This window comes from Pseudomonas mangiferae (assembly GCF_007109405.1).
In the GTDB taxonomy this organism is placed as follows: Bacteria; Pseudomonadota; Gammaproteobacteria; order Pseudomonadales; family Pseudomonadaceae; genus Pseudomonas_T; species Pseudomonas_T mangiferae.
Map to the genome: position 1 here is coordinate 170218 of NZ_VJOY01000009.1, position 53395 is coordinate 223612.

General features: G+C 69.8%; 52 protein-coding genes and 2 pseudogenes. 26 read left to right on the plus strand and 28 right to left on the minus strand.

All coding sequences use genetic code 11. The features are described from left to right. Positions 1-140 precede the first annotated feature (140 nt). Positions 141-1484 carry a CSLREA domain-containing protein gene (locus FM069_RS14015; protein WP_178106745.1) on the plus strand — a complete coding sequence of 448 codons (1344 nt, stop codon included), beginning with the start codon at positions 141-143 and terminating at the stop codon, positions 1482-1484. A gap of 6 nt (positions 1485-1490) precedes the next feature. Here FM069_RS14015 and FM069_RS14020 read toward each other — a convergent pair. Together FM069_RS14020 and yedA are read right to left on the minus strand one after the other, a co-directional pair. After that, positions 1491-2832 (minus strand): annotated as a pseudogene (locus FM069_RS14020) (DEAD/DEAH box helicase); the annotation flags it as partial. A gap of 32 nt (positions 2833-2864) precedes the next feature. After that, positions 2865-3812: a drug/metabolite exporter YedA gene (yedA, locus tag FM069_RS14025; protein ID WP_233282044.1), complete on the minus strand. Its 948-nt coding sequence runs from the start codon at positions 3810-3812 to the stop codon at positions 2865-2867. Positions 3813-3958: 146 nt separating this feature from the next. Here yedA and FM069_RS14030 point away from each other — a divergent pair, with 146 nt between their 5' ends. Beyond that, complete coding sequence (locus FM069_RS14030) at positions 3959-4411, plus strand: Lrp/AsnC family transcriptional regulator (RefSeq protein WP_143488982.1); 453 nt, start codon at positions 3959-3961, stop codon at positions 4409-4411. 1 nt (position 4412) lies between these two features. Here FM069_RS14030 and FM069_RS14035 read toward each other — a convergent pair whose 3' ends face one another. From FM069_RS14035 to FM069_RS14045, 3 genes are all read right to left on the minus strand, one after another. Continuing rightward, entirely contained in the window at positions 4413-4583 is a 171-nt protein-coding gene (locus tag FM069_RS14035; protein WP_218570301.1) for an SDR family oxidoreductase, read from the minus strand. 20 nt (positions 4584-4603) lie between these two features. Then, positions 4604-5083, minus strand: a complete 480-nt coding sequence (locus FM069_RS14040) for a LabA-like NYN domain-containing protein (protein WP_143488983.1) — start codon at positions 5081-5083, stop codon at positions 4604-4606. Positions 5084-5171: 88 nt separating this feature from the next. Further along, positions 5172-5912: a DUF2076 domain-containing protein gene (locus FM069_RS14045; protein ID WP_143488984.1), complete on the minus strand. Its 741-nt coding sequence runs from the start codon at positions 5910-5912 to the stop codon at positions 5172-5174. An 81-nt stretch (positions 5913-5993) separates the two neighbouring features. On the opposite strand from FM069_RS14045, the gene FM069_RS14050 reads away from it, so the two are divergent. From FM069_RS14050 to FM069_RS14060, 3 genes are all read left to right on the plus strand, one after another. Beyond that, positions 5994-6548, plus strand: coding sequence for a cysteine hydrolase family protein (locus tag FM069_RS14050; RefSeq protein ID WP_143488985.1), 555 nt, complete (start codon positions 5994-5996; stop codon positions 6546-6548). A 67-nt stretch (positions 6549-6615) separates the two neighbouring features. Further along, positions 6616-7275 (plus strand): hypothetical protein, encoded by a 660-nt coding sequence (locus FM069_RS14055; RefSeq protein ID WP_143488986.1) that lies wholly within the window; start codon positions 6616-6618, stop codon positions 7273-7275. 130 nt (positions 7276-7405) lie between these two features. Then, complete coding sequence (locus FM069_RS14060; RefSeq protein WP_143488987.1) at positions 7406-7957, plus strand: GNAT family N-acetyltransferase; 552 nt, start codon at positions 7406-7408, stop codon at positions 7955-7957. A gap of 235 nt (positions 7958-8192) precedes the next feature. Here the strand turns inward: FM069_RS14060 and hrpB are convergent, their stop codons facing one another. Continuing rightward, positions 8193-10715, minus strand: coding sequence for an ATP-dependent helicase HrpB (gene hrpB / locus FM069_RS14065; protein WP_143488988.1), 2523 nt, complete (start codon positions 10713-10715; stop codon positions 8193-8195). 173 nt (positions 10716-10888) lie between these two features. Between hrpB and FM069_RS14070 the strand changes: the two genes are divergently transcribed. Both FM069_RS14070 and FM069_RS14075 read left to right on the plus strand, forming a co-directional pair. After that, entirely contained in the window at positions 10889-11308 is a 420-nt protein-coding gene (locus FM069_RS14070) for a polyribonucleotide nucleotidyltransferase (protein WP_143488989.1), read from the plus strand. 19 nt (positions 11309-11327) lie between these two features. After that, positions 11328-12272, plus strand: coding sequence for a cation diffusion facilitator family transporter (locus FM069_RS14075; protein WP_143488990.1), 945 nt, complete (start codon positions 11328-11330; stop codon positions 12270-12272). Here FM069_RS14075 and FM069_RS14080 read toward each other — a convergent pair. Next, positions 12221-13525: an MFS transporter gene (locus FM069_RS14080; protein ID WP_143488991.1), complete on the minus strand. Its 1305-nt coding sequence runs from the start codon at positions 13523-13525 to the stop codon at positions 12221-12223. The two genes, FM069_RS14075 and FM069_RS14080, sit on opposite strands and share 52 nt — an antisense overlap. Before the next feature lie 579 nt (positions 13526-14104). On the opposite strand from FM069_RS14080, the gene FM069_RS14085 reads away from it, so the two are divergent. From FM069_RS14085 to FM069_RS14095, 3 genes are all read left to right on the plus strand, one after another. Further along, a complete protein-coding gene (locus tag FM069_RS14085) occupies positions 14105-14584 on the plus strand; it encodes an Lrp/AsnC family transcriptional regulator (RefSeq protein ID WP_143488992.1) in 480 nt (159 codons plus the stop codon). 171 nt (positions 14585-14755) lie between these two features. Then, a complete protein-coding gene (locus FM069_RS14090; protein ID WP_143488993.1) occupies positions 14756-14959 on the plus strand; it encodes a DUF2788 domain-containing protein in 204 nt (67 codons plus the stop codon). 98 nt (positions 14960-15057) lie between these two features. Continuing rightward, on the plus strand, positions 15058-15450 hold the full coding sequence (locus FM069_RS14095; protein ID WP_143488994.1) for a globin: 393 nt from the start codon (positions 15058-15060) through the stop codon (positions 15448-15450). Positions 15451-15462: 12 nt separating this feature from the next. On the opposite strand, the gene FM069_RS14100 is transcribed toward FM069_RS14095, so the two are convergent. Next, the gene (locus tag FM069_RS14100; protein WP_143488995.1) at positions 15463-16074 is read right to left on the minus strand and encodes a pseudouridine synthase; all 612 of its coding nucleotides are present in this window, start codon (positions 16072-16074) and stop codon (positions 15463-15465) included. 80 nt (positions 16075-16154) lie between these two features. On the opposite strand from FM069_RS14100, the gene FM069_RS14105 reads away from it, so the two are divergent. Further along, the gene (locus FM069_RS14105) at positions 16155-17231 is read left to right on the plus strand and encodes an MBL fold metallo-hydrolase (protein ID WP_143488996.1); all 1077 of its coding nucleotides are present in this window, start codon (positions 16155-16157) and stop codon (positions 17229-17231) included. 49 nt (positions 17232-17280) lie between these two features. Here FM069_RS14105 and amn read toward each other — a convergent pair whose 3' ends face one another. Beyond that, a complete protein-coding gene (gene amn, locus FM069_RS14110; protein WP_143488997.1) occupies positions 17281-18756 on the minus strand; it encodes an AMP nucleosidase in 1476 nt (491 codons plus the stop codon). Positions 18757-18973: 217 nt separating this feature from the next. Then, positions 18974-20317 (minus strand): aminotransferase-like domain-containing protein, encoded by a 1344-nt coding sequence (locus FM069_RS14115; RefSeq protein WP_143488998.1) that lies wholly within the window; start codon positions 20315-20317, stop codon positions 18974-18976. Positions 20318-20443: 126 nt separating this feature from the next. Here FM069_RS14115 and FM069_RS14120 point away from each other — a divergent pair, with 126 nt between their 5' ends. Next, positions 20444-21397: a threonine dehydratase gene (locus FM069_RS14120; RefSeq protein ID WP_143488999.1), complete on the plus strand. Its 954-nt coding sequence runs from the start codon at positions 20444-20446 to the stop codon at positions 21395-21397. Here the strand turns inward: FM069_RS14120 and FM069_RS14125 are convergent. From FM069_RS14125 to FM069_RS14135, 3 genes are all read right to left on the minus strand, one after another. Next, positions 21394-22425, minus strand: coding sequence for a hypothetical protein (locus FM069_RS14125; protein WP_143489000.1), 1032 nt, complete (start codon positions 22423-22425; stop codon positions 21394-21396). The genes FM069_RS14120 and FM069_RS14125 overlap by 4 nt on opposite strands. Positions 22426-22511: 86 nt before the next feature. Then, positions 22512-24158 carry an acyl-CoA dehydrogenase family protein gene (locus FM069_RS14130; protein WP_143489001.1) on the minus strand — a complete coding sequence of 549 codons (1647 nt, stop codon included), beginning with the start codon at positions 24156-24158 and terminating at the stop codon, positions 22512-22514. Beyond that, complete coding sequence (locus FM069_RS14135) at positions 24155-24799, minus strand: TetR/AcrR family transcriptional regulator (protein ID WP_143489002.1); 645 nt, start codon at positions 24797-24799, stop codon at positions 24155-24157. Before FM069_RS14135 ends, FM069_RS14130 begins: the two co-directional genes overlap by 4 nt. Positions 24800-24970: 171 nt before the next feature. Between FM069_RS14135 and FM069_RS14140 the strand changes: the two genes are divergently transcribed. The 4 genes from FM069_RS14140 to FM069_RS14155 all read left to right on the plus strand — a co-directional run bounded on the left by FM069_RS14140 (position 24971) and on the right by FM069_RS14155 (position 28625). Beyond that, complete coding sequence (locus tag FM069_RS14140) at positions 24971-25780, plus strand: hydroxymethylpyrimidine/phosphomethylpyrimidine kinase (protein WP_143489003.1); 810 nt, start codon at positions 24971-24973, stop codon at positions 25778-25780. 14 nt (positions 25781-25794) lie between these two features. Beyond that, positions 25795-26418 (plus strand): thiamine phosphate synthase, encoded by a 624-nt coding sequence (thiE, locus tag FM069_RS14145; RefSeq protein ID WP_407681590.1) that lies wholly within the window; start codon positions 25795-25797, stop codon positions 26416-26418. A gap of 50 nt (positions 26419-26468) precedes the next feature. Then, positions 26469-27755 carry a glutamate-1-semialdehyde 2,1-aminomutase gene (hemL, locus tag FM069_RS14150; protein ID WP_143489005.1) on the plus strand — a complete coding sequence of 429 codons (1287 nt, stop codon included), beginning with the start codon at positions 26469-26471 and terminating at the stop codon, positions 27753-27755. A gap of 327 nt (positions 27756-28082) precedes the next feature. Further along, a complete protein-coding gene (locus tag FM069_RS14155) occupies positions 28083-28625 on the plus strand; it encodes a tetratricopeptide repeat protein (RefSeq protein ID WP_143489006.1) in 543 nt (180 codons plus the stop codon). Positions 28626-28640: 15 nt separating this feature from the next. Here FM069_RS14155 and FM069_RS14160 read toward each other — a convergent pair whose 3' ends face one another. Continuing rightward, positions 28641-28967, minus strand: coding sequence for a DUF1820 family protein (locus FM069_RS14160; RefSeq protein WP_143489007.1), 327 nt, complete (start codon positions 28965-28967; stop codon positions 28641-28643). A 154-nt stretch (positions 28968-29121) separates the two neighbouring features. Here FM069_RS14160 and miaB point away from each other — a divergent pair, with 154 nt between their 5' ends. The 5 genes from miaB to lnt all read left to right on the plus strand — a co-directional run bounded on the left by miaB (position 29122) and on the right by lnt (position 34568). After that, positions 29122-30462, plus strand: a complete 1341-nt coding sequence (gene miaB / locus FM069_RS14165) for a tRNA (N6-isopentenyl adenosine(37)-C2)-methylthiotransferase MiaB (RefSeq protein WP_143489038.1) — start codon at positions 29122-29124, stop codon at positions 30460-30462. A gap of 84 nt (positions 30463-30546) precedes the next feature. Then, positions 30547-31575 (plus strand): PhoH family protein, encoded by a 1029-nt coding sequence (locus FM069_RS14170; protein WP_143489008.1) that lies wholly within the window; start codon positions 30547-30549, stop codon positions 31573-31575. Then, positions 31568-32029, plus strand: coding sequence for an rRNA maturation RNase YbeY (gene ybeY, locus FM069_RS14175; protein ID WP_143489009.1), 462 nt, complete (start codon positions 31568-31570; stop codon positions 32027-32029). Before FM069_RS14170 ends, ybeY begins: the two co-directional genes overlap by 8 nt. A gap of 75 nt (positions 32030-32104) precedes the next feature. Then, positions 32105-32947, plus strand: coding sequence for an HlyC/CorC family transporter (locus FM069_RS14180; protein ID WP_143489010.1), 843 nt, complete (start codon positions 32105-32107; stop codon positions 32945-32947). A 100-nt stretch (positions 32948-33047) separates the two neighbouring features. Further along, positions 33048-34568 (plus strand): apolipoprotein N-acyltransferase, encoded by a 1521-nt coding sequence (gene lnt / locus FM069_RS14185; RefSeq protein WP_143489011.1) that lies wholly within the window; start codon positions 33048-33050, stop codon positions 34566-34568. A gap of 6 nt (positions 34569-34574) precedes the next feature. Here the strand turns inward: lnt and FM069_RS14190 are convergent, their stop codons facing one another. Then, positions 34575-35333, minus strand: coding sequence for a YdcF family protein (locus tag FM069_RS14190; protein WP_143489012.1), 759 nt, complete (start codon positions 35331-35333; stop codon positions 34575-34577). A 116-nt stretch (positions 35334-35449) separates the two neighbouring features. Next, positions 35450-35680, minus strand: a pseudogene (locus tag FM069_RS14195) (hypothetical protein); the annotation flags it as partial. A gap of 189 nt (positions 35681-35869) precedes the next feature. On the opposite strand from FM069_RS14195, the gene leuS reads away from it, so the two are divergent. The 5 genes from leuS (at position 35870) to FM069_RS14220 (ending at position 41878) form a co-directional block, all read left to right on the plus strand. After that, a complete protein-coding gene (leuS, locus tag FM069_RS14200; protein WP_143489013.1) occupies positions 35870-38476 on the plus strand; it encodes a leucine--tRNA ligase in 2607 nt (868 codons plus the stop codon). A gap of 61 nt (positions 38477-38537) precedes the next feature. Continuing rightward, a complete protein-coding gene (locus tag FM069_RS14205; protein WP_143489014.1) occupies positions 38538-39152 on the plus strand; it encodes an LPS-assembly lipoprotein LptE in 615 nt (204 codons plus the stop codon). A gap of 43 nt (positions 39153-39195) precedes the next feature. Next, the gene (gene holA, locus FM069_RS14210; protein ID WP_143489015.1) at positions 39196-40236 is read left to right on the plus strand and encodes a DNA polymerase III subunit delta; all 1041 of its coding nucleotides are present in this window, start codon (positions 39196-39198) and stop codon (positions 40234-40236) included. 112 nt (positions 40237-40348) lie between these two features. After that, the gene (arfA, locus tag FM069_RS14215) at positions 40349-40498 is read left to right on the plus strand and encodes an alternative ribosome rescue factor ArfA (RefSeq protein ID WP_143489016.1); all 150 of its coding nucleotides are present in this window, start codon (positions 40349-40351) and stop codon (positions 40496-40498) included. 51 nt (positions 40499-40549) lie between these two features. After that, positions 40550-41878 carry a lytic murein transglycosylase gene (locus FM069_RS14220; RefSeq protein WP_143489017.1) on the plus strand — a complete coding sequence of 443 codons (1329 nt, stop codon included), beginning with the start codon at positions 40550-40552 and terminating at the stop codon, positions 41876-41878. Between the two features lie 97 nt (positions 41879-41975). Here the strand turns inward: FM069_RS14220 and lipA are convergent, their stop codons facing one another. The 12 genes from lipA to FM069_RS14280 all read right to left on the minus strand — a co-directional run bounded on the left by lipA (position 41976) and on the right by FM069_RS14280 (position 53221). After that, positions 41976-42995, minus strand: coding sequence for a lipoyl synthase (lipA, locus tag FM069_RS14225; RefSeq protein ID WP_143489018.1), 1020 nt, complete (start codon positions 42993-42995; stop codon positions 41976-41978). Continuing rightward, positions 42992-43642 carry a lipoyl(octanoyl) transferase LipB gene (gene lipB, locus FM069_RS14230; RefSeq protein ID WP_407681589.1) on the minus strand — a complete coding sequence of 217 codons (651 nt, stop codon included), beginning with the start codon at positions 43640-43642 and terminating at the stop codon, positions 42992-42994. The genes lipA and lipB overlap by 4 nt, the downstream gene beginning before the upstream one ends. Next, positions 43642-43914 (minus strand): DUF493 domain-containing protein, encoded by a 273-nt coding sequence (locus tag FM069_RS14235; RefSeq protein ID WP_143489020.1) that lies wholly within the window; start codon positions 43912-43914, stop codon positions 43642-43644. Before FM069_RS14235 ends, lipB begins: the two co-directional genes overlap by 1 nt. Before the next feature lie 96 nt (positions 43915-44010). Then, the gene (locus FM069_RS14240) at positions 44011-45171 is read right to left on the minus strand and encodes a D-alanyl-D-alanine carboxypeptidase family protein (protein WP_143489021.1); all 1161 of its coding nucleotides are present in this window, start codon (positions 45169-45171) and stop codon (positions 44011-44013) included. Between the two features lie 108 nt (positions 45172-45279). After that, a complete protein-coding gene (locus FM069_RS14245; protein WP_143489022.1) occupies positions 45280-46329 on the minus strand; it encodes a septal ring lytic transglycosylase RlpA family protein in 1050 nt (349 codons plus the stop codon). Between the two features lie 3 nt (positions 46330-46332). Then, positions 46333-47313: a lytic murein transglycosylase B gene (gene mltB, locus FM069_RS14250; RefSeq protein WP_143489023.1), complete on the minus strand. Its 981-nt coding sequence runs from the start codon at positions 47311-47313 to the stop codon at positions 46333-46335. Between the two features lie 41 nt (positions 47314-47354). After that, the gene (gene rodA / locus FM069_RS14255) at positions 47355-48458 is read right to left on the minus strand and encodes a rod shape-determining protein RodA (RefSeq protein ID WP_178106751.1); all 1104 of its coding nucleotides are present in this window, start codon (positions 48456-48458) and stop codon (positions 47355-47357) included. Between the two features lie 38 nt (positions 48459-48496). Continuing rightward, positions 48497-50386 (minus strand): penicillin-binding protein 2, encoded by a 1890-nt coding sequence (gene mrdA, locus FM069_RS14260; RefSeq protein ID WP_143489025.1) that lies wholly within the window; start codon positions 50384-50386, stop codon positions 48497-48499. 10 nt (positions 50387-50396) lie between these two features. Further along, positions 50397-50864 (minus strand): 23S rRNA (pseudouridine(1915)-N(3))-methyltransferase RlmH, encoded by a 468-nt coding sequence (gene rlmH, locus FM069_RS14265; RefSeq protein WP_143489026.1) that lies wholly within the window; start codon positions 50862-50864, stop codon positions 50397-50399. 7 nt (positions 50865-50871) lie between these two features. After that, positions 50872-51225, minus strand: a complete 354-nt coding sequence (rsfS, locus tag FM069_RS14270) for a ribosome silencing factor (protein WP_143489027.1) — start codon at positions 51223-51225, stop codon at positions 50872-50874. Positions 51226-51305: 80 nt separating this feature from the next. Further along, positions 51306-51956, minus strand: coding sequence for a nicotinate-nucleotide adenylyltransferase (gene nadD, locus FM069_RS14275; protein WP_143489028.1), 651 nt, complete (start codon positions 51954-51956; stop codon positions 51306-51308). Next, on the minus strand, positions 51956-53221 hold the full coding sequence (locus FM069_RS14280; protein ID WP_143489029.1) for a glutamate-5-semialdehyde dehydrogenase: 1266 nt from the start codon (positions 53219-53221) through the stop codon (positions 51956-51958). Before FM069_RS14280 ends, nadD begins: the two co-directional genes overlap by 1 nt. Positions 53222-53395 lie beyond the last annotated feature (174 nt).

Sequence of the window (53395 nt, forward strand, 5' to 3'; positions counted from 1 at the left end):
CCGGCCCCGCGCCGGTCGCCAATGCCGCGCGTTACCTGCTGTGCCCCTCAGACGAGACGCCGGCAAATCCTTTCGCGGAATCCGCGTCGTATCCGCATCCACGTCCATCCCCTCCGGCATTGCCGGCAAAGGAGTCGTTCATGCGTCTACTGATCCCCACGCTGCTCGCGGCGTGTTCCACCACGGCGTTCGCCGCCGCCCAGTCCACTGCCGAATGGCGCGTCAACCGCGCGGACGATCATTACGACGGGGTCTGTAATGCCGTCGACTGTTCCCTGCGCGACGCCATCAGCGCGGCCAACGCCGGCAAGGGCCCGCAGCGCATCCTGCTGCCGGCCGGCACCTACGTCCTGACCCTGCCCGCCGACGTGGGCGAGGAAGGCGAGGTCCTCGACGAGGACGCCAACCTCAATGGCGACCTGGACGTATCTGGCAACGTCACGATCTTCGGCGCCGGGGTGGGCCGCACCCTCATCCGCGGCAGCGACAGCGCCCACGACCGGCTCTTCGAGGTCCTGGCCGGCGCCAGCCTGCGCCTGGAAGGCCTGAGCCTGGAGAAGGGCCACACCTCGTTCTACGGCGGCGCCCTGGAGAACCACGGCAACGCCTACCTGCGCCTGGTGGATCTGACCGGCAACACCGGCTCCGCGGCCTTCGACCCGGGCGCGGGCGGCGCGCTGGCCAACTTCGGCCACATGGAAGTCGACCAGGCACGCTTCAAGGGCAACCGCTCTTCCGCCGGCGAGGCGCACTTCGGCCAGGGCGGCGCCATCTACAACGCCGGCGACCTGCGGGTGCGGGACAGTCGCTTCGACGACAACACCGCCTCCGACGACGATGACATGGGCCTTGGCGGCGCCATCTACAACCGCGGCAAGCTGGAAGTGGCGCGCACCTCCTTCGTCGGCAACCGGGTCTCGGTGAACGGCTCGGGCTCGGCCATCGCCAACGACAACGGCGCCACCCTGACCCTGAGCAACAGCACCCTGAGCGGCAACTTCGGCGACGCCCTCAGCAACGGCCTGCGCTACAGCGGACGGGCCGGCGTGGCCCAGGCTACCGTGATCAACGTCACCGTAGCGGCCAACGAAGGCTTCGGCGTGCGCAACCGCGGCACCCTGAGCCTGCGCAACAGCCTGCTGGCCAGCAACCACGACGAAAGCGGCGAAACCGTGCAGAACTGCCTCAACGAAGGCACCTACCACTACAGCGCCAAGGGCCTGCTGCTGGGCGCCGGCGCCGGCAACTGCACCGGCGAGGTGAACATCGAGGACAGCAAGACCTTCGTCAGCGTGCTGTTCCCGCTGGCCGAGAACGGTGCTTTCTCCCCCACCCACGCGCTGCGGCCGCGCAGCCCGGCCATCGACGCGGCGATCGGCAACTGCCCGGTGCAGGACCAGCGCGCCAGCATGCGTCCGCGCGATGGCGACGGCGACGGGGTAGCGGTCTGCGACCTGGGCGCCTACGAGCGCACCAAGCCCTGACCGGGGTGGGGCGCCGGGCCTCGGCTCAGGCGCCCTTGCCCGGCTTGCGGGAGAGGCCGGGGGATTTGCGTACCGCGCGCACCTTCGGCTTTTCCCCATCGATCCAGGACCCCAGGCGTGCGCCCGGTTTGCCGGCGGGTACGTCCTTGGGTTTTTTCGGCTTCTTCGGTTTCTTCAGGACCTGCCCGCGGGCATCGGTGGCCGGCACCCGGTGGTCCGGCTCGAACCCCGGCTCGTCCACCCGCTTCAGCACCTGCCGGGTCAGGGTCTCGATGGCCGCCAGCAGTTGCACTTCGTCGGCGCAGACCAGGGACAGCGCCTCGCCGCTGGCACCGGCGCGCCCGGTGCGGCCGATGCGGTGCACATAGTCCTCCGCGACGATGGGCAGGTCGACGTTCACCACCAGCGGCAGGTCGTCGATGTCCAGGCCGCGGGCCGCCACGTCGGTGGCCACCAGTACCTGCACGTCGCCATCCTTGAACCGCTGCAGCGCGCGCAGGCGCGTCGGCTGCGGCTTGTCGCCGTGGATCGAGTCCGCGGCAATGCCCGCGTCTTGCAACTCCGTCACCAACTGATCGACGCCCTTGCGGGTCTTGGCGAAGGCCAGCACCTGGCCCCAGCGATGACGCAGCAGCAGGTGCAGGAACAGCTCGCCCTTGCGCTTTTTGTCCACCGGCACCAGCCATTGGCGGACGCTGCTGGCCGCGGCGTTGCGCGGGCTGACTTCCACCGACAGCGGGTCGCGCAGCAGCTCGCCGGCCAGGGTGCGGATGGGGTCGGAGAAGGTGGCGGAGAACAGCAGCGTCTGGCGCTTCCTCGGCAGGGCGCAGAACAGCTCGTCCAGCTCCCGGGCGAAGCCCAGGTCGAGCATGCGGTCGGCCTCGTCCAGCACCAGGGCCTGCAGCTGGCCGAACTTCACCGCGTTCTGCCGGTAGAGGTCCAGCAGGCGGCCCGGGGTCGCCACCAGCACGTCGATGCCCTTGCGCAGTTTCATCATCTGCGGGTTGATGCTCACCCCGCCGTACACCGCATAGCTGCGCAGGGGCAGGTCCTGGCCGTAGCGGCGGAAGCTCTCGTGGACCTGCTCCGCCAGCTCCCGGGTGGGCACCAGGACCAGCACCCGCACCGCGTTGCTCGCTACGGGCGGGCCTTCCAGGGTCAGCCGCTGGAGCAGCGGCAGGGCGAAGCCGGCGGTCTTGCCGGTGCCGGTCTGGGCCGCCGCCATCAGGTCGCGACCCTTGAGCACGGCGGGGATGGCCGCCGCCTGCACCGGCGACGGGGTCTGGTAGTCGAGCGCGGCGAGGGTGCGCAGCAGGGGTTCGATCAGGCCGAGTTCGGCGAACGTCATGGCAAGCAACCGGGGGCGAAAGGACCGCCAGTCTACTCGCTGGCGACGCTGCGGCGAACCGCGGCGGGTTTCCCTACGGCCGGGGTCGCTCCTGCGGGTCGCCGGCGCTGGCGCCACTGGGGCAGGCCGATGAGCACCACCGCCCCGACGATCACCGTCATGGCCAGGGCCTCCTCGGGCCCCACGTGTTCGTCGGCGAACCCCATCCCCAGCAACACCGCCACCACCGGGTTCACGTAGGCGTAGCTGGTGGCCGCCGCCGGCCGCACGTGCTTGAGCAGGTAGACGTAGGCACTGAACCCGATGATGGAGCCGAAGCCGATCAGGTAGGCCATGGCGCCCCAGCCGGCGGCGCTCGGCAGCTGCACCATGCGCTCGCCACTGGCCACGCTGGCGCCCACCAGCACCAGGCCGGCGGTGAGCATCTGCGTGGCGCTGGCCATGGGCCCCGGCGGCATCGGCAGGTGCTTGCTCCACACCGAGCCGAACGCCCAGCTGGCGGCGGCGAACAGGATCAGCGCCGCCCCCAGGGGGCTGGCCTGGAGGTTCGAGCCCAGGTTCAGCAGGCCGATGCCCAGCAGGCCGAGGACGATCCCCGCCCATTCCAGGCGGCTGGCGCGCCCGCCGGCCACCAGGCCGAAGAGCAGGGTGAACAACGGAACCGTGGCCACCGCCAGGGCCGCCACCCCGGACGACACCCCGCGATGCTCCGCCAGGGTGACACCGCCGTTGCCGCAGCTCAGCAGCAGCACGCCCACCACCGCCGCGGCCCGCCATTCGCGCCAGCCGGGCCGCGGCGCACCGCGCATGCGCAGCCAGGCGTACATCAGCCCGCCGGCGATCACGAACCGCACGCCCGCCATCAACAGCGGCGGCCAGGACGCCACGCCGATGCGGATCGCCAGGTAGGTGGACCCCCAGATCAGGTAAAGGGAGAGAAACGCGCCGACCAGCATCAGGGGCGAGGGACGAGTGGCCATGGGACTGCCTGCACCAGGGAATGGAACGATCATTCTCCCAAGGCGATCACGCGAAAATAAGAGCGAAACCCTGCTTGATCCTCGTATTCGCCTTGGTTTCCCAGGTAGAGTCGGTCCGATGCTTTCGCTTCCTGCCTGGAGGGCTCATGGACAAGTACGACCGGCTGCTGGTGGCGGCTCTGGTGGAGAACGGCCGCGCCTCGTTCGCCGAACTGGCGCGGCGGGTGAACCTGTCGCCGCCGGCGGTGGCGGACCGGGTGGCCAAGCTGGAGGCCAGCGGCGTCATCACCGGCTATCACGCCTGCGTCGACCCGGCCCAGGTGGGCCTGCCCATCCAGTGCATGATCGAGCTGCGCCTGGCCCACCAGGAGTTCAAGCGCACCTTCGAAGCCCTGGAGCGCATCCCGCAGATATCCCTCTGCCACCGGGTCACCGGCGAGGCCTGCCTGTTGATCCAGGCGTCGGTGGGTTCGATGCCGGAGCTTCAGGACCTGATCGACCAGCTGAGCCCGTTCGGTGCCAGCAAGACCTCGCTGATCCTCTCCACGCCTCTCACCCGGCGCCTGCCGGCCACCCTGCAGGACGGCCGCAAGGCCTGACTCAGGGCCTGAGGAAGCGCACTCCGCCGCCCACCCGAAGTTCCGCGCCGCCCATGAAGCCCGACGCATCCGACGCCAGGAACGGCGCGGCCTCGGCGATCTCCTCGGGCCGGCCAAGGCGGCCGATGGGCACCAGGGCGGCGATCCGCTGGCGCAGGGCTTCGCTGCCCAAGTGTACGTAGGAGAAAGCGCTCAGGAACGCAGCAGCAGCCCGCCCTCGATGGGCTGGTAGTCGTCGGCGGCGCGCAGCAGCGACTGGGCGGTGAGGCCCGGCACGCCATAGACCTGGCTGCGGGTGCCATGGCGCTGGCGGATGCGCTCCAGCAGCAGGTCGAAGTCGCCGTCGCCGGAGGCCAGCACCACCTCGTCCACCCGCTCCGCCGCCTCCATCACGTCCAGGGTGATGCCCACGTCCCAGTCGCCCTTGGCAGAGCCGTCGCTGCGCTGGATGTAGGGCTTGAGCTTCACGGTGAAGCCCAGGTTGCGCAGGATGTTCTGGAACTGCCGCTGGCGCGGATCGCCGCGATCGATGGCGTAGGCGTAGGCCTCGGCGATCCGCCCCCGGCCGGCCACCCGCGCCCACAGGGCGGTGTAGTCGAAATGGCAGGCGTAAGCCTGGCGTACCGTGTAGTAGAGGTTCTGGACGTCGGCGAACAGGGCGATGGATGTCACGGCGGGCTCCGGTGGCCGGCGAACGGGCGGCGATTATCGCAGCCCGGGCTCGCCGGCGCATGCTCCGCGCCCGGGCGCCGCCCGTGGATCAGACGAACGTGTCGTCGTCGGAGAAGAAGCCGGGGTCCGGGTCGAAGTCCGCGTCGCCGAACCCCGGGTCGCCCAGGCCCGGGTCGTCGAAGGCGTCGCGGCCGCCGCTGTCGGCGAGGCCGGGCGCCCCGCCGAACTGGTCGGGGGTCATGTGGCTGGTGTCGAGGTCGCTGTCGGCGAGGAAGCTGACGTCATGGTCGTTGGGGTCCACGGCCGGCGGTTGGATGATCTCGACGATCTCCTGGGGATTGGCCTGGTGGAACAGCCCGGTGAGCATGTCCGCCAGCATCACCCCGCCCGCCACACCGGCGGCGGTCTGCAGGGCGCCGCCGAGGAAGCCACCCATCCGCGAAGGCGCGCCACCGGGCGTTGCCCCGTAGCCACCGGCGGTGGACGGTGGGGCACTGCCCCAGGAACTGGCCGGCAGCGGTGCCGGGGCGGGCGTGCTGTCGCGGCCGCCGGCGCCGAACAGCCCGGCGAGGAAACCGCCGCTCGCCGGACGGCTGCGCGCCTGGGCGGCGGCCTGAGCCTCCAGGTCCTTGACGCGCTGGTCGAGCCGCTTGAGGGCCGCTTCCTGGATCAGGATCACCTGGGCCATGTAGTAGGGCGCGCTGGGCTGCCCGGCGAGGTGGCGGTTGATCTGCGCCTCGGCCTGGGCATCCCGCGGCGCGGTCCCCTGCTCGGCCTTCTTCAGGCGATCGAACAGGCCGTCGATCAGGGCTTGTTCTGACGTTTCCATGGGTACCTCTGCGAAATGCGCATTGGACACGCGATGGCGGTTTGAGCAAGCTGGCGAACCCAAGTTCCCAGGCTGCCCGCGATGCCCGCCACCCCTGCCCTGCTGCTCGTCGACCTGCAACGCTGCATGGCGGAGCCGCGCCCGGTGCCGCGCAACAACCCCGACGCCGAGGCGCATCTCGCCGCCCTGTTGGCCCACTGGCGCGCCCAGGGCTGGCCGCTTGTGCATATCCGCCATATTTCCCGTGACCCGGCCTCGGGTTTCGCGCCGGGCCAACCGGGCGCGGCCTTCCAGGCGGCATTCGAGCCGCAGCTCCACGAGCAGGTGCTGGAGAAGAACGTGCCGGACGCCTTCGCCAGCGGCGCCCTGGAGCGCTGGCTGCGAGTACGCGGCCTCGATCGCCTGGTGATCGCCGGGGTGATCAGCGAGAACTCCCTGGAAGCCACCGCTCGCAGCGCCGGCAACCTGGGGTTCATCGCCCAGGTCCCGGAGGATGCCTGCTTCACCTTCGCCAAGAGGGACTTCCGCGGCCGCCCGCGCAGCGCCGAGGAGGTCCACGACATGGCCATGGCCAACCTGCACGGGGAATACGCCGAAGTGCTGAGCACCCGGGCCGTGCTGGACCGCTGGGCCTAGGTACCCATTTGGTGGCCCACGGCGGCTTCCGCTACAGTAGCCGCCCCGCTCTTGTCGTGAACCGCCGATGATGTCCTTCAGCGCCTTGCGCGATTCCTGCTACTTCTTCAGCCGCCACCTCCTCGCCATCGCCCTGCTGTGCCTGCCCCTGCTGGTGCCCGAGGCGTTGCTGCAGCGTTTCATCGAGGCGCACACGGGGAACGATTCCTCCCTCTACCCGCTCCTCGCCAACGTCCTGTTCTACCCGCTCTACACCGCCGCGCTGATCCTCTTCCTGGATGCCCGCAGCCGCGGCGAACGCCCGACGACCCTGGCCCTGTGGGGCGACGCACTGACCCTCTGGCCGCGCTTCGCCGTGCTGTTCACCCTGAGCGTGGCGCTGCTGCTGGCGGGCTTCTCCCTCTACGTGCTGCCGGGGCTGTGGCTGATGGTCAAGCTGGCCTACGCCGAATGCCTGCTGACCCTGCGCGGGCGCTCGCCGCTGCAGGCCATGACCGACAGCTTCCAGCTGACCCGCGGCCAGTTCGGGGGACTGGCCCTGAGCCTGCTGGCGGCAATGCTGCCGGCGTGGCTGTTCGATGGGCTCTCGGCATACGGGCTGGGCCCGCAGCCGCCGCTGGCACTGGACCTGGCGTGCCGGACCGTCAGCAGCTTCCTGCAGCTGTTCCCCACGGTGGTGACCTACCGCCTGTTCATGCTGCGCCTGCCGCCGCCAACCCAGGCCTGAGGCGTTTCGCGCCGCCCTGCGCCGGGCATCGCCTTGCAGCCGGGGAATGACGGAGGAAGCCGCCGGCTCGCTCGCCCTCCCCGGACCGTACAAAAACGCTGCACGCCATCCGCCACCGAGAACCGTCGTCATGGAACGCACGCCCACCCTCAGCACCCCGCGCCTGACCCTCACGCCTCTGGCGCTCGCCGATGCGCCCGCCATCCAGCGGCTGTTCGCCCACTGGGAGGTGGTGCGGTATCTGGATCACCGGGTGCCCTGGCCCTACCCGGATGACGGGGCGCTGACTTATGTCCGCGACGTCGCGCTGCCGGGCATGGCCGCCGGCCGGGAGTGGCACTGGATGATCCGCTTGGGCACGGCGACAGGCCCCTGCATCGGCAGCATCAGCCTGTACGACCAACCCGGCAACAACCGGGGCTTCTGGCTGGCACCGCCCTGGCAGGGCCAGGGCTACATGGGCGAGGCCTGCGAGGTCATCAATGCCTTCTGGTTCGAGACGCTCGGGCGTCCGCTCATGCAGGTGCCGAAAGCTGTGGAGAACCAGGCCTCGCGCGCCATTTCCCTGCGCGAGGACATGCGCAAGGTGGAGACCCGCGAGGGCCGCTTCGTCTGCGGGCCGATGCCCAAGGAAATCTGGGAACTGACCCGCGAGGAATGGCTGGGCAATCGTCCGACCTGAGCGCTTCAGCGCGCCGGGCCTCGGGCGCGAGCCTTCGCTGGTTCAGTCCCTGCGCGGGCTCGCGCAGCCGCCGAACGCCGGGGCGGCACGCCCTAGGTTGTGTACGAAAAGTCGTCGAGCGAAGGTCAGGCGAGGAAAAAATGGAAAAGGAAGCGGAGTTTACGTGCTGTAAATGAGCATTCCGAACCCATTCTTAACGAAGCATCACCGAGCGCAGGCACTTTTCGTACAAAACCTAGCGCCGCGGCCGGGCACGGGCGGTAGGCTCGGCCACCAGGGGGTCGTCGGGCCAGTAATGCTTGGGGTAACGGCCCTTGAGGTCCTTCTTCACCTCGGCGTAGGTAGTGGCCCAGAAGCTCGCCAGGTCCTGGGTGACCTGCACCGGGCGTTGCGCCGGCGACAGCAGGTGCAGCTTCACCCCCAGCCGACCATCGGCGATGCGCGGCGTGTCCGCCAGGCCGAACAGTTCCTGCAGGCGCACCGCCAGCACCGGCGGGGACTCGTTGTAATCCAGGCGGATATGGGAGCCGGACGGCACCTGCAGGGTGCGCGGCGCCAGCGCCTCCAGCTGCTTTGGCAGCGGCCAGGGCAAGGTGCCCTGGAGCAGGCTCGCCAGCTCCAGCTGGGCGAAATGGGACAGCCGCGAGACCTTGCCCAGGTACGGCAGCAGCCAGTCCTCCAGGGACGCCAGCAGCGCCGCGTCGCTCACGTCCGGCCAGTCGCTGCGGCCGTCCCGCTCCAGGTCGAGCCGGCGCAGCAGGCCCACCCGCGCCTGCCACTGGCGCAGCTCCGGCGTCCAGGGCAGCAGCGCCAGGCCCTTGCGCCGCACCACGCCCAGCAGCGCGCGACTGCGGGCGTCCTCGTCCAGGGCCGGCAACGCCTCGCTGGCCAGCACCAGTTCGCCCACCCGGCGCTGGCGCTCAGCGCGCAGCACCCCCTCCCGCTCATCCCAGTCCAGCACATCCAGGGTGCTCACCTGCTCCGCCAGCGGGCCGTCGAACAGCGCCGGGTCCAGCTCGGCCGCCAGGTAGATGCGCTCGTCCCGCTGGCCCTGGCGGCTGCCCAGGTCGGCGATCACCAGCCAGGGCGCCTTCATCAGGGCATCGGCCTCGGCGAACACTGCGGCGCGGCCATTGGCCAGGCGGTAGCCGGCGGCCGATCCGGTGCGTTGCCGGGCGACCCGGTCGGGGTAGGCGAACGCCAGCAGGCAGCCGAGCCAGCGGGGGTGCTGGGGGTCGGCCACCGGCTGGGCGGGCGCCTGCCGCAGCAGCCCGCGGTACTGCCGCGCCAGCTGGCGAATGCGCTGTACCGCACCCCGGGCGGACCCCGTGGCGCCGCCCTCCAGCAGTGCGAGGCGGCTGTGCAGGTCGGCTCCGCCGTCGCGCAGGATGTCCCGCTCCCCCAGCAGGGCCGCCAGGTCGCAGGCCAGCGCCCCCAGCCCCAGGGCCTGGCCGCGCAGCAGCAGGTGGGCGATGCGCGGGTGTGCCGGCAATGTCGCCATGGCCTGGCCGTGGGCGTCGAGGCGGTCGCCGCGCAACGCGCCGAGGCGCGCCAGCAGGTCACGGGCCTGGGCCAGGGCGGCGCTGGGCGGTGCATCCAGCCAGCGCAGGTCGTCCGCGTCCACGCCCCAGCGGGCCAGTTGCAGCGCCAGCCCGGCCAGGTCGGCCTGGAGGATTTCCGCGCTGCCGTGGACCGTCAGCTGGGCGTGCTGCTCTTCCGACCACAGCCGGTAGCAGACCCCCGGTTCCAGGCGACCGGCACGGCCGGCACGCTGGGTCGCCGAGGCCCTGGAAATGCGCTGGGTGTCTAGGCGGGTCATACCGCTGGCCGGGTCGAAGCGCGGCACCCGCTCCAGGCCGGCATCGATCACCACCCGCACGCCCTCGATGGTCAGGCTGGTCTCGGCGATGTTGGTGGCCAGCACCACCTTGCGGATGCCAGCCGGAGCCGGCTCGATGGCCGCGCGCTGGGCGGCCAGGTCCAGCTCCCCGTGCAGCGGGCAGAGGCGCACCCCGGGGCGGTTGCCCAGGGCGTCCTCCAGGCGCGTGGCGACCCGGCGGATCTCCGCCTGCCCCGGCAGGAACACCAGGACGCTCCCCGGCTCCTCGTCCAGGGCCTGCAGCACCGCCTGAGCCACCCGCGGCTCCAGGCCGTCGCGCGCATAGGCGCCGCCGGGGGCCGGCTGGCGACCCCAGCGGATCGCCACCGGGTGCATGCGGCCCTCGCTGCGCACCACCGGCGCATCGTCCAGCAATGCCGCCAGGCGCTCCCCGTCCAGGGTGGCGGACATCACCAGCACCTTGAGCGGCTCGTCCCGCAGCAGCTCGCGACCGTTGAGGGTAAGGGCCAGGGCCAGGTCGGCGTCCAGGCTGCGCTCGTGGAATTCGTCGAAGATCACCAGGCCGACACCCTCCAGGCCCGGGTCGTCCTGCAGGCGGCGGGTGAGGATGCCCTCGGTGACCACCTCGATGCGAGTGCGCGGGCCGACCCGGCTGTCCAGGCGGATGCGGTAGCCGACCGCCTCCCCCACCGCCTCGCCCCGCTCCGCCGCCAGCCGCTCGGCGGCAGCACGGGCCGCCAGCCGACGCGGCTCCAGCATCAGGATGCGCTGCCCGGCGAGCCACGGCTCATCCAGCAGGGCCAGCGGCACGCGGGTGGTCTTGCCCGCCCCGGGGGGCGCTTCCAGCACGGCTTCATCCCGCGCGGCGAGGGCGGCGCGCAGGTCCGGGAGGATGGCGTCAATGGGGAGAGCGTTCATACCGGCTCCAATGCGAGGGGACGCGGATTATAGGGCCAGGCAGCAGCGCTTCCACCCGGGCATAGGCGCTCACGCGCGGCGAACCCCGCGGACCCGGTGGCAGTCTGAGTAGCAGCGAAGAACTGTCCCCGGGCCACTGCTATAGTGGCGCCCATTTTCCCAGGAGGTGCTCAATGCGCACAGCTAACCGCGTCGTCGGCGGCGTCCTCGCCGTTGCCCTGTTCACCCAGCTCGCCGCCTGCGGCTCGCTGTTCTTCCCCGACCGCCGCGGGCAGATCGAGGGCCGCGTCGACCCGCTTGTGGCCGGCCTGGATGCCATCGGCATCCTGTTCTACGTGATTCCCGGGCTGATCGCCTTCGCCGTGGACTTCGCCACCGGCGCCATCTACCTGCCCGAAGGCCAGCAGTATTCGGTGGCGCCGGAGCGTCTGCACGACGCCATCGGCGCCGACGGCCAGGTGGACCCCGCACGGCTCAAGGCGATCATCCTGCGCGAAACCGGTCATGACCTGCCCCTGGACGACCCGCGGCTGATCCGTCACAGCGGCAATGCCCAGCAGCTCGCCGCCTACGGCCTGCGCCCGGCCGCCTGATCGCGCGTCCCTTTTCGTCATGGCCGTGCCCGCCGACCATGCCCGGCTGATGCGCCTGGCGACCCGCGCCTCCCTGGCGGTGGCGCTGACCCTGGCGACGGCCAAGGGGGTTGCCTGGTGGCTGAGCGGGTCGGTGAGCCTGCTGGCCGGCCTCACTGATTCGCTGCTGGACGGCGCGGCTTCGCTGCTCAACCTGATCGCCGTGCATTATTCCCTGCGCCCGGCGGACGACGACCACCGCTACGGCCACGGCAAGGCCGAGGCCATGGCGGGCATGGGCCAGGCGGTGTTCATCGCGGTGAGCGCAGTGCTGATCGCCATGCAGGCGGTGGATCGCCTGCTGCACCCGCAGCCGCTGGGCGCACCCGAAACCGGGATCGCGGTGATGCTGGTGTCGCTCCTGCTCACCGGCGCGCTGCTGGCATTCCAGCGTCATGTGATCCGGGTCACCGGCTCCACGGCGGTGCGCGCCGATTCCCTGCACTACCGCTCCGACCTGCTGCTCAACGGCAGCATCCTGCTGGCACTGCTCCTCGCCACTTTCGGCTGGCAGGGCACAGACGCGGTGTTCGGCCTCGGCATCGCCGCCTACATCCTGTGGAGCGCCTGGTGCATCGCCCGGGAAGGGTTCTCGGTGCTGATGGATCAGGAACTGCCGGATGACGTGGGCCAGGCCATGCTCGCCCTGGCCCGCCAGGTCCCCGGCGTGCTGGGCGCCCACGACCTGCGCACCCGGGTCTCGGGCAACCACTGGTTCGTCCAGTTGCACCTGGAGCTGCCGGACGCCATGCACCTGTTCGACGCCCACGCCCTGGGCGAGCAGGTCGCCGCATCGATCCGCGAGGCCTATCCCCGGGCCGACGTGCTGGTCCATGCCGACCCCCAGAGCGTGGTAGGCCGGGAAACCGGGCTTCAGCGCGCCGACACCAGCGCCGGATCGCAGGCCGGGGCGCCACGCCCGTAGCGCAGGGCAGTGAGCAGGCCCACGACCCCCATTACCCCGCAGAACACCACGCAGACCCACGGGCTCCAGGGCATCAGCGCGATCAGGGCCAGCGGCGTGGTGCTGGCCCACAGGGCATAGACGAGGTTGTAGGTGAAGGAAATGCCGGACACACGCATATCGGCCGGGAACAGCCCCACCATCACCGACGGCACCACCCCCACCACGCCGCAGGCAAGGCCGGCCAGGGCATAGGCGGCGCCGAGCCATTGCGAACCGGCCACCAGGCTGGCGTAGAGCGCGCCGATGCCCGGCGCCAGCAGCAGGCTGTACAGCGCCACGCCACGCCAGGCGCCGATGCGATCGGCCAGGGCGCCGGCCAGCACGCAGCCCAGGTTGAGGAAGACGATACCCACGCTGCTCAGGCTGAAGGCCCGCTCGGCGGGCAGGCCGAAGCGCTGTTGCATCACCGTGGGGGTCACCACCACCAGCACCACCACCGCCGAGGTCAGCACCGCGGTGAGCAGCGCCGCCGGCATCAACGCATGGCGATGCTCACGCAGCACCGCCCGCAGGGGGTAGTCGGCGAGGCCGTCGCGGCGTTCGCGCAAAGCGAGAAATACCGGTGTCTCGCTCAGCCAGCGGCGCAGCCAGACCCCGACCACGCCGAACACCCCGCCCAGCAGGAAGGGAATGCGCCAGGCGTAGTCGAGGATTTCCTCGGCGCTGAACAGCCGCGACAGCAGGGTGGCGGTGAGGGCGCCGATCAGGTAGCCGAAGGTCAGGCCGGCCTGCAGCACCCCCAGGGCATAACCGCGGTGCCCGGCAGGCGTGTGCTCGGCGACGAAAACCCAGGCACTGGGTACCTCGCCACCCACCGCGGCCCCCTGCAGGATGCGCATCGCCAGCAACACCAGCGGCGCGGCGAAGCCGATCTGCGCATAGGTAGGCAGCACCCCGATCAACAGGCAGGGCAGCGCCATCATCAGGATGCTCAGGCTGAACACCCGCTTGCGCCCCAGGCGATCGGCGTAATGAGCCATGAAAATGCCGCCCAGGGGGCGCGCCAGGTAACCGGTGACGAAGATTCCGAAGCTCTGCAGCAGGCGCAACCACTCCGGCATTTCCGGCGGAAAGAACAGCTTGCTCAGGGTCAGGGCGAAGAACACGAAGATGATGAAATCGTAGATTTCCAGCGCACCGCCCAGGGCCGCCAGGCCCAGGGTCTTGTGGTCATTCAACGCCAGGCGCGGCCGTGGGGAATCGGCAGTCATGAAGCCTCCGGGAGACAGCGAACGCGACGGCGGTGGGAAAACCGGGGCGGTCGGATGGTAGCGGGCGGGCGGAGGATAGCAAAAGGCGCACGCCATAGCGGTCCGTGCGTCAGGCAGAGGCCACCCGCTCACTGCGCGCTTGGGCACCGGTCACCATCAGCTCCACCGTCCGTTCAGGGTCGCTCAGGCCAGGGTCGATCACTCACGCGCCTTTGGATCGAACGTTCCGCTCTAAAGCCGGCCGCCTGTGCTGCGTCACGACAAAACAAAAGGGGGGTCATCGCTGACCCCCCTTCGGGTATTCGTCCGGTGCTGGCAATCGTGTCGCCGCTTTCGTCGTCCGCCTGATTGGGCGGTACGGACCCGGGTGCCTGACGCGGCCCGGTGGGACCGCCGGCGCCGACGCACCTGATTGGGTGGGTCGGGTGGACTCCTCGTCCGGGCCGTGAAACTGAAAGAAAGCTTACGTCACACACACCGGCAGAGGTTTGCGAAAATTGCTCAAATCAACATCACTTGCGCAATGATCACCTCATATTGGATGATTATCCGCAATCAATACGAAAGGATGTTCATAACATGGAGAAATTCGACCGCTACGACCTGCGTATCCTCGCGGAATTGCAGAAGGATGCGCGGATTTCCAACCAGGACCTGGCTGAACGCATCGGCCTCTCTCCCTCGCCCTGTTCGCGGCGGGTGCGGCAGCTGGAGGACGACGGCTACATCGTCCGCCAGGTGGCGCTGCTGGACCGCAAGAAGCTCGGCCTGAGTCTCACCGCCTACGTGCTGATCGGCATGGACCGGCACACGCCGGACCGCTTCGAGCATTTCCAGTCGGTCATCCACCAGTGCCCCGAGGTGCTGGAGTGCTGCCTGGTGACCGGGATCGACGCCGATTACCAGCTGAAGGTGGTGGTGCCGGACATGGATCACTACCAGCAATTCCTGCTGGGCCAGTTGACCCGCATTGAGGGGGTCACCAGCGTGCGGTCGAGCTTCGTCCTCAACCAGGTGGTGAGCAGTACCGAGTTGCCGCTGGGTCACCTGAAGAGTTGAAGCGGGCGCTCTGCGCCGTGCTTCGCGTATACTCGCCGGCGCCTTGCCGTGCCCCCGCGTGGAACTGCCCGCCAGCCCCCACGCTCGAAAAACAACACGCTTCGCCCCCACGGCCTCTCGATCCGGCCCCGCACGCCGGGTCCGCGCGTTCCCCGTTCCATGAGGTTGACGATGAGCCCCGAGAAGTTTGAAGAGCTGATGATGACCGCGCTGATCGCCGGTCTGGTCCTGTTCATGGCGTTCATCGTCTGGGACCTGGCGAAGAAATCCAATGCGGGCCGCTTCGGCACCATGATCCTGTTCCTCGCCCTCGGGCTCGGGGTGATCGGCTTCGTCATCAAGACCCTGGTGATCGGCAGCCTCGAAGGGCTGTAACGCCACACGCCCATCCCGCGTCTCTACCCTCGTCCTCCCCGCGACGGCGCTCCGGCGATCGTCGTGACGGGCTCGTTTTCACTCAGGAGATCCACCCCATGAACGCTACCGATCGCGTCATGCAAAGCTATGGACGGTGCTGTGCCAGTACCGATTTCTTCGACGACTTCTACCGTCACTTCCTCGCCAGTTCGCCCCAGGTGCGGGAAAAATTCCTCAACACCGACATGAAGGCGCAGAAGCAGCTGCTGCGCCAGGGCATCCTCAACCTGGTGATGTACGCCCGGGGCATGCCCGACACCAAGCTGCGCGCCCTCGGCTGCAGCCATGCTCGGGGCGCCCTGGACATCCGCCCGGAGCTCTACGACCTGTGGCTGGATGCGCTGGTGCAGACCATTTCCGAACACGACAAGCAGTTCGACACGGAAACCCGGGTGGCCTGGCGCGAGGTGCTGGCCAAGGGCATCAACATCATCAAGTCCCACTACTGAAGGCCAGCGCCTTCAGTCGAGCCGGGCGGGCACCTCGCGCCATTCGCCCGGCGCCAACCCTTCCAGGCTCCACGGCCCGATCCGCACCCGCACCAGGCGCAGGGTCGGCAGCCCCACCGCGGCGGTCATCCGCCGCACCTGGCGGTTGCGTCCCTCGCGGATGGTCAGCTCCAGCCAGGCGGTCGGCACGCTTTTGCGAAAGCGTACTGGCGGCTGCCGCGGCCACAGGGCCGGCTCGTCCAGCCGGCGCACCTCGGCCGGCAGGGTCGGGCCGTCGTTGAGCTCGACACCGTCCCGCAGCCGCTGCAGTGCCGTCTCGTCCGGCTCGCCCTCCACCTGGACCCAGTAGGTCTTCGCCAATTTGTGCCGGGGGTCGGCGATGCGCGCCTGCAGGCGGCCGTCGCTGGTGAGCAGCAGCAGCCCTTCGCTGTCCCGGTCCAGGCGCCCGGCCGGGTAGACACCCGGCACGTCGACGAAGTCCTTGAGGGTGGCGCGGCCATCGCCGCCGCTGAACTGGGTCAGCACGTCGTAGGGCTTGTTGAACAGCAGCAGGCGCGCCGGCCCGGCAGCGGGGGTGGACTGGCGGGGCGAAGGACGCGGGGAAGGACGGCGGGGGCGTGACATGGCGTGAAACGGTCGGTGGCGCGGAGGCGGACGCGCGGGATGCTAGGATGCCCGCCTCCGTTCCCGCAAGAGTGTGCCGGATGACCCGAGCCCTGCGCCCCACCTGGCTGATCGAACTGCTCAACCTGCTGCGCGGCGCCGACGCCGGCTACCAGGGCCCGCCCAGCGACCACTTCGACGGCCGGCGCTTCCACAACCTCCAGCCGACCGACCGCAAGACCCTGCGCCAGGTCCTCAGGTGGCGGATGAACCGCGAGAAGCAGGTGCCCTGGGCACTGCAGGCGCCGGCCGGGCGGGACAACCCGCCGCCGGCCCGGGTGCAGGGAGAGGACCTGCACGTCACCTACATCAATCACGCGACCCTGCTGATCCAGCAGCACGGGCTGAACATCCTCACCGACCCGCTGTGGTCGGAGCGCGCCAGCCCGTTCCCGTTCCTCGGCCCGCGCCGCTACCACGCCCCGGGCGTCGCCCTCGACGACTTGCCGGCCATCGACGTCATCCTGGTCAGCCACAACCACTACGACCACCTGGACCTGGACAGCCTGCGCCGGCTGGCCGAGCGCTTCCCGGTGGCCACGGTGGTCACCGGCCTGGGCAATGGCGCGCTGATCCGCGCCTGCGGCTTTTCCCGGGTGGTCGAACTGGACTGGTGGCAGCCCCTGGCCCTGAGCCCGGCGCTGACGCTGCACGCGGTGCCGGCGCAGCATTGGTCATCCCGCAGCCATGGCGACGCCAACCGTACCTTGTGGCTGGGGTTCGTCCTGACCTCCGCCGGCGGACCGGTGCTGTTCCCCGGGGACAGTGGCCTGGGGCCGGAATTCGCGCTGATCCACGAGCGCTTCGGGCCGCTGCGCTTCGCCGCCCTGCCCATCGGCGCCTATGCGCCGCGCTGGTTCATGCGCGACAACCACATGGACCCGGACGACGCGGTGCAGGCGCACCAGCAGTTGCAGTCGCACTGCAGCATGGCGATCCACTTCGGCACCTTCAACCTGAGCGACGAGGACCAGTTCGCGCCGCCCGAGGCCCTGGCCGCCGCCCTCGAAGCCCGGGGCGTAGCCGCGGACCGCTTCCGCGCGCCGCAGCCGGGCGAGCGCTGGCAGGTGCCGCCGCTGCCACTGGCCGCCGCCGAGGTAGACGCCGCCGCGTCCTGAATGCCGCGCCGCGACCGACCGGCACCTCGACGGAGCCGGCGGCCGCGCCCTAGCGGAACGGCGGCTCGTCGAAGCTGCGCAGCTTGCGCGAGTGCAGCGAATGCAATTGGCTGCGCAGCAGGTCGAGGGCGGCGATGCCGATCTTCAGGTGCTGGCTCACCGCCCGCTCGTAGAACGCACCGGCGGCGCCGGGCAGCTTGATCTCGCTGTGCAGCGGCTTGTCCGACACGCACAGCAGCGTGCCGTAGGGCACCCGCAGGCGGTAGCCCTGGGCGGCGATGGTGCCGCTCTCCATGTCTACCGCCACGGCCCGGGCCAGGTTGATCAGCGGCCGTTCCTGGGCCCAGCGCAGCTCCCAGTTGCGGTCGTCGTAGGTCAGCACGGTGCCGGTGCGCAGGCGGCGCTTGAGGGCCTCGCCCTTGTCGCCGGTGACCTGGGCCGCGGCCTCCTGCAGCGCCTGCTGCACCTCGGCCAGGGCGGGGATCGGGATGTTCGGCGGCACCACCCGGTCGAGGATGCCGTCGCGGCGCATGTAGGCGTGGGCCAGCACATAATCGCCGATGGTCTGGGACTGCCGCAGCCCGCCGCAGTGGCCGATCATCAGCCAGCAATGGGGGCGCAGCACCCCCAGGTGGTCGGTGATGTTCTTGGCGTTGGACGGGCCGACGCCGATGTTCACCAGGGTCACCCCGTGGCCGTCCTCGGCGATCAGGTGGTAGGCGGGCATCTGGTAGCGGTGCCAGAGCACGCTGCCGATGATCGCCTGGGCCTCACCCTCGTCCATGCCGCGCTCGATCACCACGTTGCCCGGCAGCACCAGGCGCGCGAAGCGCGGGTCGTCCCGCAGTTGGTCGAGGCCGTGGCGGATGAACTGGTCGACGTAGCGGTGGTAGTTGGTCAGCAGGATCCACGGCTGCACGTGGCGCCAGTCGCTGCCGGTGTAATGCACCAGCCGGCGCAGGGAGAAATCCACCCGTGCCGCGTCGAACAGCGCCAGGGGCATGGGGTCGGCGTTCTCCCATTCGTACAGCCCGTCGGCGACGCCGTCGGAGGCGGCCGACAGGTCCGTGCTTGGGAACACCCGTGCCAACTCGGCGGCGGTCACGCCGGAGCCGGCCAGCTCGTCGCCCTGTTCCACCACGTAGGGATAGGGAATGTTCTGCTGGCTGGGACCCACTTCCACCTGCAGGGTGAAGTCCTCCATCAGCGGCCGCAGTTGCTCCAGCAGGTAGGTGCGGAACGCCTCGGGGTGGGTGACGGTGACGCTGTAGTTGCCCGGGACCTGGATCTTGGCGTAGGCGCGGGTGGTGGACGGCACCTCGCCGTGGCAGCGGTAGCCGATCCGCAGCAGGGGGTAGCGGAACAGCGCGCGCTGGGTCTCGGTGGGGACCACGCGCTCCTTGAGGTAGCGCTTGAGGGCCTGGCTCAGGGCCTCGGTGGCCTGGCGATGCAACGCGGCGAGGCGGTCGACCGCCTCTTCCGCGCACGTGGCGACGATGAAGTCGTCGTCGGGGTAGAAACTCATGGAAGGCATCCTGTCTGCTCGGACCGGCTCATCTTGCCTGCTCGACACCGACAAGGGTAGCGCGGCCGGGCGGCCTGGCGAGGGCGCGACCCGCGGCGCTCGGCCGCGCCAGCGCCGAGGTGGGGCTGGCGCGTCGTCGCAGCCCGAACCGTGAAGATCATCGCCCAGCTGAACGGGGTGTACGGAGCGCCTGGCTGCCGAGCTGGCAACACGTCCGCTAGGGCAACGGCCAGTGCTCGGCCAGGCACGCCAGGGCGCGGGCCAGTTCGCCCCGGCTGCGGGCCGCGGTCAGGCTCAGCCGCACCGCGTCGAGGCGCTCGGGCGCTACCGCGAAGATGTCCGCCGGGGCGCCGGCGATGCCCGCCGCCCGGCAGGCTTCCACCCGTCCGCCGCCCGCGCCACTCAGCCACAGGTGCGGCGCCGGGCCCAGGCTGTCGGCCATCCGCACCCCGAGGAGGCGCCGGGCCAGTCGCCAGCGCTGCCGCACCTCCTCGCGTTGCCAGGCCAGCCGGCGCGCGGCGACCCCGGACTCGATCCATTCGCAGGCCAGCGCCAGGCACAGGGGCGACAGAGCCCAGCTGGTGGCCTGGGCTTCCCGGTCGATGCGTGCCAGCAGCGGCGCAGGGCCGGCGATGAAGCCCTGGCGCAGCACCGGCGCCACCGCCTTGGACAGGCTGGTGACCAGCACCGTGTGGTCCGGGAGCGCCTGGGCCAGGGGTGGTTCGTCGCCCAGCCCGCCGTACACGTCGTCCTCGATCACCCACAGGCCGTGGCGCCGCACCACCTCGGCGACGGCCGCCCGGCGCGCCGCGTCCATGCTCGCGCCGGTGGGGTTCTGCAGGCAGGGGGTGAGCACCACGCCCCGCGCGCCAGTGGCCCGCGCCAGGCGGTCCAGGGCCTCGGGCAGGATGCCCCGGTCATCCAGGGCGACACCGTGCAACGGCAGCCGCAGCTGCCGCGAAGCCGCCTTGATCCCCGGGGACGTGAAGGCTTCCACCAGCACCGGCTCGCCGGGCTCGCACAACGCCAGCAGCGCGGCGAACACCCCCTGCTGGGCGCCGGCGCAGAGCAGCAGCGAGGCGGCCGGCAGGTCCAGCCCACGCCCGCGCAGCCAGGTGCTGCCGGCCAGCCGGCCGCGGGCCAGTTGCTCCGCCCCGGCATAGCCCTGGAGCGCACCGAGGGCGCTGGCGGCCCGCAGCGCATCGAAGGCATCGGGCAGGTCGTGGCTGCCGGGGTCCTGGGCCGGTACGTTGGTGGACAGGTCCAGCGGCGCGGCGCCCGGGGCGTCGGGGCTCTTGAGCAGGAACAGGCTGGCTTCGCCGCTATCGGCCAGCACGTAGGTGCCGCGGCCCACCTCGCCGGACACCAGATGCCGGCGCGCCGCCTCGCGGTAGGCCTGCTGGGTGGTGCTGGGGTTGAGGCCCAGGCGCCAGGCCAGGCGGCGCTGGGGCGGCAGGCGGTCGCCAGGCTTCAGCTCGCCGTCGCGGATGGCGCGGGAGAGTGCCTCCACCAGTTCCAGGTAGCGGGGTCGATCAGAATCGGGCAGTTGGGGAATCCACATGGAAGGCTCGCGAAGCCGGGACGGCTGGCAGGGGACTTTATTGCAGGCCATGCAATATAACCTTTTACCCATGCAATGCCCGCCTCGTAGGATCGGCTCTCCTCTTCCCGACCCGGAGACCCGCCCATGTTCGACCTGCCCGCCCTGCGCGACGCCGCCGCCCTGATCCGCCCAATCGTCCCGCCGACCCCGCAGTTCGCCTGGCCGCTGCTGGCGGAGCGACTGGGCTGCGAGGTCTGGGTGAAGCACGAGAACCACACCCCCACGGGCGCCTTCAAGGTGCGTGGCGGACTGGTCTACGTCGATGCCCTCAAGCGCAGCACACCGGCCCTGGCCGGCCTGATCACCGCCACCCGCGGCAACCATGGGCAGAGCCTGGCCCTGGCCGCGCGGCAGGCCGGCCTGCCGCTGCGAATCCTGGTCCCCCACGGCAACTCCCTGGAAAAGAACGCGGCGATGCGGGCCTTCGGCGCCGACGTGGTGGAATTCGGCCGCGACTTCGACGAGGCCCGGGAGGAAGCCGACCGCCAGGCTCAAGCAGAAGGGCTGCATTTCGTGCCGTCGCTGCACGCCGACCTGGTGCGCGGTGTGGCCACCTATGCCCTGGAACTGCTGGAAGCGGTGCCGGACCTGCGCCGGGTCTACGTGCCCATCGGCATGGGCTCGGGCATCTGCGGGCTGATCCAGACCCGCGACCTGCTGGGCCTGGACACCGAGATCGTCGGGGTGGTGGCGCGAGGCGCGGACGCCTACGCCCGCAGCGTCGAGGAAGGCCGGCTGGTGGGCACCGAGCGCGCCGAGACCCTGGCCGACGGCATGGCCTGCCGGGTGCCCCAGGCGGAAGCCCTGGACATGATCCGCGGCGGCGCGGCGCGCATCGTACGAGTCGACGACGACGAAATCCGCCAGGCGATCCGGGTGCTCCACGAAGACACCCACAACCTGGCGGAAGGCGCCGGAGCCGCCGCCCTGGCCGCCCTGATCCAGGAGCGCGATGCCAACCGCGGGCAGCGGGTGGCGGTGGTGCTCAGCGGGGCGAACATCGACCGCCCGCTGCTGGCGTCGATCCTCGGCGCCTAGACGCTGATGGAAAGCCCGCCGGCCGGGAGCGCAGGCGTGGCCGCCACGGCGCTGCTGACAGCCGCGTCGGGCGTCGATACGGCCGCCGTGGACACGGAGGCCGACGCAGCCGGTGCTGTCTGGATGTCCCGCGCCGCCTGCTCGCTGTCCCGCAGGCGGGCCTCCACTTCGCGCAGGGTGCGGCGGTTGCGCTCGTCGTGCTGCAACTGCGCCTTCACCAGCGCCAGCAACTGACGCAAGCCCCGCACCGCGTCGCGGATGCGTGCGCTGTCCTGGTCGTTCTGGGAAGGGCCGCCGAATGCGGCAGCGCCCTTCAGGCCAGGGCTGGCCTGAGCCTCGTCGAGGGCGCGGGATACCTCGGCCTCGGCGGAGGCGCCCCCCTTGGTCGACGCCTCCGGTGCGGCGGCAACCGTTTCGTCGGCATCGGATGAGGACGCGTCCGCCGGGTCGGCGGACGGCTCGGGGGCAGCCTCAACGGTTTCAGGCGCCGCGTCGAGAGACCCGCCCTGGCCCGCTCCGGCTTCGTCCGGGGTCTCGGCGGGCGCGCCAGGGCTGGCCGACGCGGGACTGGCCTGCCCGCCGGCGTCGCCCCGGGCGGCGCCGATCCCCACCACGTTCCCCGCCTCGGCGCTGCCGTTGCCCTTCAGCTCGCCGGCGGCGTGGCCCAGTTCGTGGGCCAGTTGGCGGATCTGCGCCAGCAGCGCCTTGGCCGCCTTCGGGCCGAGCCCCACCGCCAGCTTCTTCAGCAACTCGATGCGCTGGCGGATGTCGTCGATGCGCGCCCGGGCGGCGGCCTTGCGCTGCTCGCCGGCCTGGGCGTTCTGGGCGCTGAGGGTGCGGATCGCCTGGTTCATCGCCGCCATGCGGTCGCGGGCGTACTGGCTGAGGGTCACGGTGACGGACGGGGTTTCGTCCTGCTGCGGGTCGAGGCCGCCCTGGGCGGTCTCGTCCGGGCTGGCCTCGGCGGCGCTCCGGCGCACCGGGGAAAGGGAAGCGGCGGCGGCGCCGAACGCGATCGACAGGGTCATGGCGGTTCGTCCTTGGGTGAGCATTGGCCGGGCTATCGGCTGCGCCACCCCGGGACTTTAGGCCGCCGCCCGGCGGCGCTACGGATTCAGACGTGCGGCGCGCTACGGGCCACCAGCGCCGCGGCGTCGATGCCCCGCGGCAGGGTCCCGTAGACCCGACCGCCCTCCCCCAGCCGGCCGGCGATGAAGGCGTCGGACACCGTGGCGTTGCCGGCCTCCAGCAGCAGCTTGGCCTGCAGCGTCAGGGCCACGTCTTCCGCCAACTGGCGCGCACGGTACTGGATCTCGCCGGTGTCGGCGAAGGCCGCCTTGAGGGCGCCGATCTTCGCCGCCAGGCGGGCGTCGCCGTGGCCGTCGCCCAGTTCGTCGAACAGCACCTCCAGCACCCCGGGCTCCTTGGACACCGCCCGCAGCACGTCCAGGCACTGCACGTTGCCCGAGCCCTCCCAGGTGGAGTTGACCGGCGCCTCGCGGTACAGCCGCGGCAGGATGCTGTCCTCCACGTAGCCGGCGCCGCCCAGGCATTCCGCAGCTTCGTTGATCATCGCCGGGGCGCGCTTGCAGACCCAGTACTTGCCCACCGCGGTGACCAGCCGGGCGAACGTGCTCTCGCGCTCGTCATGGGCGTTGTCCAGGGCATTGCCCATGCGCAGGCTCAGCGCCAGGGCCGCCTCGCTCTCCAGGGCCAGGTCGGCCAGCACGTTCTGCATCAGCGGCTGGTCCGCCAGCAGCCGGCCGCCCACCTGGCGATGGCTGCAGTGGTGGATGGCCTGGGTCAGGGCCTGGCGCATCAGGGCGCTGGAGCCGACCATGCAATCGAAGCGGGTCAGCGCGACCATCTCGATGATGGTGGGCACCCCGCGCCCCTCCTCGCCGATCATCCAGGCCAGGGCGCCCCGGTATTCCACTTCGCTGGAGGCGTTGGCCCAGTTGCCCAGCTTGTCCTTCAGCCGCTGGATGTAGAAGGCGTTGCGGCTGCCGTCGGGGCGGTGGCGCGGCAGCAGGAAGCAGCTCAGGCCCTTGTCGGTGTAGGCCAGGGTGAGGAAGGCGTCGCACATGGGCGCCGAACAGAACCACTTGTGGCCCACCAGTTCGTAGGCCTGGCCGGGCCCCGGCAGGCCCACGGGATGGGCGCGAGTGGTATTGGCGCGGACGTCGGTGCCGCCCTGCTTCTCGGTCATGGCCATGCCCAGGGTGACCCCGGCCTTCTGCTCCATGGGCACGTTGCGCGGGTCGTAGGTGGTGGACAGGACCTTCGGCAGCCAGCGCTCGGCCAGGTCCGGCTGCAGACGCAGCGCCGGCACGCTGGCGTAGGTCATGGTCAGCGGGCAGCCGCTGGCGGCCTCGGCCTGGCTGTGCAGGTAGGTCAGCCCGGCCCGGGCGACCTGGGCACCAGGGCGCGGGTCGGTCCAGGGCAGCGACGGCAGGCCATGCTCGACGGCGGTACGCATCAGCGCGTGGTAGGCCGGGTGGAACTCCACCAGGTCCAGGCGATGGCCGTAGCGGTCGTGGCTCTTGAACACCGGCTTGTGGGCATTGGCGAGGAAGCCCGCTTCCATCAGGGGGCCGCCGGCCAGGGCGCCGTAGGCCTCCAGGCGCGCGTCCGCCCAGCCGCCGTGGTAGCGGCGCAGCCACTCCTGCAGGGGCAGGTCGGCGCGATAGAGGTTGGTGCCGTCCAGGGGCGGCGCCTGGTTGAACACGTCATGGGTCTCGGCGAGCACGGAAGCGGTCATGGGGCGATCTCCAGGTCGGGGGTACGGGCGCCGACGGCGCGCAGGCAGAACGTGACGAGGGCGGTGGTGACCTCGGCCAGGGCCGCATTCGGCGACCCGTCGCGGCGCACTGCGGGCGACAACGGGCCCACCAGGGCCTCGGCGATGGCCCCCACCAGGCAGGCAGCGGCCACCGCTATCGCCCCCGGTGCGAAGGCCCCGCTGGCGCGGCCTTCCTCCAGCAGGGCGGCGAACAGCGCGCCATAGGCGTCCCGGTAGCGCAGGCGCTGGACGTCCACCTCCGGCTCCACCGGTTCGGCGATCAACGCATACGCCAGGCGCCGGCTGCTCCAGGCCCGGGCGGCGAAGCGGGCGATACCGGCCGCCAGGCTTGCGGCGGGGTCGCCGGGGGCTTGCAGCACCTGGGCCAGGGCCTCCACCTCGCGCTGGCTGGCGCGGGAGAACACTTCCGCCGCCAGGGCGCCCTTGCCCTCGAAATGCCGGTACAGGCTGCCAGTGGCGACACCGGCATCCTCCGCCAGGCCCTGCATGGTCAGCGCCGCGAACCCGCCGGCGGCGACGCGTTGCAAAGCACAATCGAGGATGCGTGCGCGGACCGCCTGGTCGCGGTCGAGCCGGTGCGCGGTGGTACGGTAGGCCATGGTCTGAATCCGGATTCAGGATTTCCGTCAGTGAGCCAGGCTTCGCCTCCGCAGGAAAGGGACATATCGGCCAAAGGCGGCGACGGGCCGGTTTCCACAGGCCACAGCGACCGGCACCGCTGCCGCCCGGGCCCGCAGCAGCGCGGCAAATAAATGGTAAGCTCGCCGCCCATGAACAGCCCAACCTCCCGCCCCACGTCCCGTCCCGTCGTCCTCTGCCTCTCCGGCCACGACCCCAGTGGCGGCGCCGGCCTGCAGGCCGACATCGAGGCCCTGCTCGCCCAGGGCTGCCACGCGGCCCCGGCGGTCACCGCGCTGACGGTGCAGGACACCGTGAACGTCCGCGATTTCCGCGTGCTGGACCGCGACTGGGTGCTCGCCCAGGCCCGGGCGGTGGTGGAGGACCTGCCGGTGGCGGCGGTCAAGCTGGGCATGCTCGGCTCGGTGGAAATGGTCGAGACCGTGCTGCAGGTCATGACCTGGCTGCCCGGTGTGCCCCTGGTCTGCGACCCGGTGCTGCGCGCCGGCGGCGGCGGCACCCTGGGCCGCGACGATGTCGGCTATGCCCTGCGCGAGCGCCTGTTGCCGCGGGCCAGCGTGGCGACGCCGAACCTGCCGGAGGCGCGCCTGCTGGCCGGCCTGCCCGACGGCGATGCCGATCAATGCGCCGAGCGCCTGCTGGAACATGTGGAGTGGCTGCTGATCACCGGCGGCCACGGCGGCGAGACCGACGTGCACAACCGCCTGTACGGCCGCGACGGCCAGCGCCAGGTGTTCACCTGCCCGCGCCTGCCGGGCAGCTACCACGGCTCCGGTTGCACCCTGGCCAGCGCCCTGGCTGGCCGCCTGGCCCTCGGCGAACGCCTGCAGAGCGCGGTGCAGTCCGCCCTCACTTACACCTGGCGCACCCTGCGCGACGCCGAGACGCCCGGCAACGGCCAGTACGTGCCGCGGCGCCTGCCTCTGGATTTCTGCGCGTGAAACCGGCGAAACCTTTGCGTGGCCTGTATGCCATCACCGATTCGCACCTGCTGGCCGGCGGTCGCCTGCTGCCCTACGCCGAGGCCGCCCTGCGCGGTGGCGCGCGGCTGCTTCAGTACCGCGACAAGGGCCACGGTGAGGCACGTCGGCTGCAGGAAGCCGAGGCCCTGCGGGACTGCTGCGCGCGCCACGGTGCGGACCTGATCATCAACGACGACGCCGAGCTGGCCGCGCGCCTGGGCGTCGGCGTGCACCTGGGCCAGGATGACGGCTCCCTGGCCGCCGCCCGCGCCCTGCTGGGTCGCCGCGCCCTGATCGGCGCCACCTGCCATGCCCGCCTGGAGCTGGCCGAAGCCGCCGTGGCCGAAGGCGCCAGCTACGTTGCCTTCGGCCGCTTCTTCGACTCCGTCACCAAGCCCGGCGCGCCGGCGGCGACCCCTGCGCTGCTGGAAACCGCCCGCGCCCGCCTCGGCCTGCCCCTGGTGGCCATCGGCGGCGTGACCCTGGACACCGCGCCGGGGCTGATTGCCCGGGGTGTCGACCTGGTGGCGGTGATCCATGCCCTGTTCGCCGCCGACTCCGCCGCCGAGGTGGAGCGCCGCGCCCGCGCCTTCAGCGCCCTGTTCGCATCCACCTGAACGTCCGCCGGGCCGCCGCCGCGGTCCGCCATCCGTTACGAGAGGTCCCCATGTCCCGTTCCGAAACCCTGTTCGCCAACGCCCAGAAACACATCCCCGGCGGCGTCAACTCGCCGGTCCGCGCGTTCAAGAGCGTCGGCGGCACGCCGCTGTTCTTCAAGCACGCCGAGGGCGCCTACGTGATCGACGAAGATGACAAGCGCTACGTCGACTATGTCGGTTCCTGGGGCCCGATGATCCTCGGCCACAGCCACCCCGAGGTGCTGGACGCGGTGCGCAAGCAGCTGGACCACGGCCTGTCCTACGGTGCGCCCACGGCCCTGGAGACCGAGATGGCGGAGCAGGTCTGCGCCTTGGTGCCGTCCATGGACATGGTGCGCATGGTCAGCTCAGGCACCGAGGCGACCATGAGCGCGATCCGCCTGGCCCGTGGCTACACCGGGCGCGACAGCATCATCAAGTTCGAGGGCTGCTACCACGGCCACTCCGACAGCCTGCTGGTGAAGGCCGGCTCGGGCGCCCTGACCCTGGGCGTGCCCAGCTCCCCCGGCGTACCGGAAGCGTTCGCCCGGCACACCCTGACCCTGCCGTTCAACGACCTGGAGGCGGTGGAGCAGATGCTCGCCCAGGTGGGCCAGGAAGTGGCCTGCATCATCGTCGAGCCGGTGGCCGGCAACATGAACTGCGTGCCGCCGGCACCGGGTTTCCTCGAAGGCCTGCGTGCCGCGTGCGACCGGCATGGCGTGGTGCTGATCTTCGACGAGGTGATGACCGGCTTCCGCGTCGCCCTCGGCGGCGCCCAGGCCCACTACGGCGTGACCCCGGACCTGACCACCTTCGGCAAGATCATCGGCGGCGGCATGCCGGTGGGCTGCTTCGGCGGCAAGCGCGCCATCATGGAATGCATCGCGCCCCTGGGCCCGGTCTACCAGGCAGGCACCCTCTCCGGGAACCCCCTGGCCATGGCCGCCGGCCTCGCCACCCTGCGGCTGATCCAGCGCCCGGGCTTCCACGCCGAACTCACCGACTACACCAGCCGCATGCTGCAGGGGATGCAGGACCGCGCCGACGCCGCCGGCGTACCCTTCGTGACCACCCAGGCGGGCGGCATGTTCGGCCTGTACTTCACCGGCGCCGACGACGTGGTGACCTTCCAGGACGTGATGGGCAGCGACGTGGAGCGCTTCAAGCGCTTCTTCCACCTGATGCTGGAACACGGGGTGTACCTGGCGCCCAGCGCCTTCGAGGCCGGCTTCACCTCCATCGCCCATGGCGACCGCGAGCTGCAGATCACCCTGGACGCCGCGGAGCGCGCCTTCGCCGCCCTTGCGGCTTGAGGCCCTCCGTTCGGGATGGCGCCTTCCTCTTGGCGAGGCGCCATTTCCAGCCGACACCGATGCGCGTCCACCGGCCACTCGGCTGCGTTCCTTCCCCTGCCCTTTTCCGCCCCCAGACCTTTCTCGAGGCCCGTCCGTCTCGTGCGGGAAACCCGCGGCGCCATGCGGCTCTCCACTGAAGGAGAGCCGTGTGCCGGTACCTGGAAAAAAGTTTCGCCCTGACGCGTAAAGTTTTTGAAAGGCCGCGCCGGCTTGACCCATAATTGACACGTCGGCTCGTCTCGCCGACCGGGTTCTCCGAACCCGCCTCGCTTGTGGAGGCGCTTCATGCACCGCGCTGGTCGAATCCTCTGCGCAACCCTTCTCCTGCTCCCGCTGGTCGCCACTGCGGGCGGCAATTCCCTGCTCATCCCCGCGACCGGCCGCTGCACCCTGAACACCGAGCCCGAGAATCTGCCCGAGGCGCTTTCCGCGTGCCAGCGTTCCGCCCGCGAAGGCGACAGCGAGGCGCAGTACGAACTGGGCGAGTTCTTCTACGATGGCAAGCGTACCCCGCGCGACCTGCAGCAGGCGCTGAACTGGTTCGAGCAGGCGTCCCTGCAGGGCCATGCCAATGCCCAGTTGCGCCTTGGCAGCATGTTCTTCCGGGGGGAGGGGGTGCCGGCCAACAACGTGCAGGCCTACATCGTGCTGAAGATGGCCGCGGTCAACGGCGCCGAAGACGCCATGGACACCGCCGACCTGGTCGCCGCGCAGATGCGCCGCGACGAGCTGGAAATCGCCACCCAGGTGCTGGGGCAGATCTTCCGCAACTACCTGCTGGACCTGCAGACCGCCGACGGCGGCGCGCCGTTCACGCCCCTGCCGTAGCCGCTCGTCCCGCGATCACTTCTCCGGCATCGGCACCGGGAACGGCATGACGTTGCCGCCGCCCTTGGCCTCGCTGATCTTCGGGGTCCCGAGCCGCTCCACCTCGTCGATGCGCACGATGGCGTGCATCGGCACGAAGCTGCGCACCACGCCCTCGAACTGGGCCTTGAGCTTTTCCTCGCTGGGGTCCACCACCACCTGGGTGCGCTCGCCGAAGACGAACTCCTCCACCTCCAGGAATCCCCACAGCTCGCTCTGGTAGATCTGCTTGGCGTACATCTCGTACACCTGGCCCTGGTTGAGGAAAATCACCTTGTAGATGGGGGTTTCGCGTTTGCTCATGGGGGCGGGACGGGTCGTCTGGCGAAAAGAGGGCGCGCAGCATAGCACGGCGCCTGGGGCGATCCGTCGCGGGTCCCGACTGCGAACGGCTTTTCCCGATCCGACGAACCCCCTATAATCCCCGGTCATTTTTTAACCAGCCCTTTCCGTGACCATGTCCAAGAAGCTCTACATCGAAACCCACGGCTGCCAGATGAACGAGTACGACTCGTCGCGCATGGTCGACCTGCTCGGCGAGCACGAGGCCCTGGAGGTCACGGAAAACCCGGCGGAAGCCGACGTCATCCTGCTCAACACCTGCTCGATCCGGGAAAAGGCCCAGGAGAAGGTGTTCTCCCAGCTGGGCCGCTGGCGGGAGCTGAAGCAGCAGAACCCGGACCTGGTGATCGGCGTCGGTGGCTGCGTGGCCAGCCAGGAAGGCGCCGCCATCCGCGACCGCGCGCCCTACGTAGACGTGGTGTTCGGCCCCCAGACCCTGCACCGCCTGCCGGAAATGATCGACGCCGCGCGCACTACGCGCGCGCCCCAGGTGGACATTTCCTTCCCCGAGATCGAGAAGTTCGACCGCCTGCCCGAGCCCCGGGTCGACGGGCCCAGCGCCTTCGTCTCGGTGATGGAAGGCTGCAGCAAGTACTGCAGCTTCTGCGTGGTTCCCTACACCCGCGGCGAGGAAGTCAGCCGCCCGTTCGACGACGTGCTGGCCGAGGTGATCCACCTGGCCGAGAACGGCGTGCGGGAAGTGACCCTGCTGGGGCAGAACGTCAACGGCTATCGCGGCGAGACCTACGACGGGCGCATCGCCGACTTCGCCGAGCTGATCCGGGTGGTGGCCGCGGTGGATGGCATCGACCGCATTCGCTACACCACCTCGCACCCCCTGGAGTTCTCCGACGCGCTGATCCAGGCCCACGCCGAGGTGCCGGAACTGGTGAAGTTCGTCCACCTGCCGGTACAGGCCGGCTCCGACCGCATCCTCGCGGCCATGAAGCGCAACCACACCGCCCTGGAATACAAGTCGCGCATCCGCAAGCTGAAGGCGGCGGTGCCGGACATCTGCATCAGCTCCGATTTCATCGTCGGGTTCCCCGGGGAAACCGAGAAGGACTTCGAGCAGACGATGAAACTGGTGGAGGACGTGGGTTTCGACTTCTCTTACTCTTTCGTCTACAGCGCGCGCCCCGGCACCCCGGCGGCGGACCTGCCGGACGACCTGCCGGACGCACTGAAGAAGCAGCGTCTGCAGGTGCTCCAGGGGCGAATCCACCAGCAGGGCTTCGAGATCAGCCGGCGCATGGTGGGCAGCAGCCAGCGCATCCTGGTCAGCGACTTCTCCAAGAAGGACCCGGGCATGCTCCAGGGGCGCACGGAGAACAATCGCATCGTCAACTTCCGCAGCACCAATCCGCGGCTGATCGGTCAATTCGTGGACGTGCACATCGACGAAGCGCTGCCTCATTCGTTGCGCGGAACGCTGATCGAGGCCACGCTGCACTGACCGGCATCCACCGCCGGTCGCGGCTTGTCGCCGGCGGGCGCCGGCGGTAGCCTGTCACCCCTAGAACGGAATTTTCCTACGACATTGAACGCACCCTCCGACCTCCGTCGCTTCATCCTGGAACCCTTCGAAGCGCAGCGCTTCGCCAACCTCAGCGGACAACTCGACGCTCACCTGCGCCTGATCGAGCAGCGCCTGGGAATCGAGATCCGCAACCGCGGCAACCAGTTCGAACTGGTGGGCGATGCGGCCCGCGCCCAGGCCGCGGAAAACCTCCTGCGCCGCCTCTACCGCGAGACCGAAGCCACCGAGCTCACCCCGGACATGGTGCACCTGTTCCTGCAGGAGTCGGGCATGGAGGAGCTGGCCGCGCCGCAGACCGACGCCAGCATCGGCCTGCGCACCCGCAAGGGCATGATTCGCCCGCGGGGCGCCAACCAGCAGCGCTACGTGCGCTCGATCCTCGACCACGACATCAACTTCGGCATCGGCCCGGCGGGCACCGGCAAGACCTACCTGGCGGTGGCCTGCGCGGTGGATGCCCTGGAGCGCGAGCAGATCCGCCGCATCCTGCTGGTGCGCCCAGCGGTGGAGGCCGGCGAGAAGCTGGGCTTCCTGCCGGGCGACCTGTCGCAGAAGATCGACCCCTACCTGCGCCCCCTGTACGACGCCCTCTACGAGATGCTCGGCTTCGAGACCGTGGCCAAGCTGATCGAGAAGCAGGTGATCGAGGTGGCGCCCCTCGCCTACATGCGCGGGCGCACCCTGAACAACAGCTTCATCATTCTCGACGAGAGCCAGAACACCACGCTGGAACAGATGAAGATGTTCCTCACCCGCATCGGCTTCGGCTCCACCGCGGTGATCACCGGCGACATCACCCAGGTGGACCTGCCCCGCGGCACCCGCTCGGGCCTGACCCACGTGATCGAGGTCCTGCGGGACGTACCGGGCATCGGCTTCACCCACTTCCAGTCCAAGGACGTGGTGCGCCACCCGCTGGTGCAGCGCATCGTCGAGGCGTACGACCGCTTCGAGTCGCGCCAGGCCGAGGACAAGGCCAGGGCGAAGGCGGCCGACAACGACCCGGGCGCGCGGGCCGACGATGCTTGAACTCGACCTGCAACTCGCCAGCGAGGCCGAAGGCCTGCCGGACGAAGCGGACTTCCGCCGCTGGTGCGAGCTGGCCCTGCGCGCCCGCAGCGCCGACTCGGAACTGACCATCCGCCTGGTGGACGAGCCCGAGGGCCGCGAACTGAACCACACCTGGCGGCACAAGGACTACGCCACCAACGTCCTGTCGTTCCCTGCCGATGTCCCGGACGGCCCCAACGGCGAGCCGCTGCTGGACATCCCGTTGCTGGGTGACCTGGTGATCTGTGCGCCGGTGGTTGCCCGCGAGGCCGCCGAGCAGGGCAAGCCGGCCCAGGCCCACTGGGCCCACCTGGTGATCCACGGCTGCCTGCACCTGCTGGGCTACGACCACCTGGAGGACGAGGAGGCCGAGGAAATGGAAGAGCTGGAACGACAATTGCTGGCCGAACTGGGCCATCCCGATCCGTATTGATCGGGAACACATGACGGCGCGCCCTTCGCGCGCCGATGAATCATTGCCACATGCACGGGTGAACCGAGTAACACCATGAGCGAAGATCGATCGAGCAGCGGGCAAAGGTCCTGGCTGGACAAGCTGACCCAGGCCTTTGCCCACGAGCCGAAGAACCGGCAGGAACTGCTGGAACTGTTGCGCGAGGCGCACCAGAACAAATTGCTGGACAGCGAGGCCCTGGCCATCGTCGAAGGCGCCATCCAGGTCGCGGACCTGCAGGTCCGCGACATCATGGTGCCGCGCTCGCAACTGGTGAGCATCAAGGCCTGCCAGAGCCCGCAGGAATTCCTGCCGGCGATCATCGAGTCCGCCCACTCGCGCTACCCGGTGGTGGGCGAGAGCCTGGACGACGTGCTGGGCGTGCTGCTCGCCAAGGACCTGCTGCCGCTGCTGCTCAAGTCCCCCAGCGACGCGCCGTTCAACCTCGCCGACCTGCTGCGCCCGGCCACCTTCGTGCCGGAGTCCAAGCGCCTGAACGTGCTGCTGCGGGAATTCCGCGCCAACCACAACCACATGGCCATCGTCATCGACGAGTACGGCGGCGTCGCCGGCCTGGTGACCATCGAGGACGTGCTGGAGCAGATCGTCGGCGACATCGAGGACGAGCACGACGTCGAGGAAGACAGCTACATCAAGGCGCTGCCCAGCGGCGACTTCATCGTCAAGGCGCTGACCCCGGTGGACGCCTTCAACGAGTTCTTCGAGACCGCCTTCTCCGAGGACGACTTCGACACCGTCGGCGGGCTGGTGATGGGCTCCTTCGGCCACCTGCCGAAGCGCAACGAGTCCACCGAGATCGGTGACTTCCGCTTCCGCGTGCTCAACGCCGACAGCCGCCGCGTGCACCTGCTGCGGCTCACCCCGCTGTCCCGCTGAGCGTTCCCCTCCGGTGCGGCCCTGCCGCCGCGCCGGACGCTGGCAACGGCCAGATGCCTGCCTGTACCCTGGCGGCCTTTTCCTTCCCCGAGGATCTTCGATGCGCTGGATCACCCGCCCCGGCTGGCCGGGCAACCTGCTTGCCCTGTTCGCCGGCGCCCTCACCCCGCTGACCCTCGCGCCCTTCGACCTCTGGCCGCTGTCGCTGCTGTCCCTGGCGCTGTTCTACCTCGGCCTGCGGGACCTGACGCCCCGTGGCGCCCTGCTGCGGGGCTGGTGCTACGGCTTCGGCCTGTTCCTCGCCGGGACCAGCTGGATCTACGTGAGCATCCACGACTACGGCGACGCCCCGCTGCCCCTGGCGGCGTTCCTCACCGGCGGCTTCTGCGCCGGCGTCGCGCTGTTCTTCGCCCTGCCCGCCTGGCTCTGGGCGCGCTGGCTGCGACGCGCCGAGGCGCCTCTGGCGGATGCCCTGGCGTTCGCCGCGCTATGGTGGCTGCAGGAGGTGTTCCGCGGCTGGTTCCTCACCGGCTTCCCCTGGCTCTACGCCGGCTACAGCCAGCAGCAAGGCCCCCTGGCGGGGCTGGCGCCGGTGGGCGGGGTGTGGCTGGTGTCCTTCGTGCTGGCGGGCAGCGCCGCGCTGCTGGTGAACCTGCCGCGGTTGCGCGCGCGCCGCGCCTTTCTCGGCGTCGCCCTGGTGCTGCTGGCCGCACCCTGGGTCACCGGCCCGCTGCTGAAGGGGCACGCCTGGACCACACCGCTGGGTGAGCCGCTGAGTGTCGCCGCGGTCCAGGGCAACGTTGCCCAGCAGATGAAATGGGACCCGGCGCAGTTGAACGCGCAGCTCGCCCTGTACCGCGACCTGACCCGCGCAAGCCAGCGGGTCGACCTGATCGTCTGGCCGGAAACGGCGGTGCCGGTGCTCAAGGAGTTCGCCACCCCCTACCTGCAGGGGATGGACGCTTTCGCCCGCTCCCGCGAGGCGGCGCTGATCACCGGGGTGCCGGTGCGCCAGCTCCAGCCGGACGGCGGCAAGCGCTATTTCAACGGCATCACCGTGGTGGGCCAGGGCCAGGGCGACTACCTGAAGCAGAAGCTGGTGCCGTTCGGCGAATACGTGCCGCTGCAGGACCTGCTGCGGGGGCTGATCGCCTTCTTCGACCTGCCCATGTCCGACTTCGCCCGCGGGCCCGCCGACCAGCCGCCCCTGGAAGCCAAGGGCCGCCGCCTGGCGCCGTACATCTGCTACGAAGTGGTCTACCCGGAATTCGCCGCGTCCCTGGCGGCGCGCAGCGACCTCCTGCTAACAGTGAGCAACGACACCTGGTTCGGTACCTCCATCGGCCCCCTGCAGCACCTGCAGATGGCGCAGATGCGTGCGCTGGAGGCAGGACGCTGGATGATCCGCGCCACCAACAACGGGGTCACCGCCCTGATCGACCCCCAGGGACGCATCACCGAGCAGGTGCCGCAGTTCCAGCAAGCGATCCTCTATGGTGACGTGCAGCCCATGGAAGGCCTGACGCCGTACCTGCGCTGGCGTTCCTGGCCCCTGGCGGTGCTCTGCGGACTGTTGCTGGTCTGGGCGCGCCTGGCGAGCCGGTTCAGCAAGCTGATCTGAAGCGGCTCAGCGGTAGACCAGGGGGTAGGCCAGCAGGCCGACCGCCTCATTGAGCAGCATGCCGTTCTGCCAGACCGCGCGGCTCTCCGGCAGCCAGCCATCCAGCGGGCGCGGTGGCGGGTCGGCGAGGGAACCCACAGGAGCGGCCACCACCTCCAGGCCCTGGCGCTCGAAGCACCAGCGGGCCCGTGCCATATGCCAGGCCTGGGTCACCAGCACTACCCGGGTCACGCCGTCGGCGGCCAGCAGGCGCGCCGATTCCACCGCGTTCTCCCAAGTGGTGCGGCTGTGGCCTTCCTCCCAGCGCACCGCCACCTGGTAGTCCTCGCGCAGGCTCGCCGCCATGATCGCCGCCTCGCTGGGCGGCTCACCGTAGTGCAGTCCGCCGGAGGTGAGCAGCGGCAAGCCGCTGGCCCGGGCCAGCCGAGCGGCATAGCGCAGCCGTTCGTTGGCCATCAGCCCCGGCTGCGGGTCTTGCCAGGCGGCGTCCCGCTCCCGCCCGGCACCCAGCACCACGATCGCCTGGGCGCGGCCGGCCAACCCCGGCCAGTCGGCCTGGGCCAGCGTCGGCTCGCGCTCCAGGGCGCGGGCGGCGTGCTCCACCACCACCGGCAGGCTCATCAGCAGCAGGCCGCCGAAGCCGATCACGAAGCAGCCCGCCGCCAGCCGTGGCCGGCGGCGTCGCCACCACCAGGCGAGCAGCAACAGGAGCAGCAGGCAACCTGGCGGCAGCAACAGCTGTTTGAGGATGTAGCGAAGCGGCATCGGTGCCTCCGGGGTCAGGCACGCAGCCTACCGGGAGCGGCGAAGCACCGACAACCGCGGGTCGTTTAGTGGCGGGTACCCGTCCGGCTTCGGCCGGAGAGCCACAGGGGGGCGCTGCGCGGGGTTCGCCCTGCCGCCTGGCGGGCGCGCAGTTCGGGCATGTCGTGGTTCAGGTAGGCACGGATCAGTCCGAGCTCGGCCAGGCTGAGGCCTTTCAGTTCCAGCTCGTCGGGGTGTTCGTCGCGCAGCCGTTCCGCCGTTTCCGCCTCGTCCAGGGCGAGGGTCACACGCCGCAACAAGCGATCGTACAGCTCCGTTCTCGTATCCGCCTTGCGTGCTTCATTCATCGGTCACCTCGGTCGGCCGGGTTCGGCCGGTTGCGGAAAGTCTAGTCCGCTCACGCCCGCCGACCCGCCACCCGCGACAGACGGCGCAACCCCGCGGCTGCCCGCGCAATCAGGGTTTCCCTCCGTCCGGGGGGGTCATGTATGCTACGGCGCTTCCCCGTGAGTCCCTCATTTCCAGCGCCAGTAGCCATGCACGAACAGTATCAGCCCCGCGAAATCGAAGCCGCCGCGCAGTCCTTCTGGGAACGGAACCAGTCCTTCCTCGCCACCCTGAAACCCGGCAAGGAAAAGTTCTACTGCCTGTCCATGTTCCCCTACCCCAGCGGCAAGCTGCACATGGGGCACGTGCGCAACTACACCATCGGCGACGTGATCGCGCGCTACCACCGCATGCAGGGCAAGAACGTGCTGCAGCCCATGGGCTGGGACGCCTTCGGCATGCCGGCGGAAAACGCCGCCATGAAGAACAACGTGGCGCCCGCCAAGTGGACCTACGAGAACATCGAGTACATGAAGGGCCAGCTGTGCAGCCTCGGCCTGGCCATCGACTGGACCCGCGAAGTCACCACCTGCAAGCCCGACTACTACCGCTGGGAGCAGTGGCTGTTCACCCGCCTGTTCGAGAAGGGCGTGATCTACCGCAAGAACGGCACCGTGAACTGGGACCCGGTGGACCAGACCGTGCTGGCTAACGAGCAGGTCATCGACGGCCGCGGCTGGCGCTCCGGCGCGCTGATCGAGAAGCGCGAGATCCCGATGTACTACTTCAAGATCACCGCCTACGCGGATGAACTCTTGAGCAGCCTCGACGACCTGCCCGGCTGGCCCGAGCAGGTCAAGACCATGCAGCGCAACTGGATCGGCAAGTCCCGCGGCATGGAGGTGGCCTTCCCCTACGACGTCGCCAGCATCGGCGAAGAAGGCACCCTGAAGGTCTTCACCACCCGCCCCGACACCCTCATGGGCGCCACCTACGTGGCGGTGGCGGCGGAGCATCCCCTGGCGACCCTGGCGGCGCAGCAGGACACCTCCCTGCGCAGCTTCATCGACGAGTGCAAGCGCGGCGGCGTGGCCGAGGCCGACCTTGCCACCCAGGAGAAGAAGGGCGTCGCCACCCCGTTGCGGGTGCAGCACCCGCTAACCGGCGAGCTGATGCCGGTGTGGATCGCCAACTACGTACTGATGAACTACGGCGAAGGCGCCGTGATGGCGGTGCCGGCCCACGACGCCCGTGACTTCGAGTTCGCCGAGAAGTACGGCCTGCCGATCAAGCCGGTAGTACGCACCAGCGCCGGCGACGCCACCCCGTCGCCGTGGCTCGATGCCTATGGCGAGCACGGCACCCTGATCAACTCCGGCGAGTTCGACGGTCTGGACTTCCAGGGCGCGTTCGACGCCATGGAGATGGCCCTGCTGAAGAAAGGTTTGGGCAAGTCGCGCACCCAGTTCCGCCTGCGCGACTGGGGCATCAGCCGCCAGCGCTACTGGGGCTGCCCGATCCCCATCGTCCACTGCGATGCCTGTGGCGACGTGCCGGTCCCGGCCGAGCAACTGCCGGTGGTGCTGCCCGAGGACGTGGTGCCGGACGGCACCGGCTCGCCGCTGGCCAAGATGCCCGCGTTCTACGAATGCCGCTGCCCGAGCTGCGGCGCACCGGCCAAGCGCGAAACCGACACCATGGACACCTTCGTCGAGTCGTCCTGGTACTTCGCCCGCTACGCTTCGCCGTCCTTCACCGGCGGCATGCTGGACAAGGCCGAGGCCGACTACTGGCTGCCGGTCGACCAGTACATCGGCGGCATCGAGCACGCCATCCTGCACCTGCTCTACGCGCGCTTCTTCCACAAGCTGATGCGCGACGAAGGCCTGATCACCTCCAACGAGCCGTTCAGCAACCTGCTGACCCAGGGCATGGTAGTGGCGGAGACCTACTACCGCCTCAATGCCAACGGCAGCAAGGACTGGTTCAACCCGGCCGACGTGGAAGTCGAGCGGGACGCCAAGGCCAAGGTCGTCGGCGCGCGCCTGAAGGCCGACGGCCAGCCAGTGGAAATCGGCGGCATCGAGAAGATGTCCAAGTCGAAGAACAACGGCGTCGATCCCCAGGCAATGATCGACCAGTACGGCGCCGACACCTGCCGGCTGTTCATGATGTTCGCCTCGCCGCCGGACATGAGCCTGGAATGGTCCGACGCCGGCGTCGAGGGCGCCAGCCGCTTCCTGCGCCGGGTCTGGCGGCTGGCCCAGGCCCACGTGGCCACCGGCCTGCCGGCGGCGGTCGAGCCCGGCAGCCTGAGCGATGCACAGAAGGATGTCCGCCGCGCCATCCACCTGGCCATCAAGCAGGCCAGCGTCGACGTGGGCCAGCACCACAAGTTCAACACCGCCATCGCCCAGGTGATGACCCTGATGAACGTGCTGGAGAAGGCCCCCTCCGACAGCGCGGCCGACCGGGCGCTGCTGCAGGAAGGGCTGGAGGCCGTCACCCTGCTGCTGGCGCCCATCACGCCGCACATCTGCCACACCCTCTGGCAGGCCCTGGGCCATGCCGACGCGGTGATCGACGCCACCTGGCCGACAGTCGACGAGAGCGCCTTGGTGCAGGACACCCTGACCCTGGTCATCCAGGTCAACGGCAAGCTGCGCGGGCAGATCGACGTCGCCGCCGACGCCAGCCGCGAGGCCGTGGAGGCCGCGGCGCGGGGCAACGAGAACGTGCTGCGCTTCCTCGATGGCCTGACCATCCGCAAGGTGATCGTGGTACCGGGCAAGCTGGTCAACATCGTCGCCAACTGACACATCGGCCACTGGGCGGCGGCCTCGGTCGCCGCCGGATGGCCACAAGGGGATAACGAACATGATGAAACGGAATCTGCTGGTCCTGGGCCTGGCCGTATTGCTGAGCGCGTGTGGCTTCCACCTGCGCGGCACCGGCGAGAACGCGGCCTTCGCCCTCACCGAGCTGGACGTCCAGGCCCGCAACGCCTATGGCGACACCGTGCGCCAGCTGCGCCACCTGCTCAAGAGCAACCACGTCAAGGTTCACGCCGGCGCGCCCTACCGTGTGCTGCTGGTCCGCGAGCAGGAGACCCGCCGCACCGCCAGCTACACCGGCGCCGCCCGCAGTGCCGAGTACGAGCTGAACACTGCGCTGGACTACGAGATCCGCGACAGCCAGAACCTGCTGCTGATCCAGGACAAGATCGACGTGCAGAAGGTCTACGTGCACGACGAGAACAATCTGATCGGCTCCGACCAGGAAGCCGCCCAGCTGCGCGAGGAAATGCGTCGCGACCTGGTGCAGCAACTGGTCCTGCGCCTGCAACTGCTGGACCCGGCCAAGCTGGAAGAACTGCAGAAGACCGCCCAGGCCAAGGCGCAAGCCGAGGCCGAGGCCCTGGAGGCCCAGCGCCGCGCCCACGAGGACCAGCCGCAGCAGCCGTCCATCAAGCTGCCGGTCAACCTTCAGTGATCGCCCTCGGGGTCGCCGCCTGGCGGCCCCGGCCCTCCCGCCGATGAAACTCTCCCCCGCGCAACTGAACCGCCACCTCCAGGGCGACCTCGCCCCGGTGTACGTGGTCAGCGGTGACGAGCCCCTGCTCTGCCAGGAAGCCTGCGATGCCATTCGCGGCGCCGCCCGCGCCCGCGGGTTCGGCGAACGCCAGGTGTTCAACGCCGACGCTTCCTTCGATTGGGGCCAGCTCCACGAGGCCGGCGCCAGCCTCTCGCTGTTCGCCGAACAACGCCTGCTGGAGCTGCGCATCCCTTCCGGCAAGCCCGGCGACAAAGGGGCCGCGGCACTGTTGGAGTACCTGGCGCGGCCGCCGGAAGACACCCTGCTGCTGGTCAGCCTGCCCAAGCTGGACGGCAGCACCCAGAAGACCAAGTGGGCCAAGGCGCTGATCGACGGCCCCGGCAGCCAGTTCCTGCAGATCTGGCCGGTAGAGGCGGCGCAGTTGCCGCAATGGGTCCGCCAGCGCCTGGCCCAGGCCGGCCTGGTGGCCACGCCGGACGCGGTGGAGCTGATCGCCGCCCGGGTGGAAGGCAACCTGCTGGCGGCGGCCCAGGAGATCGAGAAACTCAAGCTGCTGGCCCGGGACAACCAGGTGGATGGGGACACGGTGCAGGCCAGCGTGGCCGACAGCGCCCGCTTCGACGTCTTCGGCCTGATCGACGCCGCCCTCAACGGCGAGGCCGCCCACACCCTGCGCATCCTCGAAGGGCTGCGCGGCGAGGGCGTGGAGCCGCCGGTGATCCTCTGGGCCCTGGCCCGGGAGCTGCGGCTCCTGGGCGGGCTGGCCCAGCAGTTCGCCCAGGGCACCCCCCTGGACAAGGCCTTCGCTGCGGCCCGGCCGCCGGTGTGGGACAAGCGCCGCCCGCTGCTTTCTCGCGCCCTGCAGCGGCACCCCGCGTCGCGCTGGAACGCGCTGCTGCGGGATGCCCAGCACATCGATGCGCAGATCAAGGGCCAGGCGCCGGGCACCCCCTGGACCGGCCTCGCGCGCCTTTGCCTGCTGCTGAGCGGCCAGCGCCTGACATTGCCGGCCGAAGGCTGACGAACGGGCATCCCCGATGGGAACGGGCGGCCTCCTGCGAAGTCCTATCCGCGCGCCTCGACAAGCGCCCGCGCATCGTCCAGGATGCGCGCCTTCCCCCAGGAGAGACCCCATGGCCAAGTCCAAGAAACGGCCCAACAAGGCCAAGTCCATCGTCGCCCAACCCCTGTTCCGCAACCGCCAGGAAACGCCCCGCAAGGGCAAAGGCAGCTACCGCCGCGAAGCCTCCCACTGGGAGGCTTCGGTCTTTCTGGCCGCCTAAAAAGAGGCAGGCATGCTAAGGTCGCGGTCTGTACGCAAGAGACGCCTTTCCATGCCCGATGTTGAAATACCCGGCCTGATCCTGCGCAGCCTGGTCGCCGGCTCCCTGCTGACCCTGGGCGCATGCGCCGGCCAGGCCCCTGGCGTTCCGGCCCTCGCCGCGGCGCCCGCCGGCAACCTCTCCCTGCCATCGCCGCCCGCCCGCGCCACCGCGCCATCCGCGCCCGTGGCCAGCCTGGGCGACGGCGCCGAACCCACCCTCAGCTTCGACAGCTGGCGCAGCGGGTTCCGCGACGAGGCCCTGCGCGCGGGGATTCGCGCGGACGTCTTCGACGCCGCCTTCGCCGGCGTCCAGCCAGACCCCTCGGTAGTCACCGCCGACCGCAGCCAGCCGGAGTTCTCCCGCCCGGTCTGGGAGTACCTGGAAGGCGCCATGTCGCCCGCCCGCATCCGCCGCGGCCAGGCCCTGCTGGAGCAGTACCGCTCGACCCTGGACGACATCGAGCGACGCTACGGCGTCGACCGCTCGGTGCTGGTGGCGATCTGGGGCATGGAGAGCAGTTTCGGCCAGATCACCGGCGACAAGTCGGTGATCCGTTCCCTGGCCACCCTGGCCTACGAAGGCCGGCGCCCGGCTTTCGCCCATGAGCAATTGCTGGCGGCCTTGCAGATCCTGCAGAACGGCGACATCGCGCCGTCGCGCATGCTGGGCTCCTGGGCCGGCGCCATGGGCCAGACCCAGTTCATCCCCACCACCTACAACACCCATGCGGTGGACTTCGACGGCGACGGCCGCCGCGACATCTGGACCTCCCCGGTGGATGCCCTGGCGTCCACCGCCCACTACCTGCAGGCATCCGGCTGGCGCGGCAAGCAGCCCTGGGGCTTCGAGGCCTTCCTGCCCAGCGGCTTCGACTATGCCCAGGCCGACGCGGAGATCCGCAAGCCCCTGGCGGAATGGCGCCGCCTGGGGGTGAAGACCGCAGCCTTGCCGGCGACCCTGGACCAGGAGTCCGCCTCGCTGCTGCTGCCGGCGGGCTACCGGGGCCCGGCGTTCCTGGTGCTGGACAATTTCCGGGCGGTGCTGAAGTACAACAACTCGTCCGCCTATGCCCTGGCGGTCGGGCTGCTGTCCCAGCGCTTCCAGGGCGCCGGGCAGGTGGCCGGCAGTTGGCCCACGGACGAATCGCCCCTGAGCCGCAGCGAGCGCATCGCCCTGCAGGAGACCCTGGCCAACCGCGGCTACGATCCCGGTGCCGCCGACGGCATCATCGGCGCCAACACCCGCCGGGCGATCCGCAGCTACCAGCAGCGCCTGGGCTGGCCGGCGGACGGTTACCCGACCCAGCGCCTGCTGCAGGAACTGCAGACCTCCCGCTAACCGCAGCGAGGTCTCGCGCACCGCGCGGTGCCTCGAGACCGGCAAGCAAAAGGCCCGACCGGATCGCTCCGCTCGGGCCTTTTCGTGCAGGGCGGGTTCAGCTTTTGCGGGCGCCGTGGGCCTGCTGGTCGGCGTGGTAGGACGAGCGCACCAGCGGGCCGGAGGCGACGTTCTTGAAGCCCATCGCCTCGCCCTGTTCGGCGAACCAGGCGAAGGTGTCCGGGTGGACGAAGCGCTGCACCGGCAGGTGGTTGCGGGACGGCTGCAGGTACTGGCCGAGGGTGAGCATGTCGATGTCGTGCTCGCGCATGCGCTGCATCACCTCGATCACTTCCTCGTCGGTTTCCCCCAGGCCCAGCATCAGCCCGGATTTGGTGGGCACGTGGGGCACCAGGTGCTTGAACTTCTCCAGCAGGTCCAGGGACCACTCGAAGTCCGAGCCCGGCCGCGAGGAGCGGTACAGCCGCGGCACGGTTTCCAGGTTGTGGTTGAACACGTCCGGCGGCTCGGCGGCGGTGATCTCCAGGGCCACATCCATGCGCCCGCGGTAATCCGGCACCAGGGTCTCCAGCTGCACGCCCGGGGACAGGGCGCGGATTTCCCGCAGGCAGTCGGCAAAGTGCTGGGCGCCGCCATCGCGCAGGTCGTCGCGGTCCACCGAGGTGATCACCACGTACTTCAGCCGCAGGTCGGCGATGGCCACCGCCAGGTTCTTCGGCTCGTCGGTGTCCAGGGGTTTCGGCCGGCCGTGGCCGACGTCGCAGAACGGGCAGCGACGGGTGCAGATGTCGCCCATGATCATGAAGGTGGCGGTGCCGCCGGAGAAGCACTCGCCCAGGTTGGGGCAGGAGGCTTCCTCGCAGACGCTGTGCAGCTTGTGCTTGCGCAGCAGCTGCTTGATCCGCTCCACCTCCGGCGACACCGGCAGGCGCACGCGAATCCAGTCGGGCTTCTTCGGCAGTTCCTCGGTGGGGATGATCTTCACCGGGATGCGCGCGACCTTTTCGGCGCCGCGCAGCTTGACGCCGGCCTCGACCTTGGGCCGCGCGGCGGGGCGCTCGGTGGCGTCGAGGGTCGGGATCAGGGTGGACACGGAGTCTTGCGCAGTGGTGGTCATCGATCGATACCGCCCGTCAGGGTCTTCTGTTCAGCGTAGTCGAGGTGGGTGACGAGCTGAGCGCGCAGCGCGGCACACACCTCGGCGAATGAGAGGGGGCCATCCACCAGGTCACGCAACTGGGTCATGGCCAGGCCCGCGTAGCCACAGGGGTTGATCCGGCGGAACGGTTCCAGGTCCATGTCGACATTCAGCGCCAGGCCATGGAAGGAGCGACCGTTGCGGATGCGCAGGCCCAAGGAGGCGATCTTCGCTCCATCCACATAGACCCCCGGGGCGTCGGCGCGGGCTTCGGCGCGCACCCCATGGGCCGCCAGCAGGTCGATCAGGCTGCGCTCGATGCGAGTCACGAGCTCGCGCACACCGATACCCAGGCGACGCACGTCGAGCATCAGGTAGGCCACCAGCTGGCCGGGGCCGTGGTAAGTGACCTGCCCGCCGCGGTCCACCTGGACCACGGGGATGTCGCCGGGGAACAGCAGGTGCTCGGCCTTGCCGGCCTGGCCCTGGGTGAACACCGGGTCGTGCTCCAGCAGCCAGATTTCGTCGGGGGTCTGCGGGTCGCGGGCGTCGGTGAAGCGCTGCATCGCGTGCCAGGTGGGCTCGTAAGGCACCCGGCCGAGCTCGCGGAAGCCCAGCGCGGCCATCACAGCACCATGTGCACGCGGCCGGTGGCGCGCAGGTCGCTGTGGATGGCCTGGAGTTGCTCGATGCCGGTGGCGGTGATCAGCAGCTGCACGGAGAGGAAACGGCCGTTGCGGCTGTCGCGCACCACCAGGGTGTCGGCGTCGAGGTCGGGCGCGTGGCGGCGCAGGACCTCGATCACCAGGTCGGAGAAATCCTCGCCGGCGTCGCCGATCACCTTGATCGGGTAGCGCGGGCAGGGGAATTCGATTTTCGGGGCGTCGGTTTCGGTCATGGTGGCGGCGGACCCGGGGTCCGCGATGACGGACGCCCGCGGAACCCCGGGAGGGGCGCCACGGGCGCCGGTCGGCAAGTGTCGGTCGGGCGGCGCTTAGTTGAACAGGCCGTAGAAGAACAGGCGAATGCTATCCCACAGGCGGCGGATGAAACCACCCTCTTCCACCGGTTCCAGGGCGATGAGGTCGGCGGTGTGCACCACCTTGTCCTCCAGCTTCACCTCCACCTTGCCAATGACGTCGCCCTGGGCGATGGGGGCCACCAGCTGCGGGTTGAGGGTCATGTTGGCCTGCAGTTTCTTCGCTTGGCCACGCGGCAGGGTCAGGGTCAGATCCTGGGCCAGGCCGGCCTTCACCTCGCGGGTGGCGCCCTTCCAGACCGGGCTCTTCGCCAGTTCGGCGCCCTTCTGGTAGAAGGTCTGGGTTTCGAAGAAGCGGAAGCCGTAGGTCAGCAGCTTCTGGGTCTCGGCGGCCCGGGCCTGCTCGCTGGCGGTGCCGAAGACCACGGCGATCAGGCGCTGGCCGTCACGCACGGCGGACGCCACCAGGCAGTAGCCGGCTTCGTCGGTGTGGCCGGTCTTCAGGCCGTCCACAGTCTTGTCGCGCCACAGCAGCAGGTTGCGGTTGGGCTGCTTGATGTTGTTCCAGAAGAATTCCTTCTGGGAGTAGATGGCGTAGTGGGCCGGGTCCTCGTAGATGATCGCGCGAGCCAGGCGGGCCATGTCGTGGGCGGTGGCGTAGTGATCCGGGTTGGGCAGGCCGGTGGCGTTCATGAAGTGGCTGCCGGTCATGCCCAGGCTCGCCGCGGTGGTGTTCATCATGTCGGCGAAGGCGTCTTCGCTGCCGGCGATGTGCTCGGCCACCGCCACGCTGGCGTCGTTGCCGGACTGGATGATGATGCCGTGCAGCAGGTCGCTCACCGAAACCTGGGTGTTGACCTGGATGAACATCCGCGAACCGCCGGTGCGCCAGGCGTGCTCGCTGACGGTGACCATGTCGCTCTCGCTGATCTGGCCCTTGCGGATTTCCAGGGTGGCGATGTACGCGGTCATCAGCTTGGTCAGGCTGGCCGGCGGCAGGCGCTCGTCGCCGTTGTTCTGGACCAGCACTTCGCCACTGGCGGCATCCATCAGCACGTAGGCCTTGGCGGCCAGTTGCGGCGGTGCGGGAATCACCTGTTCGGCGGCCCAGGCACTCGGCGCCGCGATGACGAGGACTAGCAGAAACAGGCGTTTGGCAAAGCTGGTGATGTTCATCCGTCTCTCTGTTGTTCGCTGATAAAGGTAGCGCGGCGGGCCGGTCGCCCGGCGCCGCATGCCCACATCCCTATGCCCGCCCGGGGTGGGCGGTCGCTCGCGCGACGGTCAATCCGGTCGCACCAGCGTGGCTTGGCCGAGGTTGGCCAGGCGCACGCTGTTCTGCACACGCAGGGCTTCACCCTGCGTGTCGATCGGCCCCAGGCGTACGCGGTGCAGAATCTGTTGGTTGCGCACCACCGAGCTGATAAAGACCGGGGCAGTCACCGCCCCGCTCAGCTTGGCCTTGAGGAGTTCCGCAGCGTCCGGATTGGCGAAGGCGCCCACCTGGAGATACAGGCCAGATGCTGCGACTGAATCGTTTTTTTTTGAGTCGATCTGCACCGGCAGCACGGCGGCGGCGTGCTGCTGGGGCGGCGGGGTGTACTGCTCGACGGGCTGCGGCAGGGCCTTGGCCAGGGTCGGCGCGGCCATCGGGGCGGGCGCGGCCTGCACGGGGGCCGGTGCCGGGGCGGGCTGGACCTTGGCCATCTGCGGCTGGGCCAGCACCATGGGCACCGGGCGGCCCTGCTTGGCCCACCACTCGTAGGGGTCGATGCCTTCTACCTTGACCCGGGCGGTGCCCACTTCGGCGTAGCCCAGCTTCTTCGCCGCGGCGAAGGACAGGTCGATGACCCGGTCGGAATAGAATGGGCCGCGGTCGTTGACCCGCAGGATCACGCTCTTGCCGTTGTCCAGGTTGGTGACCCGCACGTAGCTGGGCAGCGGCAGGGTCTTGTGGGCCGCGGTCATGCCGTAGAGGTCGTAGGCCTCGCCGTTGGCGGTGGCCTGGCCGTGGAACTTGGTGCCGTACCAGGACGCGGTGCCCACCGCCTGGTAGCGGCGGCTGTCATTGAGCGGGTAGTAGGTCTTGCCCAGCACGGTGTAGGGGTTGGCCTTCACTGCGCCGTAGTGGGGCATCGGCACGGCGTCGGGGATGCGCGAGACGTCCACGTCCCACCAGGGCGCGCCGTCGCGGTGCGGCCGGGAGAACTGGCCGGACGGCCCGGAGATGGTCCCGCCCGGCGCGACCGGCTCGGGGGCACGGCTGCTGGAACAGCTGGCGACCAGCACTGCCATGGCGCTGAGCGCCAGACTTCTGAGCGGCAAAGATCGCATCGGTTAACGTCTGCCTCGCGCTTGCAGCAAGAGTTCGGAAAGCTGATGCACCGCCATGGCGTACATCGCGCTGCGATTGTAGCGGGTGATCACGTAAAAGTTCGGCAATCCCAGCCAGTATTCGGGCCCGGCCTCGCCGTCCAGACGGAAGGCGGTCACCGGCACCTCGTCGCGCAGCGCGTCGGCGCTGGCCCAGCCCAGGAGCCGCAGCTCGCCTACGTTTTTCACCGGGTCGAGACCCTCGGTGAGGCCTTCGTCGACCCGGTCGCCGCGCACCTGGGCACGGCTCACCACCGGCTGCCCGGCGACCCAGCCGTGACGCTTGAAGTAGCTGGCGACGCTGCCTATCGCATCCACCGGGTTGCCCCAGATGTCGATGTGGCCGTCGCCGTCGAAGTCCACCGCGTAGGCGCGGAAGCTGCTCGGCATGAACTGCGGCAGGCCCATGGCGCCGGCGTAGGAGCCCTTGAGGCTGAGGGGGTCCACCTGTTCCTCGCGGGCCAGCAGGAGGAATTCCTTGAGCTGCTGGCGGAAGAAAGGGGCCCGCGGTGGGTAGTCGAAGCTCAGGGTGGACAGCGCGTCCAGCACCCGGTAGTTGCCCGTGTTGCCGCCGTAGAAGGTCTCCACGCCGATGATCGCCACGATCACCTGGGCCGGCACGCCGTACTCTTTCTCGGCGCGGGCCAGGGCCTCGGCGTTGCGGTTCCAGAAGTCCACACCCTTCTGCACCCGGGCGTCGGTGATGAAGATCGGCCGGTACTCTTTCCACGGCTTGACCCGTTCGGCCGGCCGGGAGATCGCATCGAGGATCGCCTGCTTGCGCTCCGCCTCGCGGAACAGCCCGACCAGCTGCTCGCTGGCGAAGCCGTAGTCCCGCGTCATCTCGCCGACGAACTCCGCCACCTGCGGAGCCCCTTCGTAGGCGCCCGCCCAGACCTGGCTGGCGCTGCCGAGCAGACCCAACAGGCCCGCACCGGCCCCCATCGCCCATCCCCGCACTGCTTGTCTCAAATTCTTCACTCTTATCAAACCTGCGCGATCCACTTGCGATGGGTATGGACCGCCATCAAAACCCCAAACCCTGACAGTAGCGTCACCAGCGAAGTTCCACCGTAGCTAATGAAGGGGAGCGGAACCCCCACCACCGGTAACAACCCGCTCACCATGCCGATATTCACCAGGACGTAGACGAAGAACGTCATGGTCAGGCTGCCCGCCATCAGCTTGCCGAACAGCGTCTGCGCCTGGGCGGTGATCACCAGCCCCCGCGCGATCAACAGCAGGTAGACCAGCAGCAGCAAACAGATGCCCACCAGCCCGAACTCCTCGCCGAGGACGGCAATGATAAAGTCCGTATGGCTTTCGGGCAAAAAATCCAGATGGGACTGAGTGCCCAGCAGCCAGCCCTTGCCGAATACACCGCCGGAACCGATGGCCGCCTTGGACTGAATGATGTTCCAGCCGGTGCCCAGCGGGTCGCTCTCCGGGTCGAGGAAGGTGAGGATGCGCTGCTTCTGGTAGTCGTGCATGACGAACATCCACATGCCCACCGCCACCGGCACCACCGCCGCCACCGCGCCGGCGATCCAGCGCCACTGCAGGCCGGCCATGAACAGCACGAAAGTGCCCGAGGCGAGGATCAGCAGCGAGGTGCCCAGGTCCGGCTGGCGCACCACCAGGATGAACGGCACGGCGATCATCGCCAGGCTCACGATCACGTGCTTCAGCCGCGGCGGCAGGCTGCGCTTGGCCAGGTACCAGGCGATGGTGGCCGGCATCAGGATCTTCATGAATTCCGCCGGCTGGAAGCGGATCACCCCGGGAATGTTGATCCAGCGGGTGGCGCCCATGGCGTTGTGGCCCATCACGTCCACCACGATCAGCAACAGCACGCCGATCACGTAGCCGGCCGGCACCCAGCGGGCCAGGAAGCGCGGCTCGAACTGGGCGATGACCACCATCGCCACCAGACCGATGCCGAACGAGCTGGCCTGCTTGGCCAGCAGGTCCCAGCTCTTGCCGCTGGCGGAATAGAGGACGAACAGGCTGCCGGCGGCCAGCACCAGCAGCAACAGCAGGAGGATGCCGTCCACGTGCAGGCGCTGCAGCAGGGTCGCGCGGCGGCGCATCACGTCTTCGCTGGACAGGGTGCGGTCGAAATTGCCGTTCATCGCGAGGGCTCCGGGCTGGTGGGCGGCGAGCGGTACTCCGGCTTGAGCTGGCCGTCCTCGCCCAGCAGCCAGGCATCCATCACCTGCTTGACCACCGGTGCGGCCACGCCAGAGCCGGACTCGCCGTTCTCCACCATCACCGCCACGGCGATGCGCGGGTTTTCCGCCGGGGCGAAGCCGACGAACAGGGCGTGGTCGCGGTGGCGCTCCTGCAGCTTGGAGCGGTCGTAGCGCTCGCCCTGGCGGATCGCCACCACCTGGGCCGTGCCGCTCTTGCCGGCGATGCGGTAGGCCGCGGTCTCACCCACCTTGCGTGCGGTACCACGGGCGCCGTGCATCACCTGCTCCATGCCATTGCGCGCCTGGTCCCAGTAGCTGGGGTCGCGCACCACGATGTCCGGCATCGGGTTCGGGTCCACCGGCGGCTGGCCCTCGATGGTGCGGGCCAGGTGCGGGCGGATCCATTTGCCGCGGCTGGCCACCAGGGCGGTGGCCTGGGCCATCTGCAGCGGCGTGGTCTGCATGTAGCCCTGGCCGATGCCGAGGATCAGGGTTTCTCCCGGGTACCACACCTGGCGCCGGGTGATGCGCTTCCATTCCCGGGACGGCATCAGCCCGGTGGCTTCCTCGAACATGTCCAGGGACACCCGCTGGCCGATGCCGAAGCGGCTCAGGTACTGGTGCAGCCGGTCGATGCCCATCTTGTGGGCGAGGTCGTAGAAGTAGGTGTCGTTGGAGCGCATCAGCGCGGTCTCCAGGTTCACCCAGCCGTCCCCGGAGCGGTTCCAGTTGCGGTACTTGTGGTCGTAGTTGGGCAACTGGTAGAAGCCGGGGTCGAACACCCGGGTCGCCGGGGTGATCACCCCGGCATCCAGGCCGGCCACCGCCACCACCGGCTTGATGGTGGAGCCCGGCGGGTAGAGCCCGCGCAGCACCCGGTTGTACAGCGGCCGGTCCAGGGAGTCGCGCAGCTCGGCGTAGTCCTTGAAGCTGATGCCGGTGACGAACAGGTTGGGGTCGAAGCTGGGCTGGCTGACCATCGCCAGCACCTCGCCGGTGCGCGGGTCGATGGCCACCACCGCGCCGCGACGACCACCCAGGGCGGCCTCCGCCGCTTCCTGCAGGCGGATGTCGAGGGTCAGCACGATGTCCTTGCCGGGCTTCGGGTCGGTGCGTTTGAGCACCCGCAGCACCCGGCCGCGGGCGTTGGTCTCGACTTCCTCGTAGCCCACCTGGCCGTGCAACTCGGGCTCGTAGAAGCGCTCGATGCCGGTCTTGCCGATGTGATGGGTGCCGCTGTAGTTGATCGGGTCGAGCTCCTTGAGCTCCTTCTCGTTGATCCGCCCGACGTAGCCCACGGAATGGGCGAAGTGAGCCCCCTGGGGGTAGTGACGGACCAGTTGGGCCACCACCTCGACGCCGGGCAGGCGGAACTGGTTCACCGCGATCCGGGCGATCTGCTCCTCGCTCAGCTCGAACAGGATCGGCACCGGCTCGAAGGGCCGCCGGCCCTGCTTCATGCGCTTCTCGAACAGCTCGCGGTCGTCGGCGCTCAGCCCCAGGACCTCGACGATCACGTCCAGCACCTGCTCCCAGTCGCCGGTGCGCTCGCGGGTGACGGTGAGGCTGAAGCTGGGGCGGTTGTCGGCGATCACCACGCCGTTGCGGTCGAAGATCAGCCCGCGGGTGGGCGGCACCGGCTGCACGTGGACGCGGTTGTTCTCCGAGAGGGTCGAGTGGTACTCGTACTGGATCACCTGCAGGTAGTACAGGCGGGCCACCAGCACGGCGGTCAGCAGCAGTACGGCCACCGCGCCGACGATGACCCGGTTGCGCACCAGGCGGGCGTCCTTCTCGTGGTCTTTCAGACGGATCGGCTGCGGCATCGGGCGCCCATCACTTGTGGTACGGGTGGCCGGACAGCACGGTCCAGGCCCGGTACAGCTGTTCGCCCACGAGAATCCGCACCAGCGGGTGCGGCAGGGTCAGCGGCGACAGCGACCAGCGCTGCTCGCTGCGGGCGCATACCTCCGGGGCGAGGCCCTCGGGGCCGCCCACCATCAGGTTGACCGTGCGCGCATCCAGCCGCCAGCGCTCCAGCTCCGCCGCCAGTTGCTCGGTGCTCCAGGCGCGGCCGCCCACTTCCAGGGTGACCACACGCTCGCCGGGCTGCACCCTGGCCAGCATCGCCTCGCCTTCCTGGCGGATCAGCCGCGCCACGTCGGCGTTCTTGCCACGGGTGCCAAGGGGAATCTCCACCAGCTCCAGGGGCAGCTCCGCGGGCAGGCGCTTGACGTATTCCTGCCAGCCTTCCTCCACCCAGCGCGGCATGCGCGAGCCGACGGCGATCAGTCTGATGCGCACGGCGTTTTCAGTCCGCGGCGCCCTGGGCGCGGCTCTGCTCCGCACCCTGCCACAGGCGTTCCAGGTCGTAGAACTGGCGGGTCGCCGGCAGCATCACGTGGACCACCACGTCGCCCAGGTCCAGCAGCGCCCATTCGCCGCCGTCCAGGCCTTCGCTGCCCAGGGGCCGCGCACCGCGTTCCTTGATTTTCTCCAGCACGTTCTCCGCCAGGGATTTCACGTGGCGGCTGGAGGTACCGCTGGCGATCACCATGAAGTCGGTGACGCTGGTCTTGTCCCGTACATCGATAGTGGTGATGTCCTGGGCCTTCAGGTCTTCCAGGGCCTCGATGGCGACCTGGGCGAGTTCTTCGTTGTGCATGCCTACCTCATCAGATGGAAAGTGCCGCGTCGCGGATCGCGAGGGCCGTGGCGGGCCGGTGCCGCGCCACGGGCGGTCGTTCAGTGGGGCGCCCGATACAGATCGTGCGCCTGGATGTAATCGAGTACCGCGTCGGGCACCAGGAAGCGCACCGAGCGGCCTTCCCCCAGGGTCCGGCGGATCTGCGTGGCGGACACCGCCAGGGGCGTCTGCCAGACGAAGGCGATCTGCCCGCTCACCTGGTCGATCGCTCCCGGGTCGCCGACGCTGCGCGCTGCCAGCAAGTCGCGCAGGGTTTCCGGCGGCTCGCTGTCGGCGTCCGGGCGCTGCAGCACGATGATGTGGCAGTGCTCCAGCAGCTCCTCCCAGCGGTGCCAGCCCGGCAGGCCGCAGAACGCATCCCAGCCCAGCAGCAGGAACAGCCGGTCGTCGGCGGCCAGCTCGGCGCGCAGGGACTCCAGGGTGTCGATGCTGTAGGACGGGCGGTCGCGGCGCAGCTCGCGGTCGTCTACTTGCAGCGGCGCCACGCCGCGGGCGGCCAGGGCCACCATGTCCAGGCGCTGGCGGGCACTGACCTGGGGCGTGTCGCGGTGCGGCGGACGGGCGCTGGGGATCAGCCGCAGCTCGTCCAGCGCCAGGGCCTCGGCCACTTCCAGTGCGCCGCGCAGGTGGCCGATGTGGATCGGGTCGAAGGTGCCGCCCAGCACGCCGATACGTCTGGCTCGACTCATCAGGTGCGCACGTGCCCGTCGCCGAAGACCACGTACTTCTCGCTGGTCAGGCCGTCCAGGCCGACCGGGCCGCGGGCGTGGAGCTTGTCGGTGGAGATGCCGATCTCCGCGCCCAGGCCGTACTCGAAACCGTCGGCGAAGCGCGTCGAGGCGTTGACCATCACCGACGAGGAATCCACCTCGGTGAGGAAGCGCCGGGCGTCGCTGAAGTGCTCGGTGACGATGGCGTCGGTGTGCTGGGAGCCGTAGGTGTTGATGTGCTCGATGGCCTGGTCCAGGGAATCCACCAGGCGGATCGCCAGGATCGGCGCGTTGTACTCGGCGCGCCAGTCGTCCTCGCTGGCCGCCAGCACGTCGTCGCCCAACAGCTCGCGGGTGCGCGGGCAGCCGCGCAGCTCGACGCCCTTCTCGTGGTAGATGGCGGCCAGGGGCGGCAGCACCCGGGGCGCGATGTCGGCGTGCACCAGCAGCGTCTCCATGGCGTTGCACGGCGAATAGCGCTGGGTCTTGGCGTTGTCGGCGATGCGGATCGCCTTGTCCGGGTCGGCGGCCACGTCGATGTACACGTGGCAGACGCCGTCCAGGTGCTTGATCACCGGCACCCGGGCGTCGCGGCTGATGCGCTCGATCAGGCCCTTGCCGCCCCGGGGAACGATCACGTCGACGTACTCGGGCATGCTGATCAGCGCGCCGACGGCGTCGCGGTCGGTGGTCTCCACCACCTGCACCGCGGCGGCAGGCAGGCCCGCCTCGGCGAGGCCGGCCTGGATGCAGCGGGCGATGGCCTGGTTGGAATGGATCGCCTCGGAGCCGCCGCGCAGGATGGTGGCGTTGCCGGACTTCAGGCAGAGGCTGGCGGCGTCGATGGTCACGTTGGGCCGCGACTCGTAGATGATGCCGATCACCCCCAGGGGTACGCGCATCTTGCCCACCTGGATGCCCGAGGGCAGGTAGCGCATGTCGCGGATTTCGCCGATGGGGTCGGGCAGCGCGGCCACCTGGCGCAGGCCTTCGATCATGCCGTCGATGCCGTTCGGGGTCAGCGCCAGGCGGTCCAGCATCGCCGGCGCCAGGCCGCTGGCGCGTCCGGCGTCCAGGTCGCGCTGGTTGGCGACGGCCAGCTCGGCGCGAGCGGCATCGAGGGCGGCGGCGGCGGCCAGCAGGGCGCGGTTCTTCTGCGCCGTGCTGGCCCGCGCGAGTTGCCGCGACGCCTCGCGCGCGGCGCGGCCCAGGCGATTCATGTAGACGGGCACGGACTCGGTCATGGTCTGGGGTCGGCAGTGAAGGGAAAGCGGGCGATTATAGCCGGGTGGTCGCGCCGCGCCCAGCCGCGCCGGGCGGACGGCCGCGCTCCGTTCAGCGGGGGATCGACCGGCTTCCGTATAATCGCCGGCTTTCGCCGAACGGAATGACCGCCCATGACCCGCGACGCCCCGCCC

What these genes read in the sequence shown, in the direction of transcription:
- FM069_RS14030 (WP_143488982.1), top strand. Translation starts at nt 3,959, where the DNA reads ATGGACAAGTACGACCGGCTGCTGGTGGCGGCTCTGGTGGAGAACGGC.
- FM069_RS14090 (WP_143488993.1), top strand. Translation starts at nt 14,756, where the DNA reads ATGAGCCCCGAGAAGTTTGAAGAGCTGATGATGACCGCGCTGATCGCC.
- amn (WP_143488997.1), bottom strand. Translation starts at nt 18,756, where the DNA reads ATGAGTTTCTACCCCGACGACGACTTCATCGTCGCCACGTGCGCGGAA.
- FM069_RS14070 (WP_143488989.1), top strand. Translation starts at nt 10,889, where the DNA reads ATGCGCACAGCTAACCGCGTCGTCGGCGGCGTCCTCGCCGTTGCCCTG.
- FM069_RS14095 (WP_143488994.1), top strand. Translation starts at nt 15,058, where the DNA reads ATGAACGCTACCGATCGCGTCATGCAAAGCTATGGACGGTGCTGTGCC.
- holA (WP_143489015.1), top strand. Translation starts at nt 39,196, where the DNA reads ATGAAACTCTCCCCCGCGCAACTGAACCGCCACCTCCAGGGCGACCTC.
- FM069_RS14100 (WP_143488995.1), bottom strand. Translation starts at nt 16,074, where the DNA reads ATGTCACGCCCCCGCCGTCCTTCCCCGCGTCCTTCGCCCCGCCAGTCC.
- FM069_RS14125 (WP_143489000.1), bottom strand. Translation starts at nt 22,425, where the DNA reads ATGACCCTGTCGATCGCGTTCGGCGCCGCCGCCGCTTCCCTTTCCCCG.
- mltB (WP_143489023.1), bottom strand. Translation starts at nt 47,313, where the DNA reads ATGGGGGCCGGTGCGGGCCTGTTGGGTCTGCTCGGCAGCGCCAGCCAG.
- yedA (WP_233282044.1), bottom strand. Translation starts at nt 3,812, where the DNA reads ATGGCCACTCGTCCCTCGCCCCTGATGCTGGTCGGCGCGTTTCTCTCC.
- FM069_RS14205 (WP_143489014.1), top strand. Translation starts at nt 38,538, where the DNA reads ATGATGAAACGGAATCTGCTGGTCCTGGGCCTGGCCGTATTGCTGAGC.
- FM069_RS14135 (WP_143489002.1), bottom strand. Translation starts at nt 24,799, where the DNA reads ATGGCCTACCGTACCACCGCGCACCGGCTCGACCGCGACCAGGCGGTC.
- FM069_RS14060 (WP_143488987.1), top strand. Translation starts at nt 7,406, where the DNA reads ATGGAACGCACGCCCACCCTCAGCACCCCGCGCCTGACCCTCACGCCT.
- FM069_RS14015 (WP_178106745.1), top strand. Translation starts at nt 141, where the DNA reads ATGCGTCTACTGATCCCCACGCTGCTCGCGGCGTGTTCCACCACGGCG.
- miaB (WP_143489038.1), top strand. Translation starts at nt 29,122, where the DNA reads ATGTCCAAGAAGCTCTACATCGAAACCCACGGCTGCCAGATGAACGAG.
- FM069_RS14050 (WP_143488985.1), top strand. Translation starts at nt 5,994, where the DNA reads ATGCCCGCCACCCCTGCCCTGCTGCTCGTCGACCTGCAACGCTGCATG.
- FM069_RS14080 (WP_143488991.1), bottom strand. Translation starts at nt 13,525, where the DNA reads ATGACTGCCGATTCCCCACGGCCGCGCCTGGCGTTGAATGACCACAAG.
- mrdA (WP_143489025.1), bottom strand. Translation starts at nt 50,386, where the DNA reads ATGCCGCAGCCGATCCGTCTGAAAGACCACGAGAAGGACGCCCGCCTG.
- FM069_RS14160 (WP_143489007.1), bottom strand. Translation starts at nt 28,967, where the DNA reads ATGAGCAAACGCGAAACCCCCATCTACAAGGTGATTTTCCTCAACCAG.
- FM069_RS14055 (WP_143488986.1), top strand. Translation starts at nt 6,616, where the DNA reads ATGATGTCCTTCAGCGCCTTGCGCGATTCCTGCTACTTCTTCAGCCGC.
- FM069_RS14130 (WP_143489001.1), bottom strand. Translation starts at nt 24,158, where the DNA reads ATGACCGCTTCCGTGCTCGCCGAGACCCATGACGTGTTCAACCAGGCG.
- FM069_RS14155 (WP_143489006.1), top strand. Translation starts at nt 28,083, where the DNA reads ATGCACCGCGCTGGTCGAATCCTCTGCGCAACCCTTCTCCTGCTCCCG.
- FM069_RS14045 (WP_143488984.1), bottom strand. Translation starts at nt 5,912, where the DNA reads ATGGAAACGTCAGAACAAGCCCTGATCGACGGCCTGTTCGATCGCCTG.
- FM069_RS14085 (WP_143488992.1), top strand. Translation starts at nt 14,105, where the DNA reads ATGGAGAAATTCGACCGCTACGACCTGCGTATCCTCGCGGAATTGCAG.
- rsfS (WP_143489027.1), bottom strand. Translation starts at nt 51,225, where the DNA reads ATGCACAACGAAGAACTCGCCCAGGTCGCCATCGAGGCCCTGGAAGAC.
- FM069_RS14180 (WP_143489010.1), top strand. Translation starts at nt 32,105, where the DNA reads ATGAGCGAAGATCGATCGAGCAGCGGGCAAAGGTCCTGGCTGGACAAG.
- hemL (WP_143489005.1), top strand. Translation starts at nt 26,469, where the DNA reads ATGTCCCGTTCCGAAACCCTGTTCGCCAACGCCCAGAAACACATCCCC.
- leuS (WP_143489013.1), top strand. Translation starts at nt 35,870, where the DNA reads ATGCACGAACAGTATCAGCCCCGCGAAATCGAAGCCGCCGCGCAGTCC.
- FM069_RS14240 (WP_143489021.1), bottom strand. Translation starts at nt 45,171, where the DNA reads ATGAACATCACCAGCTTTGCCAAACGCCTGTTTCTGCTAGTCCTCGTC.
- FM069_RS14235 (WP_143489020.1), bottom strand. Translation starts at nt 43,914, where the DNA reads ATGACCGAAACCGACGCCCCGAAAATCGAATTCCCCTGCCCGCGCTAC.
- FM069_RS14115 (WP_143488998.1), bottom strand. Translation starts at nt 20,317, where the DNA reads ATGTGGATTCCCCAACTGCCCGATTCTGATCGACCCCGCTACCTGGAA.
- FM069_RS14280 (WP_143489029.1), bottom strand. Translation starts at nt 53,221, where the DNA reads ATGACCGAGTCCGTGCCCGTCTACATGAATCGCCTGGGCCGCGCCGCG.
- rodA (WP_178106751.1), bottom strand. Translation starts at nt 48,458, where the DNA reads ATGCGCCGCCGCGCGACCCTGCTGCAGCGCCTGCACGTGGACGGCATC.
- FM069_RS14220 (WP_143489017.1), top strand. Translation starts at nt 40,550, where the DNA reads ATGCCCGATGTTGAAATACCCGGCCTGATCCTGCGCAGCCTGGTCGCC.
- nadD (WP_143489028.1), bottom strand. Translation starts at nt 51,956, where the DNA reads ATGAGTCGAGCCAGACGTATCGGCGTGCTGGGCGGCACCTTCGACCCG.
- lipB (WP_407681589.1), bottom strand. Translation starts at nt 43,642, where the DNA reads ATGGCCGCGCTGGGCTTCCGCGAGCTCGGCCGGGTGCCTTACGAGCCC.
- FM069_RS14245 (WP_143489022.1), bottom strand. Translation starts at nt 46,329, where the DNA reads ATGCGATCTTTGCCGCTCAGAAGTCTGGCGCTCAGCGCCATGGCAGTG.
- FM069_RS14120 (WP_143488999.1), top strand. Translation starts at nt 20,444, where the DNA reads ATGTTCGACCTGCCCGCCCTGCGCGACGCCGCCGCCCTGATCCGCCCA.
- FM069_RS14105 (WP_143488996.1), top strand. Translation starts at nt 16,155, where the DNA reads ATGACCCGAGCCCTGCGCCCCACCTGGCTGATCGAACTGCTCAACCTG.
- hrpB (WP_143488988.1), bottom strand. Translation starts at nt 10,715, where the DNA reads ATGAACGCTCTCCCCATTGACGCCATCCTCCCGGACCTGCGCGCCGCC.
- lnt (WP_143489011.1), top strand. Translation starts at nt 33,048, where the DNA reads ATGCGCTGGATCACCCGCCCCGGCTGGCCGGGCAACCTGCTTGCCCTG.
- FM069_RS14075 (WP_143488990.1), top strand. Translation starts at nt 11,328, where the DNA reads ATGGCCGTGCCCGCCGACCATGCCCGGCTGATGCGCCTGGCGACCCGC.
- arfA (WP_143489016.1), top strand. Translation starts at nt 40,349, where the DNA reads ATGGCCAAGTCCAAGAAACGGCCCAACAAGGCCAAGTCCATCGTCGCC.
- lipA (WP_143489018.1), bottom strand. Translation starts at nt 42,995, where the DNA reads ATGACCACCACTGCGCAAGACTCCGTGTCCACCCTGATCCCGACCCTC.
- ybeY (WP_143489009.1), top strand. Translation starts at nt 31,568, where the DNA reads ATGCTTGAACTCGACCTGCAACTCGCCAGCGAGGCCGAAGGCCTGCCG.
- FM069_RS14190 (WP_143489012.1), bottom strand. Translation starts at nt 35,333, where the DNA reads ATGCCGCTTCGCTACATCCTCAAACAGCTGTTGCTGCCGCCAGGTTGC.
- FM069_RS14140 (WP_143489003.1), top strand. Translation starts at nt 24,971, where the DNA reads ATGAACAGCCCAACCTCCCGCCCCACGTCCCGTCCCGTCGTCCTCTGC.